The organism is Burkholderia humptydooensis, assembly GCF_001513745.1.
Classification (GTDB): domain Bacteria; phylum Pseudomonadota; class Gammaproteobacteria; order Burkholderiales; family Burkholderiaceae; genus Burkholderia; species Burkholderia humptydooensis.
In genome coordinates, this window is record NZ_CP013382.1 from 1 (window position 1) to 56401 (window position 56401).

Consider the following 56401-nt stretch of genomic DNA (forward strand, 5'->3'; position numbering starts at 1 on the left):
TCAAGCCGCGCGAGACTGGCTGAGCGTGAAGGCGAGCAGATCGCCGTCGGTCGGTTCGCCCCAGGTCTTTTGCGCGAGCCAGTCGAAGAAAGCCGTTTCGACGAGCTTCGAGTCGAGCCCGCGCCGTCGCCAGTCGTCCCGCAGATGCGGACCCAGCGCCGGCAGCACGTCGGACTCGAACGACGCGCGCGCGATCTCCCGCTCCGCGTCGCCTTGTTCCTCATACAACTGTTTCGCTTCCTTGCGCCGGTAAGCATCGTACTCGCTGCGCAGACGCGCCTTCGGGTCGTCCGCCTGCCCGGCGTTGGCCGCGGCGGCCAACTTGGCGCTGCTGCCGAGCGGCGGCGTGTCGACCGCGTCGACGGGCGGCGCATATCCCTTCTTCAGCGCATCCTTGAACAACGCCGGCGCGCTGCGCACGGGCGGCAGCGTCGTGCTGCGCACCCGCTGCTCGGTCAGTTGGAGCGCGGCGCGAATCCGGTTTTCCTCGTTGTCCGCGTAGAGCGTCTGCGCTTCCTTCAGCGGAATGCCGATCTTCACCATCCGGTCGACGAGCGTGCTGTCGAACACATTCGGATGCTCGTCGAGCGCGAGCATCGGCTGCTTGCGCTCCGATACGCGGAACTGGATCTCGGCAACCCGGCGTCCTTCGCGATGCTCGACCAGTTCGACGAAGATGTTCGTCACCGCGTTCACCTCGGCGATCGCCGGACGCAGGTAGTCGCGCTTGAAATACTTGTATTCGCGCTTCGCCTCGTCGCCGGCCTCGGTATCGGGCGTGCCGGACAGAATCGGGCGCCACCATTCCCACGGCTCGCGCATCGTCAGATGGCTCGGATTCGTCAGGTAGCGCACGCAGATTTCGTACAGCGCGAGCCCCGCGCTGCTGCGCAGTTGGCTCTGGAACTGCAGGCTCAGGCGCGCGTACTGCACCGGGTCGAGCAGTTTCTTCTTGATTTTCGGCGCAAACGAGAATTCGACCCATACGCGCCGCGTCGCCGGATCTTCGAGAATTTCGGCGTCGGCGATCAGCGTGGAGATCCCCCACTTCCGGCCGGGCTTCTGGCTCGACGTGCCCGTGCTCCATTCCACCTGCACCGACACCATCCGCCGCAAGTGCTCCTTGACGAGCGCGGTATCGTTGGAATCGAAAGCCGAGTTCGCGACGATGTCCGACAACAGCGCGCGATAGGTGTCGCCGGAATCGTCCGCTTGTTGGGCGACCGCAAGCAGCACGTTGAACAGCTTGCGAGTCAGGAGGGTGATCTTGCCGTTTTTCGGCTGAATTGCGATTGCCTCGACGGCCTTACGCAATTCGGCGGAACTAGCACTCACCACATCCACATCGGTTTTCTTGGCGCGCTTTGTGGCCATGCGTCGGGTCGGAGGAGAAGTTTCCGGAAGGATAGCGTCTGTGGTGATGTGCGTCCAGAACGGCATGCTCACCATATGCGGTGAAGCTCGGCGATTTGCTGCCGCTCACCCGATCGGACTCCCGAAAACGCTCACCGGTCCAAAATCCGGCCATCGTCGACTCACCTTTGCGGGCAGCGGCAAGCGCGGCGAACGCCGGCTTTCCCGCATTCGCGTTCCGCGGCGCAGCGGCTCCCGTATCGTCTCACCTCCAATCCTGTCGCAAAATTGCTACGACAAATTCACGCGCACGGGCATCTCCGTGATCGACTTGCAACGCCGGCCTGAGGAACAGCGCGCAGCAAGCCGATGCCGACGCCGATCGAAGCCCAGCCGGCCTGGCGCCGGGAGTCTGTCGGTATGCACGGATCGGATCAGGCCGGGCGGAATGAGCGGCGATGCACATGACTCGGCGTACGCCTGCCCCGGATCTTCAGGCGTTGACGTTCGACCGGCGTGTCTCGTCCGTCCGGGCGCCCCCGATGGAAAGGTGTCAAATGAAGGCGAGACGGGCAACGACTGCCGGCCGCCGGCGCGAATCGGCCACGCGTGAGCCGTCGAAATCGATCGGCCTCACCAATACGCGCGCCAAACGGGGGCGTGGAGCGGCCGCATTACGTGTCGCGCGACCTCGAGCGCGGCGCGCCATGCGTTATCGCCGACCGACAATGACGCAGGTCCGGCATCGGACCGCATTCGGATGCCGTTCGGCGATGCGAGCGAGTGCGCCCAAGTTCGCCTCACCGGACAAGAGATCATCCTCGACATGAAAGGACGCGTACGCGCGCCCGCACGGCCTCCCGGCAGCGAGCCGCTTATGGACGGCAAATCAGCCCGGCGACCAGCCTCGGGCCGCAAGCGTGAGCCCTCCCAAGCCGAGTCGACTCACCCGAGCGTGCGACAGTCCGTCAAACGTGAGCGGATCCAATGCATCCGACTAACCGGATGGATATCCGTCAAAGACAAAATGAGTTGCGATGCAACGTTTCGACTAGCCCCAAGAGCCCCACCTGGGCCCCTGCCGGAGAAATGGCCGGTATATGACCGGGCCGGCCCCTCCCGCGAGACACGTGAGGCGAGTAACCGCCGAGTCACGCGAGTCGCGACTCGCCTTAGCCCATCCACTGTCCCGCCTCGCCAGCCCGTTGCAAGCCTAAGCGCGTCAATAGGCAGGGCAGCCGTCGGCGATCAAAAGTGAACGCCCGCGCCCAGCTCACCGCACCGCCATCCCGAGCGCAAGACGCCCCTTCGCCCCACTGGCAGGGCTGTCCCGCGAGTCCTCCCGGCGAATCCGTCGAAGCGTTTTTTCCAAGCCTTGACGCTCGGCAATGCAGGCTTGCTCCCGAAAAAGCTCACCATTCAGGTCCCGTCAGCCAACGAGCAACCTCGTCCGCAGGTCCGGCATACGGGCGACTACCGGCAATCGGCCCCCGTAAAGCCTCACCTCAGATCGATTTTTGCCCTGCGCGACAGCGCACCCGCAGCCCCCGAAAAAGCTCACCATTCCTTCCGATACGAAAAAAATCCATATATATCAATTACTTACAAATCATAGCTAACGCGCTGGTCGAAATTTTCTTCTCCCGTATGCCCTCACCTTTCGCACGCGGCTCGACGTCACTTGTCATGAGATCGCATCCTGAAAAATCTCACCTTTGACGAAGAGCGGGCTCCGCAACGGCACTTGCTACCCAGCATCCACGGGCCTTTGCGGCCGAATGAGCGCCACCATGTCCCGAAAAGTCTCACCTTTGGCAAATTTCTGCTGTACGCCAGATCCTGAAAAACCTCACCTCAAGCGAGATCGGTGCGGGCCGGCCATGCGCCCGAATTCCCTCACCTTTAGCGAGAACCTCGTCTCAGCGCTGAAGAAGGTCCCCCGAAAAACCTCACCTTTAGGCCGTTTCGGGCGGCAATGCCCCGTCGGACGAGCCTTTACCAGCCTTCCTTCCCGGAAACGCTCACATCAAAACGGGCTGGAATCCCGAGAAATCTCACCTATGCCCCAAATTTGCTTAAAAGAAGGGCAGAATCACTGCTCCACCGACCTCCCGAAAAGCCTCACCTATACCTGTGCGGATGTGGATAGATCGATTCAGGCTGCGCACGGCTCCACCTTTACTGTGCCCCCGAAAAACCTCACCTTTGGCAACTTCATCTGTGGGAAAGCATCCTGAATCCGCTCACGATCTTTCCTGCATCGGCTCACGCCGATCCCCGAACCCCATCACGTCGAATCCTGGAAAATCTCACCTCATATCCTGTAAAATTTCACCTCATCGGTCGCAATCCCTTGCTGGGCAAGGCCTCCCGATGGCGTTAACGTTTTTAACGAAGGTTCAAGGGTGTTTACTTCTAATACTCTCAAGACGCCCCCGACGAGTTTTCCACAGAACCCCCATTTCGCCTCCAGACATGTCCCGAGAACCACAGCGCTCGGCATGTGAAACAATTACCGTTATTCGGGTCCCATCCAATAATCTTTTAAAAACAGAGGCTTGAGTCACATTCTTCGCTTTGTTTCACGGATTTCCAACAGTTGTGTGAGCAAAATCGATCGACATCCCCCTGAATGCCTCTGTGAGTAGCAAAAGTACAACAAGCACATCAAAGTCGTATCAAACAGAACGTATTTCGTTATGATTGGTACGCTTCAGCTTTTCGCAACGACCATGACCCTCGACGAAATCCGGCAATCCATTCGCGAAGAGCTCGATGCGCTGCGCGCGTCCGGCGCCCGCCGGCAAGACTTGTCGCTGCATGCGTGCAAACGGCTGTTCTTCGACCTTGGCATCCGGCCGTCTGCGGCGAACGTCCGCGATTTGACCCAGACCGGTAGCGCAAGCGATATCCCGAAAGACATCGATCATTTTTGGGAGCGAATCCGGGCTGCATCGAAAGTCCGGCTCGAAGGAGCCGCTTTACCGAAACCGCTCGAGGAAAAGGCCGGCGCGCTACTGGGCGCGCTATATGAAGAGGCGCTGAAACAGGCGCGTGAGAGCCTCGATGCCGAACGGCAGCAAGCGAGCGGCGAAGTGGCCGCTGCCGAACAGAAATATCGCGATGCGCTGATTCGCCAGGAAGCGCTCGAGGCCACGCTCGCCCGAAGCGACGCGCGCGCCGAGCAACTGCAGAATCGTCTGACTGATGCCGAGGTGCAATTGGCGTCCGCGTCGACGCAAGGTCTCGCGCATCAGGATTCGCTGCAGGGCCTGATTCGCCGGATGGAAAACGAAAATGCACTGCTGAATCAAAGACTTGAAACCGAGCAGAGCCAAAACGCGGCGCTGCGTGAGCGGATCGACGCGCTGCACGCGGAACTGCGCGAGAACACCGAGCACTATGCGCAGCAGATCAAGGACGCGATCGCGGAAGCCGAGCGGCGCGTGAAGCCGATGCTCGTCGAGCTCGATTCGCTGCGCAGCATGGCTTCGACGTATCAGCAGGGGTTGCGCGACGTCAATCGCAAGGAGTTCGATTTCCTGCAGCAACTGAGTGCGGCGAAGGCGCGTGCGGATCGGCTCGACGCGCAGTTGCGCGAACAAGGCGACGAATTGACCGCCGCGGTCAACGAAGTTCAGATATTGCGGGCCAGCCAGGGCATGACACCCGAGATCGCCACGCTGATCCGGCGTCTGGCGGACGCGGGCAATCTCGATGCGGCTGCGTTCGACGTGATCGGCACGTCGCTCGATCAGCATGTGGCGCTGCCGGCGCGGTGCCCGAAGTGCGGCGACGGCGAACCCGAGCTGTCTCACGACGCGCACGGTTACGAATTGCTTTGTCCCGAATGCGAGCACACGTCGGGAGTGCGGCCATCGCGCTTCGCGGCGGCCGCCTGTTTCACCCGGACAGCGTGACGGACGGCGCCCGAAATCCTCAAAGGTGAGGAAATTCGGGAATCAAGATGTGAGAAAAGGTGAGCATTTTCGGGAGGCCGAAACCGCCAATCTCAAGCCTGGCTTGACGCGGCGGTCGGCGCTTCATTGGTGAGCGACTCGGCGCCCGGCAACGCACTGACGAGGCTTTCCCGCCAATTCTTCCATGCCCGATGCAGTCGATTCGACGAAATCGGCTGCGCGAATCCTAGCCACTGACCGACTTTTTCCGGCTCGACGCCGTTTTCGAACAGTTCGGCCGCGAACGTGTTGCGCAACGTCTGCGGGCTGGCGCGCGCGGTGCGCGATGGCGCGATGTCGGCTGCGTCGACGATCGCATCGACCGCACGCAGCATCGTCGCCTTGTGCATCGGCCGGCCGGATTGCGACGCGGGGAAAACGAGCTCGCCCGGAATGCCGCAACGCTGACGTTCGGCTAGCCATGCGTCGAACAGCGCGATCGCGAACGATGCGAGATGCGTTTCGCGCGTGAATTCTGGCCGGGCCGCCGGGATCATCAGCACGGTCGATCCAAGGTTGACGCAACTAATCGTGAGCGCGCGCGCTTCACCGGTCTTCAATCCGCCGCCGAGGAATGCGGCGATCAGCGCACGATCGCGGCGTTCCTTCCAGAGCGCCGCGCCTGTCGCGGGCAGTGGGGAAAATAGATAAGCAAGCAGCGCGGCGCGTTCGGCCGGCGCGAGAAAACTCGTCGGCTCGTTGTCGCGCGCGCTGCGCCAGGTCGCTTCGCCATCCTGAGCAATGAAGCGGGCAGGGTTCGTCGAGCCGAATTCACTCTTGCGCACATGATCGAGCACGCGCTCGATCAGCCTCAAATAGCGGACTCTCTGCGTTTTCTTGATCGGGAGCTCGCCGACGAAAAGGGCGATCGTCTCGGTGTCGACCGTCGCGAGGTTCTTTTGCCGTTTCGCGAGCCAACCGAGAAACGCGCCCCATTGTGCGCGGTAGACGTCGGCCGACGAGCGGCGAAATTCCTGGGCGGCCAGCCACGCATCGAAAGCGGTGTCCGGATGGTTGAGCCAGTCCGACGTGTCGCGATTGAACAGATCGCTCGGGATGTCGGGCTGCGCAGGGGGACTCGTCAGAATGGGCAGCGACATGTCATTTATCCCGTTAGTTGCAATTCATCATAGCGTGTCGCGTTCGCTCGACAAAGCGTTTTCGAGTCAGCGGCGGGCATCCTGCGGCTAACGAGCCGCCGGAAACCGGGTTGTCTGCATGCGACATGCGGGCCGGATGGGCCGCCGGGCAAGACGCGGCGACCGGCTAGTCGCCCCATGCGCGCGACGCGCGCGCGGCGCGCACCGGCGCACCGGACGCGTCGGTGCGCGCGTTCGCGGCCCGCTCGTACGCGGCGACCGCGAACGAGAACACCGCGGGCAGCGCATTCGACCGCCCGAAGTCGACGAGATCGTCGGTTTCCGGGAAGCGCAGCTCGGCCGGGCGGTCGAACAGGCAGCGAACCATCGGATCGTGCCGGCTCGCGAAGCCGAGATCGGCGAGCGCTTCGGCTTCGACCGCGTGCAGAAGCCGCCACGTCAACGGAACGCCTTGCCGGATATAACGCTCGGCAATGTGGCGGACAATCGTTTCCATATCGTGCGCCGCAGCCTTGAAGCTGAGCGCGGCCAGATCCTGTTCGGTCATCGCGGGCTCCTGTTTTGCGTATACTGTACGAATATACAGTATTTTGCGCAACTGGCCGTTGAGCAGACTAGACGCCGTGCTGCCGATGAATCACGATCAGGAGCGCTTTTGCCTCGCTCTTGCCCGCGTTGCGGATCGCGTGCGGCCCGTCGGCCGCGTAGCGCGCGGTGTCGCCCGCCTTCAGCCGCCGCGCGGTGCCCGCCGCTTCGATCTCGATCGCGCCGTTCAGCACGGTCAGATGCTCGCGGGTGCCGGGCTCGTGCGGATTCGACACGAGCGCGCCGTTCGCCGGCAGCGTCAGCTCGTACCATTCGAACTTGCCCGCGAGTTCGATCGGTCCCCACACGCGTAACTGGTATTGCGCGTCGTGGCCGGCGAGCGTCGGAATGTCGTGCGGGCCGTCGACGCGGATCGTCTCGGGCGCCTTCGGCTGCGCGAACAGCTCGTCGAGGCTGATGCCGAGCGCGTTCGTGAGCCGCCACGCGACGGCGATCGTCGGATTTGCCTTGTCGCGCTCGATCTCCGACAGCATCGATTTCGACACGCCGGCCGCGCGCGACAGATCGTCGAGTGTGAGCTTGCGCTCGTTGCGCAGGCGCTGGATCTGCTCGCCGACCCGCGGCGGCGTCGCGCCGCGGGCGGCGGGAGCGGGCGCGGCCGTGCGCCGCGCGCCGGAAGAGCTTGCCATTTGAATTCCGTTCGCTTAGAGTTGTTCGGTATTTCGAATTTTAGTTCGGAATACAGGAAAAATACGCTGGATCAGACGGCCGACTATAACAGTAGCAAGCCGCTTTGCCGCCGCCACGAGCGCGGACGAGCGCCGAGCCTTGCAGCCCATGTCAGGAGCTTATTGCGATGCGTGATGCCTATCTTGCCCATCTACGCGGCACCCTCGACCAGATTCGCGCGGACGGTTTCTACAAGACCGAGCGCGAGATCGCCAGCCCGCAGGCGACCGACATCCGGCTGGCCGGCGGCGCGCACGTGCTGAATTTCTGCGCGAACAACTATCTGGGGCTCGCGGACGATCCGCGCCTCATCAAAGCCGCGCAGGCGGCGCTCGAGCAGGACGGGTTCGGGATGGCGTCGGTGCGCTTCATCTGCGGCACGCAGACCGTGCACAAGAGGCTCGAGGCCGCGCTGTCCGCGTTCCTGCAAACCGACGACTGCATCCTGTATTCGAGCTGCTTCGACGCGAACGGCGGCCTGTTCGAGACGCTGCTCGACGAAAACGACGCGATCATCAGCGACGAGCTGAATCACGCAAGCATCATCGACGGCGTTCGCCTGTCGAAGGCGAAGCGCTTGCGCTACAAGAACAACGACCTCGCCGATCTCGAAGCGAAGCTGCGCGAGGCCGACGCGGCGGGCGCGCGCTTCAAGCTGATCGCGACCGACGGCGTGTTCTCGATGGACGGCATCATCGCGAACCTGAAGGGCGTATGCGATCTGGCCGACCGTTACGGCGCGCTCGTGATGGTCGACGATTCGCACGCGGTCGGCTTCATCGGCGAGCACGGGCGCGGCACGCCCGAATATTGCGGCGTCGAGGGCCGCGTCGACATTGTCACGGGCACGCTCGGCAAGGCGCTGGGCGGCGCGTCGGGCGGCTACGTCGCCGCGCGGCGCGAGATCGTCGAGCTGCTGCGGCAGCGCTCGCGCCCGTATCTGTTTTCGAACACGCTGACGCCGAGCATCGCGGCCGCGTCGCTGAACGTGCTCGAGCTGCTCGCGAGCGACGAAGGCGCACGGCTGCGCGAGCGCGTGCGCGCGAACGGCGTGCACTTCCGCGAGAAGATGAGCGCGGCGGGCTTCACGCTCGTGCCGGGCGAGCATCCGATCATTCCGGTGATGCTCGGCGATGCGCAGGTCGCGTCGAAGATGGCCGATGCACTTCTTGCCGAAGGCGTGTACGTGATCGGCTTCTCGTATCCGGTCGTGCCGCGCGGCCGCGCGCGCATTCGCACGCAGATGAGCGCCGCGCATACGCCCGAGCAGATCGATCGCGCGGTCGACGCGTTCGTGCGCGTCGGCAAGACGCTCGGCGTCATTTGACGGAGGCTCGCGATGAAAGCGCTTGCGAAGCTCGAACGCGGGCCGGGCCTCACGCTCACGCGCGTGAAGAAGCCCGAGGTCGGCCACAACGACGTCCTCATCAAGATCCGCCGCACCGCGATCTGCGGCACCGACATCCATATCTGGAAGTGGGACGACTGGGCGCAGAAGACGATTCCGGTGCCGATGCACGTCGGCCACGAATACGTCGGCGAGATCGTCGAGATGGGCCAGGAAGTGCGCGGCTTCTCGATCGGCGATCGCGTGTCCGGCGAAGGCCACATTACATGCGGCTTCTGTCGCAACTGTCGCGCGGGGCGGCGCCACCTGTGCCGCAACACGGTGGGCGTCGGCGTGAATCGCGAAGGTGCGTTCGCCGAGTATCTGGCGATACCCGCGTTCAACGCGTTCAAGATTCCGCCCGAGATCTCCGACGATCTCGCCGCGATCTTCGATCCGTTCGGCAACGCGACGCATACCGCGCTGTCGTTCAACCTCGTCGGCGAGGACGTGCTGATCACGGGCGCGGGGCCGATCGGCGTGATGGCGGTGGCGATCGCGAAGCACGTCGGCGCGCGCAACGTCGTCATCACCGACATCAACGACTATCGCCTCGACCTCGCGCGCAAGATGGGCGCGACGCGCGCGGTGAACGTGTCGCGCGAATCGCTGCGCGACGTGATGGCCGATCTGCACATGACGGAGGGCTTCGACGTCGGGCTCGAGATGTCCGGCGTGCCGAGCGCGTTCACGTCGCTGCTCGAATCGATGAATCACGGCGGCAAGGTCGCGCTGCTCGGCATTCCGCCCGCGCAGACCGCGATCGACTGGAACCAGGTGATCTTCAAGGGCCTCGAGATCAAGGGCATCTATGGGCGCGAGATGTTCGAGACCTGGTACAAGATGGTCGCGATGCTGCAAAGCGGGCTCGATCTGTCGCCGATCATCACGCACCGCTTCCCGGTCGACGACTACGAGAAGGGCTTCGCGGCGATGCTGTCGGGCGAAAGCGGCAAGGTGATTCTCGACTGGGCCGGCGCGTGACTCAACGCGCAGCGCCCGCCATCGTCACCTGCTCGACGATCGGCCCGAGCGCCAATGCCGGTAGATACGTCAGCAACGTCATCAGCACGACCGTTCCGATCAGCAGGACGACGAAGAGCGGGCCGTGCGTCGGCAGCGCGCCGGGGCCGGCCGCGCGTCGCACCTTCAGCGCGAGCGAGCCGGCGAGCGCGAGCACCGGCACGATCGTCGCGAAGCGGCCGAACCACATCGCCGCGCCGAGCATCGCGTTGTAATAACGGGTATTCGCCGCGAGGCCCGCGAATGCGCTGCCGTTGTTGTTCGCCGCCGACGTGAACGCATACAGGATCTCGCTGAAGCCGTGCGCGCCGGGGTTCGCGATGCCGGCGACGCCGGCCGGCAGCAGCACCGACGCGGCCGTGCCGACGAGCGCGATGCAAGGCGTCGCGAGGAGCGCGATCGCGACGAGCTTCATGTCGTGCGGATCGATTTTCTTGCCGAGATACTCGGGCGCGCGGCCGATCATCAGTCCCGCGACGAACGCCGCGAGCATCGCGTGCATCAGCATGCCGAAGAGCCCCGAGCCGGGGCCGCCGAACACGACTTCGCCCGTCTGCATCAGCGCCATCGGCACGAGCCCGCCGATCGGCGTCAGCGAATCGTGCATCGCGTCGACCGCGCCGTCGCCGCTCGCCGTCGCGATCGTCGCGTAGAGCGCCGACGAGACGATCCCGAAGCGCGTCTCCTTCCCTTCCATGTTGCCGCCGGGCATCGACGCAGACGCGCGCGCGTCGATGCCCGGCGACGCGAGCGTCGCGCTGCCCGCTTGCTCGGCGCGCATCGTCACGAGCGCGAGCGCGACGAACATCGCGAGCATTGCCGCATAGATCGCCCAGCCTTGCCGCGTGTCGCCGGCCATCGCGCCGAACGTGTGGCACAGCGCGGCCGGCAGCAGCAGAAGCGCGAGCATTTGCAGGAAATTGCTGAACGGCGTCGGATTCTCGAACGGATGCGCGGAGTTCGCGTTGAAGAAGCCGCCGCCGTCGCCGCTCAGCAGCTTGATCGATTCCTGCGATGCGACGGGCCCCATCGGCAGAAGCTGCTCGCGGCCCGCAATCGCGCGCACGGCGGGACGGCCCGCGGCATCGAGCAGCGGCGCGCCGCTTGCGTCGGGCGCGGCTTGCCGCCGGCCGGTGCCTTGGATCGTCTGGACGGTGCGATACCCGGAGAAGTTCTGGATCGTGCCTTGCGCGATGAACGCGGCGGCGAACAGCGCGGACAGCGGAATCAGCACATAGAGCGTCGCGCGCGTGAGGTCGGCCCACAGATTGCCGACGGAGCCCGCGCCGCGCGCGGCGAGCGCGCGGATCAGCGCGAGCAGCACGGCGATGCCGGCGGCGGCCGACAAGAAGCTCTGCACGGCGATGCCGCCCATCTGGGTCAGATAGCTGAGCGTCGTTTCGCCTGCGTAGCCTTGCCAGCTCGTATTGGTGGCGAAGCTGACGGCCGTGTTGAACGCCGAATCGGCGCTGACGGCAGGAAGGGCTTGCGGATTGAGCGGCAGCACGTGCTGAACGCGCTGCAACGCGTAGAGTGCGATCGTGCCGACGACGCTGAACGACAACAGCGCGATCGCATAGGCTTTCCAGCTCATTGCCTGCTCGGGATCGACGCCCGCCGCGCGATACGTCCATCGCTCGACGGGCCGCAGCATTCGCATCGGCCACGGCGGATCGCCGTTTGCGATGCGCGCGATGTATTGTCCGAGCGGCTTGACGAGCAGCGTCAGCACGACGACGAAAAGAGCGAGCTGCAGATAGGCGTGCCTGTCCATCGATTCTCCCGCTTCGGCCGCTGGTTCTTCATGTCTTCATTACAGCGCAGCGGATGTCAAACCGATCGAAAGAGTCGCGCGACGAGCGTAAACAACGCGTCAATATTTCGACTTCAAGCGATTCCGCGTGAGGCAGGCTTGCGTCATTGCACGCTGTCGAGCAGATGCGGATTCAATTCGATGTTCAGGATCACTAGCCAACGTCTCGGGCAATCGGCCGGAACGTCGAGCGGCGCGCCGTCATTCGGCGCGCTGCGCAGACGGCCGCTCGACCGCGCGTCGAGATATGCGCGCTGCGCGTCGGATTGCAGCCAGTAGCTGACGAGCGTGCACGTGACGAAGTTGAAGAGCAGCAGCGGCCCCGCCTCCACGTCGTGGCCGGCGATATGGGCGAGGCCCGCGAATGCCGCGGTCAGTGCCTGGCTCACCGCGATCGTGATGCACACGACCTTGACGAGACCGCGCATGCGCATCGCCGCCTTCACGTGGGCCGGCTTGTACGCGCGCCGATCGCCCGAGTCGCACGAGCGGTCGCGCCGGCGTGCGTCGTCGTCGTATTTCATGCGGCGCGATCGTATGGCGCTGGCATCGGCATCGGCATCGGCGTCAGCGGCAGTTCGCGCGCCTTCCATGCGGACGACCGCGATACCGCCGCCGGCTTGCTGAGGATCGCGCTGTCATAGCCTTTGCCGGAAAAGTGCATGACGTCGACGAGCCGAAATCCTTGGCGCGTGTAGAACGCGACGAGATGCGCGGCCGGCTGCGGCGTGTCGAGCGCAAGACGCCGGTAGCCGCGCGCGGCAGCCCAATGCGCGGCGAAATCGAGCATCGACCGGCCGATGCCGCGCCCTTGCCAGACGGGATCGACGCCGAACTGGCGCAACGTCGCGACGTTGCCGCGGCGATAGAGTTCGCATGGCGACGCGAGATCGCGCGCGTGAAGCGTCATCGTCGCGACGAGGTGGCCATTGCAGACGGCGACGAAGCATTCGCCCGCGAGCGCGCGTTGATGCGTGACGGCGGCCGGTTGATCGACGCAGGGACAATTGAGTCCCATCCGGCCGAGCCGGGCGAACGCGCGATGCAGCAGCGCGGTCAGCTCGTTGTACGAGTCGTGCGCAGGATCGAAACGTCGAAGCACGACGCGGCCGTCCGCATGCGTCGCGCATGCGAAGTGCATCGCTCGTTCGGTTTTCGCTCGTTGTTGCGGCATGTGACGCCTCCGAAACCTCGATGGTTGCCCGAAGTGTAGGGAGTCGCGAGCGCGCCTTTCAAGAAAAAATGTCGTAAAAAATGCGGCGCGGCGATAGAGGCTGGAGGCGGCGATGCGCGAAGCCATGACGAACGTCGCGCGTTCCTTCGAGCGGCAACGTGCGTCATCGATGCGTCATGGCGCGGGCGCTTCGCCTTCCTTGACGAACTCCGCCTCGATGCGCACGCGCACTTCGTCGCCAACGGCCGGATACCAGCTCGTCACGCTGAATTGCGCGCGGCTGAACGTGCCGCGCGCGGAGAAGCCGAGCGTGTCCTGCCTCGTCAACGGATTGCGGCCGTAGCCATTGAACGTGACGGCGAGCGTGACGGGGTGCGTCGCGCCGCGGATCGTCAGGTTGCCGGTCAGCGTGCCCTGCGTCGCGCCCGTGCGCGCGAAGCGCGTGCCGTCGAAACGAATTTGAGGGTTGCGGGCGGCGTGGAGCGCATCGGCGCCCGCGACGAGCTTGTCCAGCAGCGGCACATTGGTGTCGACGCTCGCTGCGTCGATCGACGCCGTCACGCCGCTGCCGGCGAGCCCGCCGGCGCGCCAATCGAGTTGCGCGCTCGCGCGATCGAAGCGCATCGTGAAGCGCGAATACTTGAAGTGGTCGACATCGAACACGATGCTCCAGTGGTGCGGATCGAGCGTGTAGCGGCCGGCCGGAACGGCGGCTTCCGTCGTCGACACGCTGTGCGTGACGACCCGAAGCGGCGTGCAGCTTGCCGTCACGCCTGCGAGCGCGATCGCGCACGCGAATTGTCCCGCCCATCTCGCCGGTTTCATCCGAGCCCCTTTTTGCCGAATGCGTGCGAAAACGATATCGCATCGTTTCGAGGTTGACAAAGGAGAATGATCGTTCTACCTTAAACGCATGGATACGAAACCTGAACCAATCCCTGCCGCCGGCGCGCGCGAACGCTTGCTCGACGCGGCCGAAACGCTGATCTACGCGGGCGGCATCCATGCGACGGGCGTCGACGCGATCGTCAAGCTGTCGGGCGCCGCGCGCAAGAGCTTCTATACGCACTTCGAATCGAAGGAGGCGCTCGTCGCCGCCGCGCTCGAGCGCCGCGATGCGCGCTGGATGGCGTGGTTCGTCGAAGCGACGGCAAAGCGCGGCAAGACGCCGCGCGCGCGGCTCGTCGGGATGTTCGACGTGCTGCGCGAATGGTTCGAGCAGCCGGATTTCCACGGCTGCGCGTTCCTGAACGCGGCGGGCGAGATCGAGCATCCGGACGATCCGATTCGCGTCGTCGCGCGCGAACACAAGGAACGCTTGCTCGTGTTCGTGCGCGAGCAGCTCGATGCGCATGCGGCGGAAACGGGCGCGGATCGCCGCCATATCGCACGGCTCGCGCGCCAGTGGCTCGTGCTGATCGACGGTGCGATCGGCGTCGCGCTCGTGAGCGGCGACGCGTCGGCCGCGCGCGACGCGCGTGCGGTGGCCGAACTGCTGCTCGACGCGACGCTGCCGAGCCGGTCCGGCTAAAGCTCCGCCTTTTCATTCGATCGAATCGCAGCACCCCCGCCTGCCCGCCGCGCTCGGCGAGCCGGGCGGGTCTTTTCACGCCTTCAATCTGGAGAACACAATGTCCGATTCAACCGAAATCCGCCCGCCTGTTCCGCCGTTCACGCGCGAAACCGCGATTCAAAAAGTTCGGGCTGCTGAAGATGGCTGGAACACGCGCGACCCCGAGCGCGTTTCGCTCGCCTACACGCCGCAGAGCAAATGGCGCAATCGCGCGGAATTCGCGACGGGCCGCGCGGAGATCGTCGCGCTGCTGCGCCGCAAGTGGACGCGCGAGCTCGATTATCGGCTGATCAAGGAATTGTGGGCGTTCACCGGCAACCGGATCGCGGTGCGCTTCGCGTACGAGTGGCACGACGACGCGGGCAACTGGTTCCGCTCATACGGCAACGAAAACTGGGCATTCGACGAAAACGGCCTGATGGCGCATCGCCATGCATGCATCAACGACATGCCGATCCGCGAAGCGGATCGCCTGTTCCACTGGCCGCTCGGCCGCCGGCCCGATGACCATCCGGGCCTGTCGGATCTCGGGCTCTGATCGGCGGCGGGTTGCATAAAGCATCGCGCCGCCTGCAACGGCGAAGCGCTGTTTCGCCGCGCATCACGGTTGCCGGCGCACCGATCTGCAGCGCGAGCGCCGTGCCCTTGTCGAGCGGGCCCGCGACGATCAGCGGCGCGCTGCGCTCGTGCATCGAATGCAGATCGAGCAGCCAGTCAGCCTCGTCGACGAACGGCCGGATCGCGCGCGCACGATCGAGTTCGACCGAGTGCTTCGACAGATCGTCGAGCACGGCGGGCGTTCACACGCGACAGCAACGCATCGACGACGATCGCGCCGCACACTTCGTTGCCGTGCGTGAGCGCGTTGATCATCACGTGCGGGCCGGACACGCCCGAATCGAAGCGATGCACGTAATCGACGCCGGCGTTGCCGATGCGATGCGCATCGAGGTCCGGAAAGTCGACCTCGATCGAATAGTGAGGAAATACGGGAGCCGATTCGGTCATGGTGAGCTTTTTCGGGAGTCGGGGAAAATGCCGCGCGCCTTTACGTCGGAAGCGCGTCGTCGTCGCTGTTGTCGGCGGCTTCGGCGATCACGTCGAACGCGGCCGATCAGCGATCAGCCGAGCAGCCGATCAGCCGAGCAGGTGCGCGACGATCGCGTCGCCCACTTCGCTCGTCGATGCCTGGCCGCCCATGTCGCGCGTGCGCGGGCCGTGCTTCAGCACGTGCTCGATCGCGGCGACGATCGCATCATGCGCCTCACGGGCGGGGCCCGCGCCCTCGCCGAGGAAATCGACCATCATCGCGGCCGACCAGATCATCGCGATCGGGTTCGCCACGTGCTTGCCCGCGATGTCCGGCGCGGAGCCGTGCACCGGCTCGAACAGCGACGGAAACCGGCGCTCCGGGTTCAGGTTCGCCGACGGCGCGATGCCGATCGTACCGGTGCATGCGGGGCCGAGATCGGACAGGATGTCGCCGAACAGGTTCGACGCGACGACGACGTCGAAGCGCTCCGGCTGCATCACGAAGCGCGCGCACAGGATGTCGATGTGCTGCTTGTCCCACGCGACGTCCGGATAGCGCGCGGCCATCTCGGCGGCGCGCGCGTCCCACCACGGCATGCTGATCGCGATGCCGTTGCTCTTCGTCGCGACGGTGAGCTGCTTCGCGCGGCGCTGCGCGAGCTCGAATGCGAACTTCATCACGCGTTCGGTACCGTGCCGCGTGAACACCGCCTGCTGGACGACGAACTCGCGATCGGTGCCCTCGAACATCGCGCCGCCGACGGCCGAGTATTCGCCCTCGGTGTTCTCGCGCACGATCATGAAATCGATGTCGCCCGCCTGGCGGCCGGCGAGCGGGCACGGCACGCCGTCGAACAGGCGCGCGGGACGCAGGTTCACGTATTGATCGAACTCGCGCCGGAATTTGATCAGCGATCCCCACAGCGAAACGTGATCGGGCACCGTATCGGGCCAGCCCACCGCGCCGAACAGCAGCGCGTCCATGCCGGAAAGTTGCGTCTTCCAGTCGTCCGGCATCATCTGACCGTGCTTCGCGTAGTAGTCGCAGCTTGCCCATTCGATCGGTTCGTATTCGAAGCGCAGGCCGAAGCGGCGGCTCACCGCGTCGAGCGCGCGCAGCCCTTCGGGCATCACTTCCACGCCGATCCCGTCGCCGGGGATGACGGCGATCTTGTACACCTTGTCGCTCATGCTGGCTTCCTCATCTCGTGTCCTGCCGCGCGCATCGGCCGAGCCGGGCGCGCGCGGCATCAAAGAGGCGATCGCGCGGGGCTTGCGCGATCGCCGATCCATGCATTCTATTTATTTCTGGAAGGATTAAAATCGGCCATTCGGTTAATCGACTTTCCACGCACCGTGAACAATTCCCCGAACCTCGATGACCTGCGCGTGTTCAGCGTCGTCGTGCGGCTCGCGAGCTTCAGCGCGGCCGCCGAGCAGCTCGCGGTGTCGCCCGCGTACGTCAGCAAGCGCGTCGCGCTGCTCGAAAAGCAGCTCGGCACGCGGCTCCTGCATCGCTCGACGCGCCGCGTCGCGGTGACGGAAGCGGGCGAGCGCGTCTATGCATGGACCGAGAAGATCCTCGACGACGTCGACCATCTCGTCGAAGACGTGTCGACCACTCGCAGCGTGCCGCGCGGCACGCTGCGGATTTCAAGCAGCTTCGGCTTCGGCCGGCACGTGCTCGCGCCCGCGCTGCTCGACTTCAACGAACGCTATCCGCAACTGAACGTGCGGCTCGATCTGTTCGACCGGCTCGTCGACGTGGCGGGCGAAGGCTTCGATCTCGACATCCGGATCGGCGACGAAATTGCCGATCACCTGATCGCGAAGCGGCTCGCGACGAACTACCGGGTGCTGTGCGCGTCGCCCGGCTATCTCGCGCGACACGGCACGCCGCGCCAGCTCGCGGATCTCGCCGCGCATCAGTGCCTCGCGATCAAGGAGCGCGATCATCCGTTCGGCGTATGGCGGCTCACGGTGCGCGGCGAGACGTCGACAGTGAAGGTTGGCGGCGCGCTGTCGACGAATCACGGCGAGGTCGCCGTGCAGTGGGCGCTCGCCGGGCGCGGGATCGTGCTGCGCTCGATCTGGGAGGCGGGGCCGCTGCTTGCGAGCGGCAAGCTCAAGCGCGTGCTGCCGGACGCGCTCCAGCCGGCGAACGTGTGGGCCGTGTATCCGGCGCGGCTCGCGGCGTCGGCGAAGGTGCGCGTGTGCGTCGATTTTCTCGCGGACGCGTTCGCGCACCTGAACGAGCGCGCGAACGGCGGATAATCGTTTGGTGAGTGCATCTGCAACTAACTGCCCATCCCGGAGGAACCCGCAATGGACTCGTTGTCGAAGCGCGTGCTCGGCGCGCAAGCGCGTTTCGTCGCGGCGCTCGCCGTGCTGATCTTCGCGTCGGCGGGCTCGCTGCGTTACTGGCAGGGCTGGATCTACTGGCTCGTGTTCTCCGGCGCGACGACCTGGCTCGCGCTCCATTTCCTCAAGCACGATCCGGTGCTCGTCGAGAGCCGGATGCGCGTCGGCGTGCGAGCGGAGCGCGAGCTCAGCCAGAAGATCATCGTCGGCGTCGTGAGCGTGGCGAGCGTCGGGCTCGTCGTCGCGATGGGCGCCGAATGGCGCGTCGCGCACACGCCGGTCGACTGGCGCTCGGTCGCGCTCGGCAATGCACTCGTGATCGCGGGCTTCGCGATCTGCTTTGCGGTGCTGCGCGCGAATCGCTTCGCGTCGAGCCTCGTCGAGGTGACGCGCGATCAGACAGTGATCTCGTCCGGCCCGTATCGTCTCGTCCGCCACCCGATGTATTCCGGCGCAATGGTGATATTTTTCGGGAGCCCGATCGCCGCCCAATCGACATGGGCCTGGCCGTTCGCCGCGGTGCTCGCTGCAGGCGTCGTCGCGCGGCTCGTCGACGAGGAACGCTACCTGAGCGCGCATCTCGACGGCTATCGCGCGTACTGCGAGCGCGTGCGCTGGCGGCTCGTGCCGCGCGTCTGGTGACGCCGCCAAGCCCGCCACGACGGCGCTTGCTCTACCTCGAAGGGCGTGTGACGATCTGACGAACGACGGCGGCGCGGTCGCGCATGCTGCCGCCGTCCGGTCCGGCGGCTTGAAGAAACAACCGTCGACGCTCGCTCCGCGAACGCGCCGGCCGCCCGCGTCGACACGCTTTCCACCCAAAGGTGAGATTTTTCGGGAGCTGCCGCGAAGGGGTCCGGAACCCGTCCGGACCCCGCCGACGGCTCGCCGATCGCCCGCGAAACCGGGCGCGCGGCCGGATCGAGCCTGCGGCGATACAGGCGGCATTCGCCGCACTCACAGGCGCTGTCGCTTCGCGAGCGTCAGCACGCGCTCCCAGCGCAGCGCGTCGCGCTTGCCGTCCATCGGCAGCGTCCACTCGGCGCGGCGCTCGTCGCGCACGGCGACGACGAGATACCAGCGGCCATCGAGCGCCTGCGCGCGGCAGCCGCTCAGATCCGTGAGCGTGTAGCGGCCGTCGGCGCCGTCCTGCGACAGCCACAGCAGCCCCTTCGTCGCCGAGACGCGCAGGTCGCCCCATGCGCGTTGCAGCACGTGCGTCCAGCCGTCTTCGCGCGCGTTCGGCGCGATGTCGCGCCGCCGCCGGACCCAGCGCGCGATCACCGCCGCGGTCGCGCCGGCCGCGACGGCGGCGGCGCCGATCGCAACGGCGTCGCCGAAGCGCGCGGCGATCGCGTGAAACGTATGGACTGCGCCCCAGATCAATGCGACGAACGCGAACAGAACGACGAATATCGGCATGGCGAAGCGGGAAATGGCAAAACGGAAAATGTCGAAACGAAACGCACGGCCGGCGCGCGCCGGCCGCGAGCGGCGAGCTTTACCGAATCCGGTGAATGTCGTGCGTGACGAAGCCTGCGTCGTTGTCCGGCAGCGCGAGGCCGTTCTTCACCGCGAGCGTCTTGCGGATGTCCGCGAGGCCCGCGGTCCAGTGATCGCGCATCGTCGACGCGCCGAACTGATAGTCCTTGTAGTGCTGCTCGTAAGCCTTCTGCTGATAGATCAGATGCTGGACGTTGTAGCGCTTGCTGCACGACAGCGTCTCGGCCTGCTGGCACCACGGATCGCTCTTGCGGATCGCTTCGGGCACCTGATCGAGCACGCGGCGCAGCACGTTGCGAAAGCGCTGCTCGCGCTGCAGCGTATCGGTAACGAAGCGCGTGCGGCTCGAATACTGAACGTCCTTCGTGCGCTCCGTCACTTCGTTCATCGATTCGGGCAACGGCCCGCGCGCGCTCCACAGGTCGACCTGGAACGCGAGCGTGTCGCGGCGCGGCGACGCGCGCAGCACCTCCATCAGCGGCGTGTTCGACACGATGCCGCCGTCCCAGTAGAACTCGCCGTCGATCTCGACGGGCGGAAACGCCGGCGGCAGCGCGCCCGACGCCATGAAGTGCTCGGGACGCAGCGTCGTCTTCGTGTTGTCGAAGTAGATGAAGTTGCCCGTGCCGACGTTCACCGCGCCGACCGACACGCGCGTCTCGCCCGAATTGATCCGCTCGAAGTCGCACAGCTTGAGCAGCGTCGCGCGCAGCGCGGACGTGTCGTAATAGCTGACCTTCTCCGGCGGATGCGCCGAGCCCGGCAGCGGCGGCGGGAAGCGCGGCACGAAGAAGCCGCGCTGTCCCTGCACGACCGCGCTCGCCGCCTGGCTCGCGGTGAAGAACGTGCGCACGTATTCGTGGCTGTTGAAGAGCGCGGCCTCGAACATCGCCGGCAGCGCGGGAAAGAACGCGGGCTGGCAGATCGTGTTCCAGAACTCGCGCAGCCGCTCGACGCGCCGCTCGGGCGGATTGCCGGCGATCAGCGCGGTGTTCAGCGCGCCGATCGAGATGCCGGCGATCCAGTCGAGCGGAATGCCCGCTTCGTGCAGCCCCTCGAACACGCCCGCCTGATATGCGCCGAGCGCGCCGCCGCCTTGCAGCACGAGCGCGATCGTTTCGTACGGCAGATCGTGGAACGGCGTGGGCGCATGCTCGAGCGCGTGCGGCGCGCCTGCTTCGTTGTGCAGGTCCGCCGGATCGACCGCCTGCTTCTCGGTGCGGGCGCGCGGCTTCATTGCATGAACCAGCCGTGGCTGACGACGAACGACTGGCCGGTCAGCGCCGCGCTCGGGAACGCCGACAGGAACAGCACCGTCTTCGCGACGTCCTCGACCGTCGTGAACACGCCGTCCACCGTCTGGCCGAGCATCACCTTCTTCACCACGTCCTCTTCGCTGATCCCCAGCTCCTTCGCCTGCTCCGGAATCTGCTTGTCGACGAGCGGCGTGCGCACAAAGCCCGGACACACGACATGCGAGCGCACGTTGTGCTTCGCGCCTTCCTTCGCCAGCACGCGCGCGAGGCCCAGCAGCCCGTGCTTGGCCGTCACGTACGCCGACTTCAGCGGCGATGCCTCGTGCGAGTGCACCGAGCCCATGTAGATCACCACGCCGCCGCGATCGTCCTTGTACATGTGCTTGAGCGCGGCCTTCGTCGTCAGGAACGCGCCGTCGACGTGGATCGCCTGCATCTTCTTCCAGTCGGCGAACGCGTAGTTCTCGATCGGATTGACGATCTGGATGCCCGCGTTCGACACGAGGATGTCGACCGAGCCGAACGTCTCGGCCACCTTGTCGATGCCTGCGTTGACCGCGTCCTCGTTGGTCACGTCCATCGCGACGCCGATCGCCTGGCCGCCCGCCTGCCTGATCTGCCCGGCCACCGCGTTCGCGCCGTCCTGATTCAGGTCGGCGATCGCCACCGCCGCGCCCGCGCGCGCGAGCTCCAGCGCGATTTCCTTGCCGATGCCGCTTGCTGCGCCCGTCACGACGGCGGTCTTGCCATTCAGATTGCTCATGATCGAATTCCTGTCGAGAAAGTGATAGGGAACGAAGAGGCTCGCGTTACTGCGCGAGGTAATCGTAGACGACTTCGCCGAGGCCGAGTGTCAAATCGGCGAGCAGGTGCCGCGCTTCGACGATCTCGAGCACCGGCAGATCGGCGACGGGCGCGAGCGCATGCGGCGCGAGTTGCAGCGACGCGGGGCCCGTCCACGCGCCTTTCATGCTGATGTCCTGCAGGTAGTAACGCACGAGCTCGCACACGCGCGCCGAGCCGTCGACGTGCGGAATGATCTTCAGCAGGAAGTTCGCGCCGCCGAGGCGCTTCGCCTGCTCTTCGAGATCGAGCTCCCGGTGCTTGTAGCCCATCGTGCCCGTCGCGACGCGCACGGGGCCGTAGTCGAGCGTGCCGAGCAACGTGTCGATGTGCGTTTCCAGCGTCGGCTGCGCGAGTTTCTTCGGGAATCCCCACAATTCGCGGCCGCCCGCGATCGGCGGGTGATCGTTCAGATACATTGCGAGCGTATAGCCGCCCGGCTGGCCCTTGTATTCGACGGGGATCACCTGCCCGCTCTCGGCGTAATCGCCGAAGCCCGTCGAATCGGGCATGCGGATGAATTCGTAATGGACGAGCGGCTCCTTGACCTCGAGCGGTTCCGGCACGATTTCGCGCAGGCGGTCCATGTCGGTGCGATACGTGATGATCAGGAATTCCCGATTGACGAAACGGTAAGGGCCCATCGGGAATGCCGGGCTCGTGAGCGGCATCGCGAATGCTTTCGATCGGACTTGGCTTGGCTTCATGCGGACTCCTTGTTGATCGCTTCGTGGTCGGGGTGCCGATATCGTATGCTTCCAGGAATCGATTGTGCGATGCCGCAACTGGAAAAGATTATTGCGGAATTCGCGGCAACGAAATGACAAATATTGACAATGTTGCCGAGGCGGTAACGAACGCGCATCGGCGGGTAATGGGAGACAAATCGCTGCCGCGCCGAGTCGCAAAGGTGAGGCTTTTCGGGAGCTTCGGTGAGTATTTGCGGGACCCGTGAAACGAGGGTGAACGCAGGCCGAAAACCGGATGCGGTGACATGCGGCGCGCGCAATTGAACTTTTGGGGCGTGACTGTTCTCGAAGCGTCGCGTTGTTGAAATTGTCGATTTCCCTTTCGATCTCGCGGCGCTTCGGGTTAAGCCTGTCTTAAGCGTGCGCGTTCTAGCATCGTGCGGACCGGTGACCCGGCATCGTTCGATTCGCTACCGTTTCAGCCCCATGCAAAACTTCAATCTCGCCGTCTTTTCCGCGCTCAATGCGGGTCCCTCCCCACATCTCGCCGCCGCACGCTTCGGCGTGTTCGCCGCCGATTGGCTTGTCTACGCGGTGCCCGCGCTGCTGTTGCTGACCTGGGTGATGGGCGCGCGCCCGACGCGCCGCCAGGCGATCGAAGCGGGCGTCGGCGCGTGCATCGCGCTCGCGCTCGCGCAGGTGATCGGCCATTTCTGGTATTCGCCGCGGCCGTTCGTGCTCGGCGTCGGCGCGCAACTGATTCCGCACGCGCCGGACGGCTCGTTTCCGAGCGATCATACGACGTTCGTCTGCAGCGTCGCGGTGGGCCTGCTGATCGCGCGCGCGACGCGCCCGGCGGGCGTCGCGCTCGCCGTCATCGCGGCGGCGATCGGGTGGGGGCGCGTGTACGTGGGCGTGCACTGGCCGCTCGACATCGTGGGCGGCGCGCTCGTCGGCACCGCCGGCGCGCTCGCCGCGCATCTGTACGGCCGCCCGGTGACGGCGCTGCTCGACCGGATCGGCGAATCGGTGCATGCGATCGCGTTCACGCGATTGCACGAGCGGCCGATCCGCATCGACTGACGGCGATCGACGGGAATCGGAGGGAATCCGAATTAACCGGGCGTTCTCGTCTGCGCGGCGTCGTTCGTCGAGCCCGGCTCGGCGTCCGCGCCGCCGTGCAATTCGACGTTCCCGTTCTGCAACTGGCGCGCGGCTTCGCGATCGAGCGCGCTGTCCTTCAGGATCGCGCACATCGCGACGAACAGCGCGAGCGCGATTGCGCCGAGCCCGCAATAGCCGACGATTCTGAGCGTTCTCGGGATGCCTGCGTGAGTGTGACGGCGAGTCATGGTCGCGTTCCGGGTGGCGACGCGCGAAGTCGCGCGGTCTCGTTCTCGTTCGACGCGGAAAAAGTACGACGCGCGTCGCTGCGTTTTCGATATCCGGTCACGGCGGCGCGGGCTCCGTTGTCCCGTGAATGACGCCGATGCGTGCCGCGACGGCTTCGCCGAACCGGCCGCGTGCCGTCGACACAGGTATAGGACACGGGCGTTGCGGATGCAACTCCGTTCGTGTGGAGACGCGCGCGAGGCGGCTCGTGCGATGCAGGCGGATCGACGGAATGTGAACGTGTGCGCGTCGACGGATGCTGCTGCGGCGTTTATCTACGGGAAAACGGCGGAAAAACGAATGAAACGGCTTCGTCGATGCGCAGCGTGGCATCGAAGACGCGCAACGTGATTTGCCGTTCGCCACCCGCCGTTCGCCGGCGCAACGCTCATGCGCCCAGCCTGCCGCCCGCCGATGCGAGCCGAACGCACGCCGCGCGCTCGGCTCGCTTGCCGCATCAGTCTTCGAGCGATTCGTGCACCGCGACCGCGCCGTGCTTCCAGTAAGCGGACGCGCGAATCCGCGATTTCGCGACGCCGCGCTCGCGACACAGATGCTCGCGCACGCCGCGCATCGCGGCTGCTTCGCCTGCGGCCCACACGTAGCCGTCGCCCGCCGGCAGCGGCAGTTCGCGCAGCGCGTCGACGAGCTGGCTCGCGCCGCGCTCGCCGTTCGCCGCATCGCCGCGATGACGCCAGACGACATACAGATTCGCGTCGGTTTCGAACTCGATCTGCGCCGACGGATCGGCCACCTCGAGCACGGCCGCGACGCGCGTGCCGGCCGGCAATTCCTCGAGCCGTCGCGCGACGGCGGGCAGCGCGGTGTCGTCGCCGATCAACAGATGCCAGTCGAAATCCTTCGGGATCACGAACGAACCGCGCGGCCCGCCGATGCCGAGCGTCTGTCCGACGCGCGCCCGCGCGGCCCACTGCGACGCCGGCCCCGGATGGCGCAGCACGAAATCGAGATCGAGCTCGCGCGCGGCGCGATCGTAGCGGCGCGGCGTGAAATCGCGGGCGATTGGCCGCGGCTTGTCTTCGGGAAACACGATCCCGTCCGGGCCGAATTCGGGGCGTGCGGGCGCGTCTTCGCCGGGCGGCGGGAAGAAGACTTTCACGTGATCGTCGAACGACGCCGATTCGAAATCGTCGAGCTCGTTTCCTGTCAGCGTCACGCGCTTCAGGTGGGGTGTCACGTCGACGACGCGCTTGACCTGCAGCAGGCGGAATTTCAGCGTATGGCGCACGCGTACGACCGCGCGCTCGGTAGTCGGTTGGGTCATCATATCGATCGGTTCTCCTTGATAAACCGGACGCGGCGGGATTCAGCCCTCCGTGCGGCCTTCGATGTCGGCGACGGCGCGCCGCAGAATGGCCGCGATGCGGCGTTGCTCGTCGGCGCTGGCGCCGCTCTTGCGAAAAAGCGCCTGCTTGAGAGCCATCCGCGCTTCGACGAATTCCGGCAGCCAGCCGCGCGTGTCGTCGTCGGGCGCGGCAGGCGCTTCGCCGGCGAACGCGCGACGCATGAAATCCATCTTGCGACCGAGATGCGCAAGCTTCGCGAACAGCATCTCGACGCGCTCGCGCTGCGCGTCGAGATGCGCGCGGCCCGCGTCGGCGAGCGCGTAGCGCTTGCGGTTGCCTTCGGCCTGCACCGTTACGTAGCCGAGCTCCTCCAGATAGGTGAGCGCCGGGTACACCATGCCGGGGCTCGGCGCGTAGAAGCCGCTCGAGCGCGTGTCGAGCGCCTTGATCAGCTCGTAGCCGTGGCTCGGCTGCTCGGCGAGCAGCGCGAGCAGCAGCAACTGCAGATCGTCAGCGCTGAATTGGCGGCCGCGCGGCATCGCGTCGTCTCCGCCGAAACCGCCGAAACCGCCGAAACCCCCGGGGCCGCCGCCGAAGCCGCCGAATGGGCCGAAACCGTGTCGGCCGCCGCCGCGGCGATGGCCGCCGAACATATGGCGGAACATCTCGAGCGGGCTGGGGTGAACCGAGTCGTGCATGCCGCATTCGCGGCGGGAAAACCGTTGAGCGTGGTGCATTGTCGCCTCCTGGGTGACTTTGGATGTATCGAAAGATATATATCGAAAGATATAAAGTCAACGTGATTTAAAAGGGGCGGATGAGAGGGGCGCAGTTGATTGTCGACGTATCCGAGGACTCGCCGATACTTGTCATGATCGTAGCCGCGATCCGCAAAGACGCATTTGGGCCGGCTCAGCGGTCGGCCACGGACGCTTGATCGGCATGATCGCTTCGATCAAGGGAATCAGTTGCGTGACGTGATTGTGTGGCTAGGGGGCCGTCAGGAGGATTGCCGCGACTGGTGCACCGCTGGCGTCGGTGGGGTTCGGGCCGGTTCTTCGCCCGCTCCAACCGCACGAATTGACGAGGAGCCGGAGACCACGCGCGAGAAGTCGATCTGCCTTGCTGCGTGTAGTTTGATCAGTCGCAATGCGCGCAAGGCGTCCCGCACGCCAGCCGCTGCAAGCTGCTCACACCCGAGCCAGATCCATTTCCGCAGGAAGATCGCGCCGGCGAATACCCGTCTTCGGCACGAGCAGGATGCTCGTGAGCGCGGCTTGCGATCTCGATACCTGAAGCGACGGGGCTTGGTCGGCGGTAGAAGCGGCTCGATTAGTTTCCACAATCCGTTGTCGACGATTGACTTGCCCGTCTTCCTGATCCCGTTGTCAGCGCTTGGTTGACAGTGGAAGTCATATCTGAAAATTGAGCTTGCCCTGTTCGCCCGCTGATAATGACAATTTTGCGTAACTTGAAATTATTAATTGAACTGAGCCCGTTCATGAAGCGGAACAGATTCAATCGCGATCAATAATAATTCTCAAGCTGTAAATCTCTTCAGGTAAATATGCAATAACAGATTTATTGAGGTTGGGGTAGCATTTTGTGATTGGAGTGACGAAGAACAAAGGCTAAATAATTCATTTTCCTTGCTGTGTCCATACGAAATCTCATAGAGCAAAAAATTTTGAAAATAATGCTGATCGTGCTAATTTGAATGGGCTGCCATCATTCGATGGTGGCTCATTGGTTTCTTGATTTATCAAAGGAGCGGAAATGACTCTCAATGCTGAAGACATCAATTTGAATAAACAATACGTCAAGCTCCGGGAGGTGAACAAATCTTATCTGTAATGGAGAGTGAGGGATTTGGATGATTACTTGAATTCTCACGAGGGAAATTTGCATGAATTCGTGCAGGGTGCGAAAGACGGATCACTGATAGATATTCCTGCGTTCAATGAAAATAATGGTGGAGGGAAAAAGCAGTTCATCGCAAATAAATTCCACAAGGGCGCAACGTTCAAGCTCAGCGAGCTTGAATGGAGAATTCCGCTGTTTGGTTCCCTGTGCAGACGTATAGAGGGAACATTCGGTGGTGAAGCCGTCGCGAAAATATTCCTTACCCCGCCAAACACCAGTGGATTCTCGTCGCATTTTGATTCGGAGTCTGTCTTTGCTGCTCAGCTTTCCGGCACTAAGATATGGTCGACCTATCCAAGAATCGCGACCAACCCGCGTGCCTCAGTGGCACGGAAGCTCACTGCGAAGGAGATTTCACAGCCTGCCGAGCAGTTCGTTCTGGAGCCCGGTGATGTGCTGTATTTGCCAGCCGGGACGCCTCATCGAACGCAATGTGACGGCGCCATGTCGCTATACGTAAGTATTGGATTGACGCCGTGGACCGCAACGGATGTGATCAAATACATCGTCGACAGTTTGTCGCTCAAGGAACCGGCCCTGCCTGCGCCGCTGTTCCAGTCCGAACCCTACTGCGAGATCCTGCTCAACGAGGCCATCGACCGTGCCGCGACGGAACTGAAAAAAGTATCTGCCGGCAAAGCTTGGGCTCATTACATTCGCTCGGAAAATTCAGTTCGCCCACGTGTCAATGATCAGGCGTTTACCAATTACAGTTTCGCGCAGGACATTTCCGCGACATCGCTCGTTCGACGTAATCCGTGCAAGCTGGTTGAAATCGTCGAGAGTGAGAATGGAATAAGACTATATTTATCTGATTCGACGAGTGCCGCCCTTAATTTGCAGAAGCAACCATCTTACTTGGAACTTCCTGGATTCGTTAAGCAGGATCTGGAGGAACTGTGACATCGCGCAGGTTCCTGGCGCCCTCGACACGAAGTCGAAAATTATTCTCGTCAAAGAGCTCTTGAAACACGGAGTGCTAAGTGCAGAATAAATCTTTTCTTCCAGTTTTACTGGGTGACGTATTTGCCAATTTCGGATCATGGGTTGATTTTCTAGCGATTCTCACGCTGACGGCTTATCAGTTTCAGGCGTCGACGTACGATATGGCTGCACTCAGTACGGCGATGTTGGTTCCCGGAATAGTGCTTGCAAAGAGAATCGGCGGGATGTGCGATGCTTACAGTCCAAGGACGGTTCTCATCGTCAGCCTTATTGCGAGGATCGTGGCTACATTCATTATTATTTTCACGCGAAACTATTGGGCCTTCCTGGTGATTGTTCTGTTGCGGTCCTTCGCAAGCTCATTCGTTGTGCCTGCCGTCAATTCTCTCGTAAAACGCGTATCGACAGAGGACATTCTACAGAGGCGATTTTCACTGTTGAACGTGACGAACAATTTTGCAAAAATTTTTGCACCCATTGTCGGCACGGTAGCCAGTCAGATTTTAGGGGAAAGATTTGTTCTATTCGGTTCCATTGCACTAAGTTTAATTGGGGCGGCTTTCTTTGCATTGGCAGTCAATCCTTCCATCACAAACCAATCGATTGACTCAGGAAAATCATTGGAAAAGTTGACGTCCGTGTCGCCCATCGAATTACCGATTAATGCGATGTTGCCTTTGCTAATCTGCGTCGCGTTATATTCTGCGCTAGGCCAGATCGTCAACAATCAGATGCCCCTCATTCTGAAATCGTTGGGATACGGCAAGGACATGCTGGGTCTGTTGGTTTCATCAGCAGGAGCGGGGGGGATCGTGGGTGGAATGTTGCTGGCCAGCAAGAAAGCTGCCTTGGGATCGGGCGCGAGCGTTCAGCGCGTCGTTGTCCCCGGCATCGCGTCGGCAATGACCTTCATGATTATCGGTGTCGCGATACAGCACCCAGCACCGTTGAGTACCTATATTCTGTCTTTCGCATTCTTCACGACTGGCTTCTGCGGGTCCAATTTTGCGATTGCATCCAATATCTATCTCAGCCATCACTTTGGATTTGCAATCGGGCAGGCGAGCTCGATCCGGCAAGCCGTACAGTCGTTCATCAACCTGGTGGTGCCATTTGCTGGTGCATATCTTCTGAATCATCTAAAAATACACCAGGTATTTATATATGATGGCGCGATTATATCTGTGGCGTTTTTGGTAATTGCGGCTTATGTCAAAATGGCTCGCCAAAAATCTTCATATATTGCGTCGGAGGCAGGCCAATGAAAGATTCGAGCGATCGCCGTTCTAGCCCGCCAGTAATTTCCCGTTATTTTGGCGTTGATGCGCTGAAGATTCTGACTCTGCCGCAGGACGACTCGCGGAGGGCAACTCCATTCCATAACACACAAGTCCGGTGCTCAACCTCGCGCATATATCTGATGCCGGCAATGAAGTCCACGATTCGCTGCATGCCTAGCCAGATGGTTTTGACGCCAGGCTCGCCATCGCCTTTGTGCGCGAGGAAGCCGCCGAGCCTAGCGACGAGCCGTACCACTTCATTCAGTTGCGGTGGTTTATCGGGCGGGGTCTTCTTGTTGAGGATGAAGGCGGCCTTCCATTCATCGGGCTCAAACAGCAGTCCGGCATCAAGGTCCGGGCAAGTGCGGCCTAAGCGCATGAGACGAGCAATGCGCCACGCCACCACCATGAACACCGCCAGTGCCCGCTCGATGCGCTCGATCGCGCTCAGTTGCAGCGCCTCGACTCGGCAACCCTTCTTCAACTCATGAAAGAAGGTTTTCACCTCCCAGCGGGCGCGATACCAATCGATCAGCCGCGCAGCCTCGGCCAGATCCGGGCACGTCGCAATTGCTCAGCAAGCGCCATTCGATCGGCGTCACGCCGCTCGGCGTGTCTATCTCGCGCGCGACCAGGCAACTGATCGACACCACACCGCCCTGGGCATCGGGCAGATCGACCCGTCGACTCCATATTTGCTGATGAACTTCCCGCGCCTTCTGTCGCTGGCGACCAGGCAACGTGAATCGAATTTCACCGAGCGGCTAAGCTTGCGTGGCGTGATCCCAGAGTTTTTGATCCTCGGGCAACGCGCGATTGTGCTGGGCGAATCAGCCAGTCCGCCGGACAGCCGAGATCGTGCGCTCGGCGCATCAGCGCGATGATGTCCGACTCCCGGTCCGCAACGTACACCAACCGCGTGCCGGGCAGATCCGCCGCCTGCTCCGCTACGCGTTCGTATCCTTCAATCCAGCGTGTGCTTTCCCTCTCGCCGCCACGCACACCATCGGCGCCCTTGCGCTCACGCGCCCACATCCAGGCATTCAACACGCCCAACGGTTCACGCTGCGGCGTGACCGCGTCGGTCGCGTGAACGTACATGCCGCGCTGGGCTTCATACGACAATGGCCCCAGTCCGGCGATGTCCTGCCCGTTGAAGTTCAACTCCGTCGTATCATCCAGGCACAGCACCACGTCGCATGCCCGCATCCGCTCAGCCGAGCACTGCCAATGTGGTTCCATCACGCCGACCCAGTCCAGCTTGTCCTGCGCGAAAAACCGATAAGCCGCAGCCGTCTCGGCCCAGCCGCCACACGCCTGCGGAAGGCTCGCCATCGGATTCCCCGACAGCTTTCGGCCAGCAGGATCGCCCGCCGGTTCAGCCGCTTGTCGCCCAGATCGATACCCTTGAATTCCATTGCCGCCCAGCTCCCCGTTGCTTCTGCCATTCGTGCATCGCGCAAAAAGCAAGAGTAAACGGCAAGCCGCGCAAGTTTACAAGCCGCTCACGCCGACTTGTGTGTAATGGAATGCATTCAACCCGCACCCCTCGCCATCACTCATACCGCAGCGCCTCCGCCGGCGCGAACCCTCGCGCTGCGCCAATAAGCGGAAGGCGTCACGAACCGAATGTCGAGCGCGCAGCCGAGTACCACGCCCGTCACCTTGCCGCCGTGCATGAGCAGCCCTGGGCCTCGGCGTACGGCGCCGCGCGCTTGACCGACGGATTGCGCAGCGATTCATCGGCGGTTCGCATCCAGTCCGGCATCGTTCCCGTCGGCGAGAAGATCTCGACGTGCGCGAGCACCGACAGCATGCGGTCGCGCCCTTCGCTCCTGAACCCGTTCATGACGGACAGCACGATGATCAGCGCGGCCACGCCGGGCGCGATGCCCGCCATCGACACCGCGGCGATGAACGAAACGAAGCCGTTGCCTGTCGCGCGCTTGCCGGCGCATGTATCGCGCAGCCCGATCTGCCATTCGTACTCGCGTTTCAAGGGGTGTTCTCTGATGGAAGGACGGGCGAGCGGCATGCGTCGACAGTCGGCGGGGCCGAAGCGTACTCCGCGTGCATCAACAGCGGCGCCACGGAATTTTCAGCTCGACGCGGGAGCCGCCGCTGCGCGATGCGGCAACGTAGACGCCATCAGGCGTGATACTGTGATGACGCCATGCGCTATAGCGATCAGCCGGCGTAGCCAGGATCGGCACGAGTCGCTCACGGATACTGCTCGCAAATGAATGGTCTACCTTCGTCGCTTCCACGAGTCGGCAGCACCGAGTCGCTCTTTGCGGAGCCGCTCGCGTTTCTCGCACGAGCTCGCTCGCAGCACGGCGATGTCGTCGTCATGCGAGAGCGCGGCCCGATTTTCTCCCGCGCGAGCGATTGCAGCGGCGTGATAGCGGTATTCGGCGAGCATCGGCTTCGACAGATATTGACCGAGATAGACGATTTCGCGCTGCCGATGTCCGCGGCGGCGAAGTTGGCGTTGCCGAAAAATCTCGTCAACCTCAATCGCGGCTTGCACAGCATGCGCGAGCCGGAGCATGGCCGGCACAAGCGCCTCCTGACGGGAACGATCAATCGCGAGCTGTTCGACGCGCATCGAAACGGGATACGAGCGGCGTTGGATCGGCTGGGCGAAAGGCTGAAGGAAGACGGCCGGATTGCCGTGGTCAGCCGGATGCGCGAGCTGACCTCGGAGATGGCGTCGCATGTCTTTCTTGGGCCGCGGTGCCATGAAGAGGATGCCGAACTGGCTTTTCTATTAAGCGCTTATTTTACTTTGAGGCGCGAGGCGTCTTCGCTGAACGCGCGCGATCCTCATGTATACCGGGCCGAGCTGATCGGCGTCGGGCAGCAACTCGATCGCACGTTGCGGGAGCGCATCAGACGGTATCGGAATGGTCCCGCCGACGATCGGGCGGGGCTGCTGCGACGTCTGGCAACGGCTGGCCTGCCGGGTTCGCCCGCGCTTTCCGAGGACGAGATAGTCGGCCATGCCAACGTCATGTTCGTGTCGAGCACCGAGCCCGTCGCGATATCGCTGACATGGCTGCTGCTCGTTCTGTCGCAGTTGCCCGGCCTGAGACGCGCCCTGCGCGCGGAGATCGCCGGCCGCGCATCGTCGCCGACATCGCCGGGCGGCGCGCCATTGCTCGAGAACGTCGTCAACGAGACGCTCCGGCTCCTGACACCCAACGCGTTGATGGTCCGCGCGACGACGCGCGCGGTATCGCTGCAGGGCGTCGCGCTTCCGGCGCATTGCGAGATCGTCGTGTGTCCGTTCCTCGCGCATCGCGAAGCCGGGCCGTTTCCGGACCCGCTCGCATTCTCGCCGTCCCGGTGGGAGACGGCCAGGCCGTCTCCGTACGAGTATTTTCCGTTCGGCGCCGGCGGTCACTTCTGCGCGGGGCGAAATCTCGCGCTATTGCTGATTCGCGAAGTGCTCTCGACACTGCTGTTGCGCTTCGATTTCGTTTTGGATGGCGAACAGTCCATCGACTGGCGCATTCATATCATGCTGATGCCGACCGGTGACCCGACGCTCATCGCGCATCCCGCCGATGAACGCCGTGACACGCCATCGCCGAAATGGCGCGGGCCGGCAACCGACCTGTTCCATTTCGCGCCGGGGCTTTCTTGACATTTACTAGGGCGCGTCCTTTAATCAGAAGCAAATCGGCATGCATGCCCATCGGGATTTTTCCAGTCATTGATCCGCATCGCGCTTTCCAAGGGTTATTCCACGCTCACACGCTAAGCGGCGCGTTCCGCCTACAACACAGGAACAATCATGGCTACGAAACCCAAAAAAACAAAGGGCGTTTCTGTTTCCATCGAAGGGAAGCTGCCCAAGATGACCCTGGAAATGCCGGTGGATGCGAGAAAGATCAAGGCCATCCAGAAATGCCTTGAAAACGGCAAGCTGACCATCACGGTGAGCAAGGTGGATCTCGCCGGCGGCCGCATGGGCGAGGGCTACCTGTACGACTGATTTCGGAGGGAAGCCGCGTTGCCGAACGTCATGCGTCTGGCGCGCGGTCACGCAATAGCGGGCGACAAACTCCGAGCTTCGGCAGTTCGACCTCAAAGGCGCGGGAAGCCTATGAAAGCTTTCGATCGCGACGCTTCGATGCCTTGGATCGGTCTGGCGTATGGGCCCGGAATGGCGGAATTCGCCGCACGGAATGCGCATCTCGTCGATTACATCGAAGTGCCGTTCGAGCAATTGCGATTCTCGCCGGCGGTCGCCGAGCTTCAGCAAACCATTCCGTTCGTTCTGCACTGCGCCAGCTTGTCCATTGCGGGATTCGTGCCGCCGGACGCTTCGACTGTCGACGCAATCGAACGCACGGCCTTGCAAACCGGCACGCCTTGGATAGGCGAACATCTCGCGTACATCTCGGCCGATCCCATTGGCGAAGAGCTGGGTGGGGCCGGCGAGCCCACGTCGTTGTCGTATACGTTGTGCCCTCAGTTGAGCGACGAGACGGTGCGGCGCGTCGTCGACAATCTCGCTGCGCTTCGTCCGCATTTTCCGGTTCCGCTGATCGTGGAAAATTCGCCTCAATACTTTCCCATACCGGGCAGCACGATGGGAATGGCGGACTTCATTCGTGCGATCGCGCAACGGTGCGACGCCGGTTTGCTCCTCGACCTGAGCCACTTTCTGATCACGGCTTACAACACGGGCGCCGATGTGCATCGGGAATTCGCCCGGCTTCCGCTGGAGCGCGTGGTCGAAGTCCACCTGTCCGGCATGAGCGTGCAGTCCGGCACGGCCTGGGACGACCACTCGCTGCCGGCGTCGCCGATCCTGTTCGAACTTCTCGAGCGCCTGCTCACCGTGACGCGGCCGCGAGCGCTGACCTTCGAATACAACTGGTCGCCATACTTCCCGCTGTCCGTCCTGACGGCCCATATCGAGCGCGCACGCGAGTTGATGGGGCTCGCATGAACGCAAGGCAAATACACGCCCTGATCGCCGCCAGCGCCAGCAACCCGCAGCTCATCGCGCGTTGGCGGCAGCGTCCGGATCTGTTGCGCACCGCGGGAATCGAGCCGGACCAGCTCGATTTGCGCGTATTGGAAAATTTCGTCGGGTTGAGCCTGAAGGTGCGTCACAACGGCCTGCGCGGGGATTTTCCGCTGAGTTTCAGACTGCTGAGCGTAACCGGCCTCGAGATCGAGGTATTCGCCGCGTATGCGTCGAACTGCGCGCAAAGCGGCCATGCATTCGCCGCCACGCCGCGGGAGCGCGCGCGCGATCTGATTGCGTTTCTTGACAGATGGCTGGATCCCGCGCAACGAAATCACGCTCTGCTGTGGGACATCCTTCGCCACGAATATGCGCTTTCGTGCCTGCGGCAAGAAAGCGCCGCACCGCTTCCCGCCGCTGGCCTCGTCATTCGTTATCGGGCACGCGCGACGGGCGGCAGCATCCCGATGCTCAACGGCGCCGTCGCCCAGCACGTGATGCATTGCGATCCGGAGCGCCTGGCGGCGGTGTTGCGCCGGAAGGTGCCGGCGCTCGACACGGTGCCCGCCGCCGACACGTACTGCTGCTATTGGCGCTCCGCCGAAACGGGCGAAATCCGGTTTCTGCGGGTCGATGCGCTGGGCTACTTCGCAATCGAAGCGATCGACGGCAGACGATCCGCCGCCGACATCTGCGATCGGCTGCTCGGCGATCGTCGTCTGCTGCCGCAGTTCTTGAGGTCGCTCGACCAACTGGCCGGAATCGGGCTCGTGCGATTCGAGAGGCCGCCCGGAAGCGTCGCGGCATGAAATTGCTGCTCGTCGACAATCTCGTCATGCCGGAAGAGGGCTCGCTCGCCTATCTCGACGTGCATCCGCATCTCGGGCTGCTCGCGCTGGCCGCGGTCGCCGAGGCCGATGGCCATCGCGTGCAGATCTACGATCCGAAGCGACTGATCAGGGACGGCACGCTGGCTTACGATGCAACGCTTTACGAGCGGGCGAGCGACGCCGTGCTCGCCGAGCGTCCGGACGTGGTCGGCTTCACGGCGCTCGGCTGCAGTTTCCTGTTTGCCCTCAATGTCGCGGCGCTGCTGAAGCGGCGCGAGCCCGACTTGCCCGTTTTGCTCGGCGGGCCGCACGCGACGATGCTGCACCGGCAGATCCTCGAGCGATTCCCGCAGTTCGACGTCGTCGTCCGCTACGAAGCGGATGAAATCCTCCCCGCCGTGCTCGATTGCCTCGAGCGACGGACATTCGACGTGATCCCCGGATTGAGCTGGCGCGCCACGGGCCGCGGTTCGCTGTTGCGATTCACCGACGGCAAGCCCAAGGTCGAGAATCTGGACTTGCTGCCGATCGCGTCCTACGACCATTATCCGATCGCCGAATTGGGCCTCTCGATGCTGCGCATCGAGGCCGGCCGCGGGTGTCCGTTCGCGTGCACATTTTGTTCGACAGCCGGCTTCTTTCAACGCAGCTTCCGCATCAAATCGGCCGAGCGCCTGGTTCGCGAACTGGACATCCTTCACCGGCGTTATCGCGTGTCGGACTTCAAGCTCGACCACGACATGTTCACCGTGAACCGCCACAAGGTGATGGAGTTTTGCGAGGCGGTCGCCGGGCGCGGCTATCGGTGGCGCGCGTCGGCGCGGATCGACTGCGTCGACGAAGCATTGTTGAAGAAGATGGCCGACGCGGGCTGCGTGAATCTTTATTTCGGCGTGGAGACTGGCTCCGCGCGCATGCAGAAAATCTGCCAGAAGCGACTGGACTTGCAACGGGTCGAGCCCATTCTGGCGGCGGCGGATTCGTTAGGAATCGAGACGACTGCTTCGTTCATTACCGGATATCCCCAGGAAACCGGGCAAGACCGGGACGACACGCTGGACATGATCGGGCGCTGCGCTCGACGGCCGTCCTGCCTCACGCAATTGCACATGCTCGCGCCGGAGCCCGGCACGCCGCTGTTCGACGAGCGCGGGGCGGAAATCGCCTACGATGGCTATGGCGGGCCTTACAACACGCGCCTGCTGAGTTCGTCGGACGAGCGCGAGGTGCTCGACCATCCCGAGATATTCCAAACCTACTATTACTACCCCGCCGCGCTGCCGCGTGCGGAATGCATCTTTGTGGTCGAGGCGGCGGATTTGCTGCGCCGGGTCGGGCCGGTCATCTTCGCATACGCATTGCGGGAATTCGGCGGGCGGCTGAGCCGGCTGATATCGGAGTGGCGGCACTTCGCCAACGAAACGTCGCCCGGCGCGGCTCCGGATGCGGCGGGGCTGGAAGCCTTCGTCGCCGCGCGATTCGGCGGCGGCCATCACCTGCATTCGCTTTTCCGTTATGCGTTGCGGCTGTATGCGGCGCGCGCTCCGGCGGACGTCGTCGCCGAAGGGCCTTATGAGGCGGACCAGCCTTGCATACTGGCCGAAAACGTCGGCCTGCTGGAGGACATTCACAATTGCGAAGTATTGGTCGACCGCATCCGGCGATCGAACGAAGCTTCGCCGATGCTCGGCGACGCGGATGTCGGCGGGCTCGGAACCTATATCGTTCAAGGTCACGGCGAAGCCGCCACCGGCTATTGGGTGGAGTCCGGCATCGCGACGATTCTCGATCTGTTCAGATCGCCCCGTTCGTGCCGCGCCGTTGCGCAATGGCTGGCCGATGTCACCAGCAATGACGGCATAGACGCTTCGATCTTCGAGCCGCTGCTGCGCAGGGGCATCCTGGTCTCGGCCCGTTGACTCCATTTCGTCCATGGTGCGCCGGAAACTCGAACGCTGGTCCGCGCTGGATCTCGCAGAGGGCCTTCAACTGGCGCATGCCGTGGCCGCGCTGCAAGTGCTCGGCGTTCTGGACGCGATGAAGGAACCGGTGACGGCGCAAACGCTGAGCGACGGCCACGATCTCGATCCCGAGTTGTTGCGAGGCGTCCTCGAATACGCGGCATCGAGAACGAATCTGGTCTGCAAGACGGACCGCGGATTCACGATTTCCGAGCACTACACGGCGCAGGCGCGTTTCCTGCTGAACCTGTATGCCGGCGCTTACGCCGATAACGCTTCACGGCTGGCGACGCTGCTCCGGAGGCCGGCGCTGGCCGGCTCCATGATCGACCTCGTCGCGCACGCGCGCGCCTTCGACGCGAGCGAGGCCGGCGGAGGGGCACTGGCCGCGATCGTCAGCCAATTGCGTCTCAATCACGTGCTGGATCTGGGATGTGGCGCCGGCGCGCTGCTGCGCGAGTTGGCAGCGGGCGATTGCGAATTCGTCGGCTGGGGATTGGATCGCAATCCCTCGATGTGCAGGGCGGCTCGGGTTCGAGCGCGGCAAGCGGGGCTCGCCACGCGCGTGAAGGTGTTCCATGGCGACGGCAGGAATCCGGGGGCGTCGATCCCGCCGCGCGTGGTGGCGCGCGTGCAGAACGTCGTCGCGAGCCAGTTCGTCAACGAGATGTTTCGCGGCGGCACATCGCGGGTGGAAACGTGGCTTAGGCGCATGCGGCGCCTGTTGCCCGGGCGCATGCTCGTGATATCGGACTACTACGGTCGCCTCGGCCACGGCTTTCGAACGATGCACCGCGAGACGCTGCTGCACGACTATGTGCAGCTCATATCGGGGCAGGGCGTGCCGCCGCCCGATTCCGACGCGTGGTTGGCCGTTTATCGAGCTGCCGGCTGCCGGCCTCTGCACGTGATCGAAGACCGGACGGCGACGACACGCTTCGTTCACCTGGTGGGGCTGTAGGAGCGGGGCCGTTGCCGCCCGCCGAATGCGCCCGCGCCGGATGCGGCGCGAAGCACTTGCGCGGTCGGCCCGTCGTCGCGTCGCGGCCGTGAACGCCGGGCCGGGCGCAGAGCGTGTTGTCAACGGCGTGCTTCGGGATTCGCGATGCGCTCGCGATCGCGCGTCTCGTCGCACGCGCGCTGCGCCCCGTGCTTTCTCAGCGCGCGAGCGCGGCAAACCGGATCTTTCACGTCACCGCAACTGCACCGCCGCAAGGAACAGCACCATGCTGCCGATCGCGCCGTCGAGCACGCGCCACGCGAGCGCGCGCTTGAACCACGGCGCGAGCAATCGCGCGCCGTATCCGAGCGCGACGAACCACACCGCGCTGACGGCCATCGCGCCGATCGCGAACGCGCTGCGTGCGCCTTCCGGCTCGCGCGCGCCGGCCGTGCCGATCAGCAGGAACGTGTCCAGATAAACGTGCGGGTTGAGCCACGTGAATGCGAGCGTCATCAGCACGATCGTCCAGGCGCGCTGCGCGGGCGGCGCGACAGCCCCGCCCGTCGCGTCGAGCGTCTCGTGTCCGGGCTTGAATGCGCGGCGCAGTGCGCTCAGGCCGAACCACGCGAGATACGCTAGGCCGACATACAGCACCGCGTGGACGAAGGTCGGATAGCGCTCGACGAGCACCGACGCGCCGCCGACGCCCGCGCCGATCAGCAGCATGTCCGACAGCGTGCAGAGCAGCACGATCTTGCCGACGTGCGAGCGCATGATCCCCTGCCGGAGGATGAACGCGTTCTGCGCGCCGATGGTGACGATGAGCGATGCGCACAGCATCGCGCCGTGAGAGAAAGCGATCCAGTTCATGTTCGTTGCGGCTTCGGGCGGTGGACTAACGGAGCGGGAGGCGCTAGTCTGCGATGATCGCTTGAATCAGAAAAGCTAAATCATCTAATGCTGATTAAGGAAAACTGATGCTCGACTACGCGTTGCTCGATGCGCTTGCCGAAGTGATCCGTCACGGCTCGTTCGAACGGGCGGCAAAAGCGCTCAACGTGTCGCCTTCGGCGGTGTCGCAGCGCGTGAAGCTGCTGGAGGAGCGGGTGGGCAGCGTGCTCGTGAAGCGCGGGCAGCCGTGCGTCGCGACGACGTCGGGCGCGCTGCTGTGCCGCCACACCGAGCGGGTGCGCATGCTGGAGGCCGAGCTGTCCGGGCATATGCCCGCGTTTGCGGGCGCGGAAGCGGGGGCGTGGCCGACGCTGCGCGTCGCCGTCAACGATGACAGCGTCGCGACCTGGTTCGTCGACGCGGTCGGCCCGTTCTGCGCGGAAAGCGGCACGTTGCTCGATCTCGTGATCGACGATCAGGACTACACCGCGGAGCGGATTCGCGACGGCAGCGTGCAGGGCGCGGTGACGGCGCTCGCGGAGCCGATCCAGGGCTGCCGCTCGACGCGTCTCGGCCGGATGCGCTATCACGCGGTATGCTCGCCCGCGTTCCACGCGCGCTATTTCGGCAACGGCGTCAACCGCGACGCGCTGCGGCGCGCGCCATGCGTGATGTTCAATCCGAAGGACAGCCTGCAGGCGCGCTTCATCCGGCGCGTGACGCGCGTCGATCTCGATCCGCCGCAGCACTGGATTCCGCACGTCGCGGGCTATCTGCGCGCGTGCGAGGCGGGGCTCGGCTGGGGCATGTGTCCGGAGCGGATGGTCGAGCGCCAGATCGCCGCGGGCGAGCTCGTCGATTTGTCGGACGGAAGGAGCATCGACGTCGAGCTCTATTGGCAGAGCTGGCGATTGTCGATCGGCTGGCTGGACGAGTTCAGCGCGGCGCTCAAGGCGAGCGCCGCGCAGTATCTCGATTGATCAGTGGATTCGGCGAAGGGAAAGGGCGGACGCTTCGTGCCCGGTTACAGCCGGTGCAGGCCGTCGAAATCGACGATGCGGACCATCCGGCCGTGCATCTCGATCAGGCCGCGCTTGTGGAATTTCGACAGCGTGCGGCTGACCGTCTCGAGCGTCATGCCGAGATAGCTGCCGATGTCCTCGCGCGTCATCCGCAGGTTGAATTCGTTCGGCGAATAGCCGCGCTTCATGTAACGCGACGACACGTCGAGCAGGAACGCCGCGACGCGCTCCTCGGCGTTCAGCGAGCCGAGCACCATCGTCTGCGACGTCTCGCGGACGATCTGCTCGCTCATCAGCTTGTGCATCCGCAACTGCATCGTGCCCGCTTCCGAGCACAGCGTTTTCAGCGCGCTGTATGGAATCACGCAGACCGAGCTGTCTTCGAGCGCGACTGCGGTGCGCGGATGCGCGTCGTCGCAGATGCCGTCGAGGCCGAGCGCCTCGCCCGCGAGATGCAGGCCGGTGACCTGCTCGCGGCCGTCGTGGCGCGTCGCGATGGTCTTCAGCGATCCTGAGCGCACCGCGTACAGGCTGTCGAACGTGTCGCCCTCGCGGAACAGCGTTTCGCCGCGGCGGACCGGGCGGGCGGTGCAGATCACGGATTCGAGGCGCGCGAGCGCCTCCGGCGCGAGCCCCTGAGGCATGCAGAGATGACGCATCGCGCACGTCGAGCAGTGCGCGGCCTGACGCGGCGCCCACGTGCTGGAGGCATGGACGGGAGCCGCGGCGGCGGCAGGTCGGGCGACGGGCGTAAGCATGATGGATGGCTCTGAGGTTGAATCGGTAAAGCCATTGTCCCATCGTGGACTAAGCCTGTTTAGCGACAAAACGCCGCGACTCCCCGTGCGATTTCCTTGTTCGGCCGCAACGCGCGGTTGCGGCGAAACATCGCAGCCATTGCGTTTGGTCAGCTTTCCCGATCTTCCGGGTGCGCGGCGGCCGGGATCAACAGCACGGGCAGCGCCGAATGGCGCACGCACTGTTCGGCGACGCTGCCGAGCACGAGCCGTTTGAAACCGCGCCGGCCGTGCGTGCCGAGCACGAGCAGATCCGCGCCGAACGCTTTCGCGCCTTCGACGATGAGCGACGGCACGTCGGCGAGCGACGTCGCCTCGCCGACTTTCAGCGCGCCTCGCACGCCGGCCGCCTGCATTTTCTCCGCGAATTCCTTCGCGAGCTCGTTGCCCTGCTGGAGGAGCTGCGTGCGCAGGATCGACGGATCGTAGCCGGGCACGTTGTAATAGATCGCGGCGTTTTCCACGACGTAGAAGGGCTGCAGTTCCGCGCCGCTCGTCCTGGCGATGTCGAGCGCCGCGTCGAATGCGTGGCGTGCCGTTTCGCTGCCGTCGACTGCGACAAGAATGCGCTGATACATGATGTCTCCGTGGTGCAGTTGAGAAAAGATCGGCCGTTCGGCCGGTCGAGTTTGACGACGTCTTTTTACAAAGTAAACGATTACTGACCGAGGTGCGGCGAACTGACGCGGCGGAGTAAACGCGGCGCCGCATTTTTCCGGATTCGATCCGGCGCCGTCGATTTTTCGCGCGCGACCGGCATGCCGGCTGGGTCGATCGACACCGCGCGCCGCGATGCCGTAATAGACTTGACCAGCTTGCCTACCGGCCGGCGCGGGCCGACGCTGGTTCGAAGCACATCGGGCGGGGGCGCCCGCTGCGCTCCGCGGGTCCGTTTCGCTCGACCGGAGAAGGAGGAGACATATGCCGTATGTTGCGCTCGAGGTGCTGACCGAGGACGCCAACCGGTACTCGCTGCCGGACCTGATCGGCGTTGGCGGCGCTTCGCCCGATGTGCCGCACGTGTGCGAAATGCTGTTCGCAGACGTGCAATGGCCGACGATCCAGGCCTATCTCGATCGGCAGGAGCTGCCTTACAAGTTTGCGATGCCGAGTACGGGGCGCAGGGTGGGACGGAACAACCCGTGTTGGTGAGCGTGACCGCTTTTTCGAAAGCGATGATCGCCAAACGCGCGCGGGGCCGCGATCCGCTGCCGGCGCTCGTGTCGCGCGGCGGTTCGAACGCATCGAGACGTCGATCCTCAAGGGCCTGCCGCATCCTCTTCTCATCGCGACAAAGAAGCGAGCCGACGCATCGCACTGTTGCTTGCCACGGGCGTTCGCGTGCACGTCCGTTCGCCGGTCGTTCGCCAGTCGGCCGAGCAGCGCGCCGCCTCGTCTGGCACGATAATGCGATTCACGTGTGCCGGATCGGCGCGGCGCATCGAGCCGCCCGATCGTCCCGAACGTCCTGAATCGTCGGCCGGCGGCTCCCGCAGCGGCCCGCGCGCGCCGCCCGCGGCAAACTTTCCAATCCGGAGGAAGCATGCAGATCACTGGGGAGATGTTGATTGGCTCGGCCGCGGTGCGCGGCACCGAAGGCACGATGCGCGCTTGCGATCCGGCGCGAGGTATCGAGCTCGAGCCGGCGTTCGGCGCGGGCGGCGCGGGCGATGTCGACCGCGCGTGCCGCCTCGCGAACGCCGCGTTCGATTCGTTTCGCCAGACGCCGCTCGAGACGCGCGCGCGTTTTCTCGAGGCGGTGGCCGAGCGCATCGTAGGGCTTGGCGATCGATTGATCGAGCGCGCGCACGCGGAATCGGCGTTGCCCGTCACCCGCCTCGAAGGCGAGCTTGCGCGCACGGTCGGCCAGCTCAGGCTGTTCGCGTCGGTCGTGCGCGACGGCCGCTGGCTGAATGCGACGCTCGATTCCGCACTGCCCGAGCGCAAGCCGGTCCCGCGCGCCGATCTGCGCTTGCAGAAAATTCCGGTCGGCCCCGTCGCGGTGTTCGGCGCGAGCAACTTTCCACTCGCGTTCTCGGTGGCGGGCGGCGATACCGCGTCGGCGTTCGCGGCCGGCTGCCCGGTCGTCGCGAAGGCGCATCCCGCGCATCTCGGCACGTCGGAACTCGTCGGACGCGCGATCCGGCAGGCGGTTGCCGATTGCGGACTGCACGAAGGCGTGTTCTCGCTCGTCGTCGGCGCAGGCAACGCGATCGGCGAGGCGCTTGTCGCGCATCCGGCGATCCAGGCGGCCGGCTTCACCGGCTCGCGCGCGGGCGGCATCGCGCTGATGGGCATCGCCGCGCGGCGGCGCGAGCCGATTCCGGTCTTCGCGGAAATGAGCAGCATCAATCCGTTCTTCGTGTTGCCCGGCGCGTTGCGCGCGCGCGGCGCGAAGATCGCGCAAGGCTTCGTCGAATCGTTGACGCTCGGCGTCGGGCAGTTCTGCACGAACCCGGGGCTCGTCGTCGCGCTCGAAGGGCCCGACCTGAAGGCGTTCGTCGATGCGGCCGCGCAGGCGCTCGCGCAAAAGGGCGCGCAGACGATGCTGACGTCGGACATCGCGTCGTCGTACGAGAGCGCGGTCGCGGCGCGTCGTGCGGCGGCCGGCGTCAGCGAGGTCGCGCAAGGCGCGCGCAGCGACGCGCGGAACGCCGCGTTGCCCACGCTTTTCACGACGACGCAGACGCAATTCGTCCAGGACCCGCAGCTCGAAGCCGAGATCTTCGGGCCGACGTCGCTCGTCGTCGCGTGCCGCGACATCGGCGAGATGATCGCGCTTGCCGAGCACGTCGAAGGGCAACTGAGCGCGACGCTGCATCTCGAAGACGACGATGTCGATCTGGCGCGCAAACTGCTGCCGACGCTCGAGCGCCGCGCGGGCCGCATCGTCGCGAACGGCTATCCGACGGGCGTCGAGGTCGCGCACGCGATGGTGCACGGCGGGCCGTTTCCGGCGACGTCGGATTCGCGCAGCACGTCGGTCGGCGCGCTGGCGATCGAGCGCTTCCTGCGGCCCGTCTGCTATCAGGACCTGCCCGCGGCGCTGCTGCCCGACGCGCTCGCCGACGCGAATCCGCTCGGCCTCTGGCGCCTGCGCGACGGCCGGCTCGGCCAGGCGTGAGCGCGATGAACGAGATCGGCTCGCGACGTTATCCCGACCCCGCGGTGCGCGTGCTCGATCCGCGCTTCGGCGCGCTGCGGCTGGCGTCGGCATCCGTCGAATGTCTGTTTCAAGGTGCGCGCTGGTCCGAAGGGCCGGTGTGGTTCGGCGACGGCCGCTATTTGCTGTGGAGCGACATTCCGAACAATCGGATGCTGCGTTGGGACGAGCAGAGCGGCACGGTCGGCGTGTTTCGCCAGCCGTCGAACAACGCGAACGGCAACACGCGCGATCGCACAGGGCGGCTCGTCACATGCGAGCACCTGACGCGCCGCGTCACGCGCACCGAATACGACGGATCGATCACCGTGCTCGCCGAGCGTTGCGCGGGCAAGCGCTTCAATTCGCCGAACGACGTGATCGTGAAGTCCGACGGCTCGATCTGGTTCAGCGATCCGGATTTCGGCATCCAGAGCTTTTACGAAGGCGAGAAGCAGGAGTCCGAAGTGCCGGAGCGCGTCTATCGGATCGACCCGCACACGGGCGCGGCCGAAGTCGCCGTCGACGGCGTGCTCGGGCCGAACGGTCTCGCGTTTTCGCCGGACGAATCGGTGCTCTATGTCGTCGAATCGAAGGGGCGGCCGCGCACGATCCGGGCGTACGACGTCGCGGCCGACGGCAAGACGCTACGCAACGAACGCGTGCTGATCGACGCGGGGCAGGGCACGCCGGACGGCTTTCGAATCGACGTGAACGGCAACCTCTGGTGCGGCTGGGGAATGGGCACCGACGAGCTCGACGGCGTGCGCGTATTCACGCCCGAAGGCGTTGCGATCGGGCACATCGCGCTGCCCGAGCGTTGCGCGAACGTCTGCTTCGGCGGGCGGCACAGGAACCGGCTGTTCATGGCGGCGAGTCATGGCTTGTATTCGCTGTACGTGAACGTGCAAGGGGTGTCGGGCGGGTGAGCGCGAGTGCGTATCGACGTCGACGGATATCGACGTTGGTACCGGTACCGATTTCGCATGCGGCGTGAGGACCGATGGCGTTGCATCGATGCCGCGGCGAGCCGCGCGACGATCGCGCGGCTTGCGTATTCAAACGCCCGAATCAAACGCTTGGCCGGGTCAGACACGTAGGCGCACGAACGTCTTGATGGGCGACTGCAAACGCGGCCGAGCTGCCGTGCGGAAACTGTGCGGCGATAACGATCGCTCGCGGCACGAACCGCCGCCGCGTCGGTACGCGCGTGCCGACGACGTCAAGCCGCCATCACATCGGCATCGACATCGGCTTCAACGCGAAACCGGCGCGAGCTCGACGATGCGCCCCGGCCGGCGCGGCGGATGATAAGACGACGGGAACTCGTCGTCCGCGCGCGCATCGCGTGACGCGGCGGCGTCGAACCCTTTGTCGACGACCGTGTAGCCCGCCCGCAGCGCGAACTGCGGACGATTGCCGCCGGGCCGGCTGTCGAAACCGGCGAAGCCGTCGGGCGTCTCGGGCATCGCATTGTCGAGCGACGCGTTGCTCGTCGTGATCTGGTCAGGAGAAATCGGCCCGCCGCTCGCGATGCGGGCGGCTTCGCGGTTCTTGCCATCGGTGTCGACGGTGCTGTCGTGCGTCGCGTCGTTGTACAGCTCGGCGCTGCGCGGATGCGCGCGGCCGCCATCGGCGGGCGTCTTGCGTTCGAACGGATTCATCGCTGTCATCCCGGCGGCGCGACGCCCGGACCTTCGAAGAGCCGTTCCGGGCAACACGGAAAAGGATGCGCGTGCGAGCGCCGCTGCCGCACCGCGCGTCGCGCTTTCCAAATAATTATTTCAGCTAGAAGACGCGTTTCCTACAGAGTATGATTCTTTTCCGACAAGCGGTGCGCGACATTCGGCGCACCCGCTTCCACCCGCATCGGGCGCCGCGGCATCCTTAACGGACGGGTAGCGAAGAAGAAGGTAAAGGGACTTAAGGTGGGCGGACTTATGCACTCTACGACTACTGCATTCACGCATCGTGGGTATCTGTTGAACTGCGCGCCGGCGCGCGCGAGCGACGGCTCCTTCCAGCCCTACGTCGTCATCTCGCGATCGAGCGACGGCGAACTGGTTGCGAATCGCTTCTTTCCCTCCGATCTGCATTTCAACGACGAAGACGCGGCGATCGCGCATGCGCGCGATTGGGCCGTCCGATGGATCGACGCGAGCAGTCTCACCATTTAGGACGGCGCGGCGACGCGCACTCCGCTGACACGGCAAAAACGCGGTAATCTTGCGGAACCCGTCACTTTTATCAGGCGGCCGTATGCGCAAGCGCGGCCGTGCGTTTTTGCCTATGTCGAAATCCGCCCGAAACTGGGGCCTCGAACAGATCGTCGCCGACCTGCGTGAATCGCGCGAGAAGCTGCACCGCACGCGCCATCCGCGAGGCATTCGCGAGTTGCCGTCGCGCGATGCGATCTGCACGATCGTGTCGGGCTTGCGCGCGTCGATGTTCCCGACGCATTACGGCGCGCCCGATCTGACCGACGAGACCGTCGACTACTACGTCGGCCATACGCTCGAAAGCACGCTGCGCCTGCTCGCCGAGCAGATTCGCCGCGCGCTGCGGTTCCTGCCCGAGCACGCGGAGACGCCGCTTGCCGTGCTCGACGAACGCGCGTTCGAGATCGCGCGCGAGTTCGGCACGCAGTTGCCCCGCATCCGCGCGCTCCTCGTCAGCGACATCCAGGCCGCATACACCGGCGATCCGGCCGCGCAGCACATCACCGAAATCCTGCTCTGCTATCCGGGCGTGCTCGCGATGATGCACCACCGGCTTGCCCATGCGCTGTATCGGCTCGGCGTGCCGCTGCTCGCGCGCTTCATCAACGAGATCGCGCATTCGGCGACGGGCATCGACATCCATCCGGGCGCGCAAATCGGCTCGAGCTTCTTCATCGACCACGGCACGGGCGTCGTGATTGGCGAGACCGCGATCATCGGCGAGCGCGTGCGCGTCTATCAGGCGGTCACGCTCGGCGCGAAGAGCTTTCCCGCCGACGGCGACGGGATGCTCGTCAAGGGCAACGCGCGGCATCCGGTCGTCGAGGACGATGTGGTCATCTATGCGGGCGCGACGATCCTCGGCCGCGTGACGATCGGCAAGGGCTCGGTGATCGGCGGCAACGTGTGGCTCACGCACAGCGTGCCGCCCGGCAGCAGCGTCGCGCAGGGGAAGATTCGCGAGAGCGACAAGGATCAGGCCGAGAAGGACTGAGCGGGCGGCGCGGTTGCCGCTTGCCGCCGTCGCACCGAATCAATGCTTGCCGGCCGGCGACCGGTGCTTGTACAGCACGTCCTGATCGACGCGGATCAGATTCTGTCCCGCGTCGACGACGAAATCGGCGCCGTTGTACGCAGGCCCCGTCAACAGCAGGATCGCGTCCGCGACGTCGTTCGGTCCGGCGATCCGCGCAAGCGGCGTCGATGCGCGGCTCGCGTGCTCGAAATCGGCGGGCGTCTGATCGTCGCTCGGCAGCATCAATCCAGGAAACACCGCGTTCACGCGCAGCACCGGGCTCGCCGACAGCGCGAGCATCTGCGTGAGATTGCCGAGCGCCGCTTTCGCGACCGTGTAGCTGAAGTGGTCGCGATGGAAGTTTTCCTTGATCTTCTGATCGACGACGTTGATCACGACGCCCTGCGCGAGCGCCGCCTTCGCACGCTCGTAGTACGCGCGCGTCAGCAGGACCGGTGCGCGGCAGTTGATCGCCCACGCGTTGTCGAATGCGGCGAGATCGAAGCTCGGCAGATGGTCCTGCCAGAACACGGACGCGTTGTTCACGAGCACGTCGAGACGGCCGAAGCGCGCGTAGACCGCATCGACGAGCTGCGTGATCGCCTCCGCGTGCGCGAGGTCCGCCTGCAGCGCGACGGCTTCGCCGCCCGACGATTCGATCTCGCGCACGACCGCCTGCGCGGCGTCGGCCGAGCGGTCGTAGTGCACCGCTACGCGATAGCCGCGCGCGGCGAAGCGCAACGCGAACGCCCGGCCCGCGCGCCGCGCGGCGCCCGTCACGAGCACGACGGGCGGGGTGGCTGATTTCATGCTCGGCTGCATTTACGTATTCGTCAGGTTGACCGAGGAAGGGTTCGCGACGATCGACAGGAATTCGCGGCGCGTCGTCGGATCGGAGCGGAACGTGCCGAGCATCCGCGACGTCACCATCTCGACGCCGGGCTTGTGGATGCCGCGCGTCGAGATGCACTGGTGCGCGGCCTCGAGAATCACGCCGACGCCTTTCGGCTGCAGCACGTCGAACAGCGTGTCGGCGATCTGCACCGTCATCTTTTCCTGGATCTGCAGGCGCTTCGCGAACGCATCGACGAGACGCGCGAGCTTCGAGATGCCGACGACGCGATGATTCGGCAGATACGCGACGTGCGCGCGGCCGATGATCGGCACCATATGATGCTCGCAATAGCTTTCGAAGCGGATATCCTTCAGCACGATCATCTCGTCGTAGCCGTCGACTTCGCTGAACGTGCGCGCAAGAATGTCGCGCGGCTCGAGCGCGTAGCCGACGAAGAATTCTTCGTATGCGCGGACGACGCGCGCCGGCGTGTCGACGAGACCTTCGCGTTCCGGATCGTCGCCCGCCCAGCGCAGCAGCACGCGAACGGCCGCTTCGGCTTCGTCGCGGCTCGGCCGGTTCGCCGGCGCGCTCGTGCGGGCCGCCTCACGGGCGGCCCGCTTGCCTGCCGCCTTGCTCGCGGTCTTTCCTTTAGCCATATGCTCTGAACTCCATGAAGACCGCTGATGCTGCGGCCGGTCGATCATTGTTTCATGCTTTCGCTGCGAGCGTGCGCTGCGGTTCGCGTTTGCAAACGACGGGCGAGCGTGGCCGCACGCGCCGCTTGCGGTTGCCGCTCGCCGTCACTTCGGCCATTCGTCGAGCGCATCGTTGAACAGCCCGGCGACGACGCCGCGCAGCCACGCGATGCTCGGATCGTTGTGGAACTTGCGATGCCAATGCTGCTTCAGGTCGAAGCGCGGCAACGGCAGCGGCGGCTCGACGAGCGTGATCGATGCGTGCTCGGTTGCATACGCATAGCCGATCGCGTGCGGGACGGTCGCGATCAGATCGGTGCGGCTCAGGATGAACGGCAGGCTCATGAAATGCGGCGTCTCGAGCACCGCCCGGCGCGCGAGCCGCCGCTTCGCCAGATACTGCTCGAGCACTTCCTGGCTGCGGCCTTCCGCGCGCACGACCGCGTGGCCGCACGCGAGGAACCGCTCGAGTGTGAGCGGCCGCTCGGCGAGCGGGTGGCCGCGCCGCAGCAGGCAGATGAAGCGGTGCGTGAAGAGCCGCTGCTGAAAGAAGTTCGTGCCGCCGAGATCCGGAAAGTAGCCGACCGCGAGATCGATGCCGCCGTCCTCGAGCGCGTGCGCGACTTGCGCGTGCGACAGCGACGCCGAGCGCAGGTTCGCATGCGGCGCGCGTTCCGCGAACGCCTGCAGCAGCCTCGGCAGGAACACGATCTCGCCGACGTCGGACAATGCGATCGAGAACGTGCGCGCGCTCTTCGCCGGATCGAAGTCGTGCGGCGCGCCGAGGCCGCGCTCGATGCTCGCGAGCGCGTCGCGCGCGGCCGGAATCAGTGCGAGCGCGCGAGGCGTCGGCTCCATGCCGCGCGAGGTTCGCACGAACAGCGGATCGCCGAAGTGCTCGCGCAGCCGCCCGAGCGCGGCGCTCACGCGCGGCTGGCTCACGCCTAGCAACTCGCCCGCGCGGCTCACGTTGCGCGTCTCGTTGAGCGCGACCAGATAAGGAATCAGGTTCAGATCGAGATCAGGCATCGCATCACTACTATTGAATATCCATATAGAACTTATCTCCTAAATTGCATTGCTGAATAGTCGGGATAGCGCTGACAATCTGTTCGCTATTCGAATCAATGTTCATATTGCATGCGACCGGAGTGCGAAGCGCGGGGCCGGAGTCAGTGCGGACAGAAGCACCGACTCCGGCCGACATAAGCGCCAAAGCGCCAACGCCGATCGACACAGGAGACGAACAATGCGCACGCAAGTCACGATCATCGGCGCCGGCCCGTCCGGCCTGCTGCTTTCCCATCTGCTCCGTCTGCAAGGCATCGACGCCGTCGTGCTCGAAGCGCGCTCGCGCGAATACTGCGAGAACCGGATTCGCGCCGGCGTGCTCGAGCAGGGCACCGTCGACACGCTGAACGAAGCGGGCCTGGGCGCGCGGATGCGGCGCGAGGGGCTCGTTCATCGCGGCATCGAACTGCTGTTCGACGGCCGCCGCCACCGGATCGACTTCGGTGTGTTGACGCCCGGCAGAGCGATCACCGTGTACAGCCAGCACGAAGTCGTGCGCGACCTGATCGCGGCCGCGCTCGAAAACGGCCAGCCGATCCATTTCGACGTGCGCGACGTCGCGCTGCACGGCGTCGCAACCGATCGGCCTTCGGTGACGTTCACGCACGCGGACGGCCGCACCGACCGGATCGATTGCGACTACATCGCCGGTTGCGACGGCTTTCACGGCGTCGCGCGCCAGACGATCCCGGCCGAACGGCTGCGCACGTTCGAGCGCGTGTATCCGTACGCGTGGCTCGGCATCCTTGCCGATGCGGCGCCGTCGCTCGACGAACTCGTCTATGCGCACCACGCGCGCGGCTTCGCGCTGTTCTCGATGCGCTCGCCGACCGTCACCCGACTGTACCTGCAATGCCGGCCCGACGAGAACCTGGCCGAATGGCCGGATGCGCGGATCTGGGAAGAGCTGCGCACGCGTTTCGAAAACGAAGGCGGCTGGACGCCGAACGAAGGCCGCATCACGCAGAAGAGCGTGACGCCGATGCGCAGCTTCGTGTCGGAGACGATGCAGTACGGCCGGCTGTTTCTCGCGGGCGATGCCGCGCACATCGTGCCGCCGACGGGCGCGAAGGGGATGAATCTCGCGGTCGCCGACGTTCGGGCGCTCGCGCGCGCGCTGGGCGCGCGCTACCGCGACGGGCGCGACGATCTTCTCGATGCCTACTCGTCAACCTGTCTGGAACGGATATGGCGCGCCGAGCATTTTTCGTATTGGATGACGAATATGCTGCATCCGTCGGTCGACGATTCGCCGTTCATCAATCGGCTGAAGCGCGCCGAGCTCAAGTACGTGACGCGTTCGCGCGCGGCCGCGCAGTCTCTCGCGGAGAACTACGTCGGCTTGCCGTTCGACGATGCGGCGGGCATCGCGTCATCGTTCGACGAGGTCGCCGCAGCGTGAGCGCGTCGCGCCGCAACCGCGGACACGGGGCCGGCTGGCGTTGCCTTGACAATCGTGCGCACGCGCCTCTATGATCGGCAAATCGTTCGCTAATCGAATCAGAGTTCGTAATTAGAACAAATCGGGTCGTCTGGCGAAGCGCGCAGCTTCTCGCGCGAACGCGTGCCGCGACGGGCGCGTGCGCGCGGATTCGCATAGGAAGAGACATGGTCAACAAGATTTTCGATTCCCTCCAGTCGGCGGTGGCCGATGTCCACGACGGCGCGACGATCATGATCGGCGGCTTCGGCACGGCCGGGATGCCCGCCGAACTGATCGACGCGCTGATCGCGCAGGGCGCGCGCGACCTGACGATCGTCAACAACAACGCCGGCAACGGCGAGACGGGCCTCGCCGCGCTGCTGAAGGCGAAGCGCGTGCGCAGGATCATCTGCTCGTTCCCCCGCCAGGCCGATTCGCAGGTGTTCGACGCGCTGTATCGCGCGGGCGAGCTCGAGCTCGAGCTGGTGCCGCAAGGCAATCTCGCCGAGCGGATTCGCGCGGCGGGCGCCGGCATCGGCGGCTTCTTCTCGCCGACGGGCTACGGCACGAAGCTCGCTGAAGGCAAGGAAACGCGCGTGATCGACGGCAAGCACTACGTGTTCGAGACGCCGATCCACGCGGATTTCGCGCTCGTGAAGGCGCACCAGGGCGACCGCTGGGGCAACCTCGTCTATCGAAAGACCGCGCGCAACTTCGGGCCGGTGATGGCGATGGCCGCGAAGACGTCGATCGTGCAGGTGTCGGAAGTCGTGCCGCTCGGCGCGCTGAATCCCGAGCACATCGTGACGCCCGGCATCTTCGTGCAGCGCATCGTCGAAGTGCCGCAGGCCGCGCATGCGGCCGAGCTGGCCGCCGAGCGCGCCGCCTGAATCCCCGAGGAGAACACGATGAAACGACTGACCCGCGACGACATGGCGAAGCGCGTCGCGCAAGACATTCCCGAAGGCGCATACGTGAACCTCGGCATCGGCGTGCCGACGCTCGTCGCGAACCATCTCGATCCGAGCAAGGAAATCTTCCTGCACAGCGAGAACGGCCTGCTCGGCATGGGCCCCGCCCCCGCGCCGGGTGAAGAGGACGACGAGCTGATCAACGCCGGCAAGCAGCACGTGACGCTGCTCACGGGCGGCGCGTACTTCCATCACGCGGATTCGTTCGCGATGATGCGCGGCGGCCATCTCGACTATTGCGTGCTCGGCGCATTCCAGGTGTCCGCGCAAGGCGACCTCGCGAACTGGCACACGGGCGCGCCCGACGCGATTCCCGCGGTGGGCGGCGCGATGGATCTCGCGATCGGCGCGAAGCAGGTGTTCGTGATGATGGAGCACCTGACGAAGCAGGGCGAGAGCAAGATCGTCGCCGAATGCTCGTACCCGGTGACGGGCGTGCGCTGCGTCGACCGCATCTACACCGATCTCGCGGTGCTCGACGTGACGCGCGACGGCCTCGCCGTGCGCGAGATTTTCGCCGACCTCTCGTTCGACTCGCTGCAGAAGCTCACGGGCGTGCCGCTCGTCGACGCGACGCAGAAGGCTGCGGCGTGATGCGGCGCGGCGCCGCTCGCTTCGCTCGGCGGCCCGGCGCGATTGGCGCGGATTGGCCGCGATTGGCTGAACGGCCGATCGCGCAACGTCCGGCGCTTCGGTGGACAATAAGCGCAATTCGTTTTTTTCGATCGACTCCATGCTCGAAGACAGTGCCCGCCTGACCGCTCTCGTTTGCGGAAGCGAACCGCTCAACCGGATCTGGTCGCCGCATGCGACGTTGCAACGGATGCTCGACGTCGAAGCGGCGCTCGCGCGCGCGCTCGCCGCGAACGGCGTGATTCCGGCGAGCGCGGTGCAGCCGATCGAGGCCGCATGCACGGCCGGCGCACTCGATGCGCAAGCGCTGATGCGCGAAGCGGCGCTCGGCGGCAACCTCGCGATTCCGCTCGTCAGGCAACTGACCGCGCACGTGAAGGCGCGCGACGTCGAAGCGGCGAAGTACGTGCACTGGGGCGCGACGAGCCAGGACATCATCGATACGGCGACCGTGCTGCAACTTCGCGACACGTTCGACTGGCTCGATCCGCTGCTGCGCGACTCGTGCGCGACGCTTGCGGCGCTCGCGGCCGCGCACCGCGCGACGCCGATGATCGGCCGCACGTGGTTGCAGCAGGCGCTGCCGATCACGCTCGGATTGAAGTTCGCGCAATGGCTCGACGCGCTGCTCCGTCATCGCGAGCGTGTCGCAGCATTGCGCGAGCGCGCGCTCGCGTTGCAGTTCGGCGGCGCGGCGGGCACGCTCGCGAGCCTGCGCGACGCGGCGTCCGCGGTGGCGCGCGCGCTCGCGGACGATCTGCAGCTCGCGCTGCCGGCCGTGCCGTGGCACACGCAGCGCGACCGGATCGCCGAGACCGCCGCTTGCTTCGGGATGCTGATCGGCACGCTCGGCAAGATCGCGCGAGACATTTCGCTGTCGATGCAGACGGAGATCGGCGAACTCGCGGAGCCTGCCGCGGCGGGCAAGGGCGGCTCGTCGACGATGCCGCACAAGCGCAATCCGGTCGGCTGCGCGGCCGTGCTGAGCGCGGCCGTGCGCGCGCCGGGGCTCGTGTCGACCGTGCTCGCCGGCATGGTTCAGGAGCACGAGCGCGCGCTCGGCGGCTGGCAAGCCGAGTGGGATGCGCTGCCCGAACTCGCGCGACTCGCGGGCGGCGCGCTCGCGCAGATCGCGCAGATCGTCGATGGCCTCACTGTCGACGTCGCGCGTTTGGCCGAAAATCTCGACGCGACGCATGGCCTCGTGCTCGGCGAGGCGGTGATGCTCGCGCTCGGCGAGAAGATCGGCCGGCTCGACGCGCATCATCTCGTCGAGCGCGCATCGAAGGAAGCCGTGCGCAGCGGCCGCTCACTGCACGACGTGCTGGCCGCGGACCCTGACGTCGCCGCGCACCTCGCGCCGGATGCGCTGCGGCAGTTGCTCGACCCCGCTCATTACGTCGGCGAGGCGCACGCCTATGTCGACGCCGTGCTCGCGCTCCACGCGAGCCGCCATTAAGGAGGGATTCCCATGCCTTTCGCTTCAGTCGATGGAGTGCGACTGCATTACCGGATCGATCGCGCGGCGCGCGCCGACGCGCCGTGGCTCGTGTTCTCGAACTCGCTCGGCGCGGACCTGTCGATGTGGGCACCGCAGATCGGCCCGCTGACCGCGCACTTCAATCTGCTGCGCTACGACACGCGCGGTCACGGCCATTCGGACGCGCCGGCGGGCTCGTACACGATCGCGCAACTGGCGGGCGACGTGATCGGCCTCCTCGATCACGTCGGAATCGCACGCGCGCATTTCTGCGGTATCTCGATGGGCGGCCTGACGGGCGCGGCGCTCGCCGCGCGCCATGCGGGGCGCATCGATCGCGTGGTGCTGTCGAACACGTCGGCCAGAATCGGCTCGCCGGAAATATGGGGGCCGCGCGCGCAGAAGGCGCGCACCGAAGGGATGGCGGCGCTCGCCGACGCGGTGCTGCCGCGCTGGTTCACGGCCGCATTCTTCGAGCATGAGCCGCGCCTCATCGACGTGATCCGCGATACGTTCAATCACACGGACAAGGACGGCTACGCGGCGAACTGCGACGCGCTGAATGCCGCCGATCTGCGCGATGAAGTAAAGGGCATCGCGGTGCCGACGCTCGTCGTGACGGGCGCGCACGACCTTTCGACGCCGCCGGACCAGGGGCGCGCGCTCGCCGCGTCGGTCGCGGGCGCGAAGCATGTCGAATTCGACTGCGCGCACATCTCGAACATCGAATGTGCGGGCGGCTTCAATCGCACGCTGATCGATTTCCTGACGGCCTGACGCGAGCGCATCGAGATGAACGACGATCAACGTTACGAAGCGGGCATGAACGTGCGCCGCGCGGTGCTCGGCGATGCGCACGTCGACCGCTCGCTCGCGAACCGCACCGAGCTGACCGACGAATTCCAGAATCTGATCACGCGCTATGCGTGGGGCGAGATCTGGACGCGCGACGGCCTGCCGCGCCACACGCGCAGCCTGCTGACGATCGCGATGATGGTCGCGCTCAACCGCGGCGAGGAACTTGCGCTGCATCTGCGGGCAGCGAAGAACAACGGCGTGACGCGCGACGAGATCAAGGAAGTGCTGCTGCAGACCGCGATCTACTGCGGCGTGCCCGCGGCGAATTCGGCATTCCACCTCGCGCAGCGCATCTTCGGCGAAGAAGACAGCGCAGCCTGACCTCGCTCGATACGAACGACCCGAGAAGCACGAGAAGCACGCAACACGAAGCGACACACCGCACGGACGGCGCGCCGAACAACGGCCGCCGCCCGTGCGTGACGACACGCGCCGGCATCGTATCGGCGCAGGACGCGAACGCGTCGACGATAACCCCAACGGAGACAGCAATGACCGACCTCGCGCGCCAGCTCGATGTGCAGCAGTTCATCGACGAACGGCGCTTTTCGCCTTATCAGTGGCTGATTTTGATCCTGTGTTTTCTGATCGTCGCGGCGGACGGCTTCGATACCGCTGCGATCGGCTTCGTTGCGCCTGCGCTCGGCCAGGAATGGCACGCGACGAAAGCCGCGCTCGGGCCGGTGATGAGCGCGGCGCTCGTCGGCCTCGCGCTCGGCGCGCTGACGGCAGGCCCGCTCGCCGACAGGATCGGCCGCAAGCGCGTGCTGGTGGGCTCGGTCGTGCTGTTCGGACTCTTCAGCATCGGCTGCGCTTTCACGCAGTCGGTGACGGAACTCGCGGTGCTGCGGTTGTTGACGGGGCTCGGCCTTGGCGCCGCGATGCCGAACGCGACGACGCTGATGGCCGAGTACGCGCCGCACGCGAAACGCTCGTTCCTCGTCAACACGATGTTCTGCGGCTTCACGCTCGGCTCGTCGGCGGGCGGCCTTGTCGCCGCTGCGCTGATTCCCGATCACGGATGGCGCAGCGTCTTTATCGTCGGCGGCGTCGCGCCGCTCGTGCTCGGCGCATTGCTGGTCGCGCTACCCGAGTCGATCCGCTTCATGGTGCTGCGCGGCGCGCCGCACGAGCGGATCGCGGCGGTGCTGCGGAGGATCGCGCCCGATGCGACGTTTGACGGCGTGCGCTTCGTGCTGTCCGACGACCACGGCGAGCAGCGGCGCTCGGGTGCGGCCGTCGTGTTGTCGCCGCGCTATCGCGCCGGCACCGCGATGCTGTGGCTCACTTACTTCATGGGGCTGCTCGTCTACTACCTGATGACGAGCTGGCTGCCGACGCTGATTCGCGACACGGGCTTCACGGTGCGCGATGCGGCGCTCGTCACCGCGCTGTTCCCGCTCGGCGGCGGCATCGGCGCGATCGCGTGCGGCTGGCTGA

Annotated in this window: 52 protein-coding genes and 4 pseudogenes (1 of these 56 cut by a window edge); 29 read left to right on the forward strand and 27 right to left on the reverse strand. The window is 64.9% G+C overall.

Translation table 11 applies throughout. The annotated features are described in order from the left end of the window. Entirely contained in the window at nucleotides 1-1374 is a 1374-nt protein-coding gene (locus AQ610_RS19495; protein ID WP_015602939.1) for a replication initiation protein, read from the reverse strand. A 2711-nt stretch (nucleotides 1375-4085) separates the two neighbouring features. Here AQ610_RS19495 and AQ610_RS19500 point away from each other — a divergent pair. Then, nucleotides 4086-5273 carry a DNA-binding protein gene (locus tag AQ610_RS19500; RefSeq protein ID WP_006028357.1) on the forward strand — a complete coding sequence of 396 codons (1188 nt, stop codon included), beginning with the start codon at nucleotides 4086-4088 and terminating at the stop codon, nucleotides 5271-5273. 92 nt (nucleotides 5274-5365) lie between these two features. Here the strand turns inward: AQ610_RS19500 and AQ610_RS19505 are convergent, their stop codons facing one another. The 3 genes from AQ610_RS19505 to AQ610_RS19515 form a co-directional block, all read right to left on the reverse strand. Beyond that, the gene (locus AQ610_RS19505) at nucleotides 5366-6412 is read right to left on the reverse strand and encodes a tyrosine-type recombinase/integrase (RefSeq protein ID WP_006028358.1); all 1047 of its coding nucleotides are present in this window, start codon (nucleotides 6410-6412) and stop codon (nucleotides 5366-5368) included. A 166-nt stretch (nucleotides 6413-6578) separates the two neighbouring features. Further along, entirely contained in the window at nucleotides 6579-6959 is a 381-nt protein-coding gene (locus AQ610_RS19510; RefSeq protein WP_009916156.1) for a DUF2471 family protein, read from the reverse strand. A gap of 67 nt (nucleotides 6960-7026) precedes the next feature. Next, entirely contained in the window at nucleotides 7027-7647 is a 621-nt protein-coding gene (locus AQ610_RS19515) for a helix-turn-helix domain-containing protein (RefSeq protein WP_006028360.1), read from the reverse strand. 167 nt (nucleotides 7648-7814) lie between these two features. Here AQ610_RS19515 and AQ610_RS19520 point away from each other — a divergent pair, with 167 nt between their 5' ends. Next, the gene (locus AQ610_RS19520) at nucleotides 7815-9014 is read left to right on the forward strand and encodes a glycine C-acetyltransferase (RefSeq protein WP_006028361.1); all 1200 of its coding nucleotides are present in this window, start codon (nucleotides 7815-7817) and stop codon (nucleotides 9012-9014) included. A 12-nt stretch (nucleotides 9015-9026) separates the two neighbouring features. Then, nucleotides 9027-10058, forward strand: coding sequence for an L-threonine 3-dehydrogenase (gene tdh / locus AQ610_RS19525; protein ID WP_006028362.1), 1032 nt, complete (start codon nucleotides 9027-9029; stop codon nucleotides 10056-10058). A gap of 1 nt (nucleotide 10059) precedes the next feature. Here the strand turns inward: tdh and kdpA are convergent, their stop codons facing one another. From kdpA to AQ610_RS19545, 4 genes are all read right to left on the reverse strand, one after another. Beyond that, nucleotides 10060-11871: a potassium-transporting ATPase subunit KdpA gene (gene kdpA, locus AQ610_RS19530; protein ID WP_006028363.1), complete on the reverse strand. Its 1812-nt coding sequence runs from the start codon at nucleotides 11869-11871 to the stop codon at nucleotides 10060-10062. 143 nt (nucleotides 11872-12014) lie between these two features. Beyond that, entirely contained in the window at nucleotides 12015-12434 is a 420-nt protein-coding gene (locus AQ610_RS19535; protein WP_006028364.1) for a hypothetical protein, read from the reverse strand. Continuing rightward, on the reverse strand, nucleotides 12431-13084 hold the full coding sequence (locus AQ610_RS19540; RefSeq protein WP_006028365.1) for a GNAT family N-acetyltransferase: 654 nt from the start codon (nucleotides 13082-13084) through the stop codon (nucleotides 12431-12433). Before AQ610_RS19540 ends, AQ610_RS19535 begins: the two co-directional genes overlap by 4 nt. A 174-nt stretch (nucleotides 13085-13258) precedes the next feature. After that, a complete protein-coding gene (locus AQ610_RS19545) occupies nucleotides 13259-13909 on the reverse strand; it encodes a YceI family protein (RefSeq protein WP_006028366.1) in 651 nt (216 codons plus the stop codon). 88 nt (nucleotides 13910-13997) lie between these two features. Here AQ610_RS19545 and AQ610_RS19550 point away from each other — a divergent pair, with 88 nt between their 5' ends. Together AQ610_RS19550 and AQ610_RS19555 are read left to right on the forward strand one after the other, a co-directional pair. Next, on the forward strand, nucleotides 13998-14615 hold the full coding sequence (locus AQ610_RS19550) for a TetR/AcrR family transcriptional regulator (protein ID WP_009914052.1): 618 nt from the start codon (nucleotides 13998-14000) through the stop codon (nucleotides 14613-14615). Nucleotides 14616-14715: 100 nt separating this feature from the next. Next, a complete protein-coding gene (locus AQ610_RS19555; protein ID WP_006028368.1) occupies nucleotides 14716-15195 on the forward strand; it encodes a nuclear transport factor 2 family protein in 480 nt (159 codons plus the stop codon). Between the two features lie 22 nt (nucleotides 15196-15217). Here AQ610_RS19555 and AQ610_RS19560 read toward each other — a convergent pair. Next, a pseudogene (locus AQ610_RS19560) lies at nucleotides 15218-15665 on the reverse strand (M14 family metallopeptidase); the annotation flags it as partial. A 129-nt stretch (nucleotides 15666-15794) separates the two neighbouring features. Beyond that, nucleotides 15795-16982: a tartrate dehydrogenase gene (locus AQ610_RS19565; RefSeq protein ID WP_269465453.1), complete on the reverse strand. Its 1188-nt coding sequence runs from the start codon at nucleotides 16980-16982 to the stop codon at nucleotides 15795-15797. A 63-nt stretch (nucleotides 16983-17045) separates the two neighbouring features. Between AQ610_RS19565 and AQ610_RS19570 the strand changes: the two genes are divergently transcribed. Continuing rightward, complete coding sequence (locus tag AQ610_RS19570) at nucleotides 17046-17963, forward strand: LysR substrate-binding domain-containing protein (protein WP_006028371.1); 918 nt, start codon at nucleotides 17046-17048, stop codon at nucleotides 17961-17963. A gap of 51 nt (nucleotides 17964-18014) precedes the next feature. Further along, nucleotides 18015-18692, forward strand: coding sequence for a methyltransferase family protein (locus AQ610_RS19575; RefSeq protein ID WP_009914054.1), 678 nt, complete (start codon nucleotides 18015-18017; stop codon nucleotides 18690-18692). 315 nt (nucleotides 18693-19007) lie between these two features. On the opposite strand, the gene AQ610_RS19580 is transcribed toward AQ610_RS19575, so the two are convergent. From AQ610_RS19580 to AQ610_RS19595, 4 genes are all read right to left on the reverse strand, one after another. Further along, a complete protein-coding gene (locus tag AQ610_RS19580) occupies nucleotides 19008-19472 on the reverse strand; it encodes a hypothetical protein (protein WP_006028373.1) in 465 nt (154 codons plus the stop codon). 79 nt (nucleotides 19473-19551) lie between these two features. Continuing rightward, the gene (locus AQ610_RS19585; RefSeq protein ID WP_006028374.1) at nucleotides 19552-20790 is read right to left on the reverse strand and encodes a DUF3734 domain-containing protein; all 1239 of its coding nucleotides are present in this window, start codon (nucleotides 20788-20790) and stop codon (nucleotides 19552-19554) included. Beyond that, entirely contained in the window at nucleotides 20787-21572 is a 786-nt protein-coding gene (locus tag AQ610_RS19590) for a 3-hydroxybutyrate dehydrogenase (RefSeq protein ID WP_006028375.1), read from the reverse strand. The genes AQ610_RS19585 and AQ610_RS19590 overlap by 4 nt, the downstream gene beginning before the upstream one ends. Nucleotides 21573-21618: 46 nt before the next feature. Beyond that, on the reverse strand, nucleotides 21619-22359 hold the full coding sequence (locus AQ610_RS19595) for an acetoacetate decarboxylase (RefSeq protein ID WP_009914057.1): 741 nt from the start codon (nucleotides 22357-22359) through the stop codon (nucleotides 21619-21621). Between the two features lie 468 nt (nucleotides 22360-22827). Here AQ610_RS19595 and AQ610_RS19600 point away from each other — a divergent pair, with 468 nt between their 5' ends. Continuing rightward, a complete protein-coding gene (locus tag AQ610_RS19600) occupies nucleotides 22828-23424 on the forward strand; it encodes a phosphatase PAP2 family protein (RefSeq protein ID WP_009914058.1) in 597 nt (198 codons plus the stop codon). Nucleotides 23425-23456: 32 nt separating this feature from the next. Here the strand turns inward: AQ610_RS19600 and AQ610_RS19605 are convergent, their stop codons facing one another. The 4 genes and pseudogenes from AQ610_RS19605 to AQ610_RS37485 form a co-directional block, all read right to left on the reverse strand. Next, nucleotides 23457-23693 carry a hypothetical protein gene (locus AQ610_RS19605; protein WP_006028379.1) on the reverse strand — a complete coding sequence of 79 codons (237 nt, stop codon included), beginning with the start codon at nucleotides 23691-23693 and terminating at the stop codon, nucleotides 23457-23459. Nucleotides 23694-24190: 497 nt separating this feature from the next. Continuing rightward, nucleotides 24191-25018 carry a siderophore-interacting protein gene (locus AQ610_RS19610; protein ID WP_015603441.1) on the reverse strand — a complete coding sequence of 276 codons (828 nt, stop codon included), beginning with the start codon at nucleotides 25016-25018 and terminating at the stop codon, nucleotides 24191-24193. Nucleotides 25019-25060: 42 nt separating this feature from the next. Then, a complete protein-coding gene (locus AQ610_RS19615; RefSeq protein ID WP_043282959.1) occupies nucleotides 25061-25777 on the reverse strand; it encodes a PadR family transcriptional regulator in 717 nt (238 codons plus the stop codon). Between the two features lie 113 nt (nucleotides 25778-25890). Beyond that, nucleotides 25891-26421: pseudogene (locus AQ610_RS37485) on the reverse strand (transposase); the annotation flags it as partial. Nucleotides 26422-26909: 488 nt separating this feature from the next. Here AQ610_RS37485 and AQ610_RS34195 point away from each other — a divergent pair. Both AQ610_RS34195 and AQ610_RS34200 read left to right on the forward strand, forming a co-directional pair. Continuing rightward, nucleotides 26910-27866 carry a JmjC domain-containing protein gene (locus tag AQ610_RS34195; protein ID WP_157225898.1) on the forward strand — a complete coding sequence of 319 codons (957 nt, stop codon included), beginning with the start codon at nucleotides 26910-26912 and terminating at the stop codon, nucleotides 27864-27866. An 80-nt stretch (nucleotides 27867-27946) separates the two neighbouring features. Next, a complete protein-coding gene (locus AQ610_RS34200; RefSeq protein WP_080595165.1) occupies nucleotides 27947-29173 on the forward strand; it encodes an MFS transporter in 1227 nt (408 codons plus the stop codon). 139 nt (nucleotides 29174-29312) lie between these two features. Here the strand turns inward: AQ610_RS34200 and AQ610_RS19625 are convergent. Both AQ610_RS19625 and AQ610_RS19630 read right to left on the reverse strand, forming a co-directional pair. Beyond that, a pseudogene (locus AQ610_RS19625) lies at nucleotides 29313-30636 on the reverse strand (IS4 family transposase); the annotation flags it as partial. 239 nt (nucleotides 30637-30875) lie between these two features. Continuing rightward, nucleotides 30876-31187 (reverse strand): annotated as a pseudogene (locus AQ610_RS19630) (ABC transporter permease); the annotation flags it as partial. Between the two features lie 240 nt (nucleotides 31188-31427). Between AQ610_RS19630 and apyO the strand changes: the two are divergent. The 6 genes from apyO to apyS all read left to right on the forward strand — a co-directional run bounded on the left by apyO (nucleotide 31428) and on the right by apyS (nucleotide 37924). Beyond that, nucleotides 31428-32837, forward strand: a complete 1410-nt coding sequence (gene apyO / locus AQ610_RS19635; protein ID WP_006028384.1) for a RiPP biosynthesis cytochrome P450 ApyO — start codon at nucleotides 31428-31430, stop codon at nucleotides 32835-32837. A gap of 150 nt (nucleotides 32838-32987) precedes the next feature. Further along, the gene (gene apyA, locus AQ610_RS19640) at nucleotides 32988-33188 is read left to right on the forward strand and encodes an aminopyruvatide family RiPP (protein ID WP_006028385.1); all 201 of its coding nucleotides are present in this window, start codon (nucleotides 32988-32990) and stop codon (nucleotides 33186-33188) included. 111 nt (nucleotides 33189-33299) lie between these two features. After that, entirely contained in the window at nucleotides 33300-34151 is an 852-nt protein-coding gene (apyH, locus tag AQ610_RS19645; RefSeq protein ID WP_009914071.1) for a multinuclear non-heme iron-dependent oxidative enzyme ApyH, read from the forward strand. After that, nucleotides 34148-34981: a RiPP maturation protein ApyI gene (apyI, locus tag AQ610_RS19650; protein WP_009914072.1), complete on the forward strand. Its 834-nt coding sequence runs from the start codon at nucleotides 34148-34150 to the stop codon at nucleotides 34979-34981. The genes apyH and apyI overlap by 4 nt, the downstream gene beginning before the upstream one ends. Continuing rightward, on the forward strand, nucleotides 34978-36921 hold the full coding sequence (apyD, locus tag AQ610_RS19655; protein ID WP_006028388.1) for a RiPP biosynthesis radical SAM protein ApyD: 1944 nt from the start codon (nucleotides 34978-34980) through the stop codon (nucleotides 36919-36921). The genes apyI and apyD overlap by 4 nt, the downstream gene beginning before the upstream one ends. A gap of 13 nt (nucleotides 36922-36934) precedes the next feature. Beyond that, nucleotides 36935-37924, forward strand: coding sequence for a RiPP biosynthesis methyltransferase ApyS (gene apyS / locus AQ610_RS19660; RefSeq protein ID WP_009914073.1), 990 nt, complete (start codon nucleotides 36935-36937; stop codon nucleotides 37922-37924). Nucleotides 37925-38155: 231 nt separating this feature from the next. On the opposite strand, the gene AQ610_RS19665 is transcribed toward apyS, so the two are convergent. Continuing rightward, on the reverse strand, nucleotides 38156-38776 hold the full coding sequence (locus AQ610_RS19665) for a LysE/ArgO family amino acid transporter (protein WP_006028390.1): 621 nt from the start codon (nucleotides 38774-38776) through the stop codon (nucleotides 38156-38158). Between the two features lie 107 nt (nucleotides 38777-38883). On the opposite strand from AQ610_RS19665, the gene AQ610_RS19670 reads away from it, so the two are divergent. Then, nucleotides 38884-39777 carry a LysR family transcriptional regulator ArgP gene (locus tag AQ610_RS19670; RefSeq protein ID WP_006028391.1) on the forward strand — a complete coding sequence of 298 codons (894 nt, stop codon included), beginning with the start codon at nucleotides 38884-38886 and terminating at the stop codon, nucleotides 39775-39777. Between the two features lie 44 nt (nucleotides 39778-39821). On the opposite strand, the gene fnr is transcribed toward AQ610_RS19670, so the two are convergent. Next, complete coding sequence (fnr, locus tag AQ610_RS19675) at nucleotides 39822-40577, reverse strand: fumarate/nitrate reduction transcriptional regulator Fnr (protein ID WP_009914074.1); 756 nt, start codon at nucleotides 40575-40577, stop codon at nucleotides 39822-39824. 149 nt (nucleotides 40578-40726) lie between these two features. Then, nucleotides 40727-41194, reverse strand: a complete 468-nt coding sequence (locus AQ610_RS19680) for a universal stress protein (protein ID WP_006028393.1) — start codon at nucleotides 41192-41194, stop codon at nucleotides 40727-40729. Nucleotides 41195-41537: 343 nt separating this feature from the next. On the opposite strand from AQ610_RS19680, the gene AQ610_RS19685 reads away from it, so the two are divergent. The 3 genes from AQ610_RS19685 (at nucleotide 41538) to AQ610_RS19695 (ending at nucleotide 44687) form a co-directional block, all read left to right on the forward strand. After that, nucleotides 41538-41768, forward strand: a complete 231-nt coding sequence (locus AQ610_RS19685) for a hypothetical protein (protein ID WP_009914076.1) — start codon at nucleotides 41538-41540, stop codon at nucleotides 41766-41768. A gap of 391 nt (nucleotides 41769-42159) precedes the next feature. Further along, on the forward strand, nucleotides 42160-43740 hold the full coding sequence (locus AQ610_RS19690) for an aldehyde dehydrogenase (NADP(+)) (RefSeq protein ID WP_043302302.1): 1581 nt from the start codon (nucleotides 42160-42162) through the stop codon (nucleotides 43738-43740). Between the two features lie 5 nt (nucleotides 43741-43745). Then, entirely contained in the window at nucleotides 43746-44687 is a 942-nt protein-coding gene (locus AQ610_RS19695) for an SMP-30/gluconolactonase/LRE family protein (protein ID WP_009914079.1), read from the forward strand. A gap of 327 nt (nucleotides 44688-45014) precedes the next feature. Here AQ610_RS19695 and AQ610_RS19700 read toward each other — a convergent pair whose 3' ends face one another. Then, a complete protein-coding gene (locus AQ610_RS19700) occupies nucleotides 45015-45431 on the reverse strand; it encodes a DUF3005 domain-containing protein (RefSeq protein WP_006028397.1) in 417 nt (138 codons plus the stop codon). 267 nt (nucleotides 45432-45698) lie between these two features. On the opposite strand from AQ610_RS19700, the gene AQ610_RS19705 reads away from it, so the two are divergent. Both AQ610_RS19705 and epsC read left to right on the forward strand, forming a co-directional pair. Then, nucleotides 45699-45935: an HlyU family transcriptional regulator gene (locus tag AQ610_RS19705; RefSeq protein WP_009914080.1), complete on the forward strand. Its 237-nt coding sequence runs from the start codon at nucleotides 45699-45701 to the stop codon at nucleotides 45933-45935. Nucleotides 45936-46047: 112 nt separating this feature from the next. Next, nucleotides 46048-46971 (forward strand): serine O-acetyltransferase EpsC, encoded by a 924-nt coding sequence (gene epsC / locus AQ610_RS19710; protein WP_006028399.1) that lies wholly within the window; start codon nucleotides 46048-46050, stop codon nucleotides 46969-46971. Nucleotides 46972-47010: 39 nt separating this feature from the next. On the opposite strand, the gene AQ610_RS19715 is transcribed toward epsC, so the two are convergent. The 3 genes from AQ610_RS19715 to AQ610_RS19725 all read right to left on the reverse strand — a co-directional run bounded on the left by AQ610_RS19715 (nucleotide 47011) and on the right by AQ610_RS19725 (nucleotide 49554). Beyond that, nucleotides 47011-47814 carry an SDR family oxidoreductase gene (locus tag AQ610_RS19715; RefSeq protein WP_006028400.1) on the reverse strand — a complete coding sequence of 268 codons (804 nt, stop codon included), beginning with the start codon at nucleotides 47812-47814 and terminating at the stop codon, nucleotides 47011-47013. Then, nucleotides 47815-48486 carry a GTP cyclohydrolase I FolE gene (gene folE, locus AQ610_RS19720; RefSeq protein ID WP_006028401.1) on the reverse strand — a complete coding sequence of 224 codons (672 nt, stop codon included), beginning with the start codon at nucleotides 48484-48486 and terminating at the stop codon, nucleotides 47815-47817. A gap of 144 nt (nucleotides 48487-48630) precedes the next feature. Beyond that, nucleotides 48631-49554, reverse strand: coding sequence for a LysR family transcriptional regulator (locus tag AQ610_RS19725; protein ID WP_006028402.1), 924 nt, complete (start codon nucleotides 49552-49554; stop codon nucleotides 48631-48633). 220 nt (nucleotides 49555-49774) lie between these two features. Here AQ610_RS19725 and pobA point away from each other — a divergent pair, with 220 nt between their 5' ends. From pobA to AQ610_RS19760, 7 genes are all read left to right on the forward strand, one after another. Then, entirely contained in the window at nucleotides 49775-50998 is a 1224-nt protein-coding gene (gene pobA / locus AQ610_RS19730; RefSeq protein WP_006028403.1) for a 4-hydroxybenzoate 3-monooxygenase, read from the forward strand. 206 nt (nucleotides 50999-51204) lie between these two features. Next, nucleotides 51205-51909, forward strand: coding sequence for a 3-oxoacid CoA-transferase subunit A (locus AQ610_RS19735; protein ID WP_006028404.1), 705 nt, complete (start codon nucleotides 51205-51207; stop codon nucleotides 51907-51909). An 18-nt stretch (nucleotides 51910-51927) separates the two neighbouring features. Continuing rightward, nucleotides 51928-52584 carry a CoA transferase subunit B gene (locus AQ610_RS19740; protein ID WP_009914082.1) on the forward strand — a complete coding sequence of 219 codons (657 nt, stop codon included), beginning with the start codon at nucleotides 51928-51930 and terminating at the stop codon, nucleotides 52582-52584. A gap of 139 nt (nucleotides 52585-52723) precedes the next feature. Next, the gene (locus tag AQ610_RS19745) at nucleotides 52724-54082 is read left to right on the forward strand and encodes a 3-carboxy-cis,cis-muconate cycloisomerase (protein ID WP_006028406.1); all 1359 of its coding nucleotides are present in this window, start codon (nucleotides 52724-52726) and stop codon (nucleotides 54080-54082) included. 12 nt (nucleotides 54083-54094) lie between these two features. Then, nucleotides 54095-54880, forward strand: a complete 786-nt coding sequence (pcaD, locus tag AQ610_RS19750; protein ID WP_009914085.1) for a 3-oxoadipate enol-lactonase — start codon at nucleotides 54095-54097, stop codon at nucleotides 54878-54880. Nucleotides 54881-54895: 15 nt separating this feature from the next. After that, the gene (gene pcaC, locus AQ610_RS19755; protein WP_006028408.1) at nucleotides 54896-55282 is read left to right on the forward strand and encodes a 4-carboxymuconolactone decarboxylase; all 387 of its coding nucleotides are present in this window, start codon (nucleotides 54896-54898) and stop codon (nucleotides 55280-55282) included. 170 nt (nucleotides 55283-55452) lie between these two features. Next, nucleotides 55453-56401 carry the 5' portion of an MFS transporter gene (locus AQ610_RS19760; protein ID WP_009914086.1) on the forward strand. The gene runs 407 nt beyond the window's last position, so the window shows 949 of its 1356 coding nt (coding positions 1-949); it begins with the start codon at nucleotides 55453-55455; its stop codon lies off the right edge, out of view.

Coding starts and splice junctions, on each gene's coding strand:
- AQ610_RS19495 (WP_015602939.1), bottom strand. CDS start 1,374: ATGGCCACAAAGCGCGCCAAGAAAACCGATGTGGATGTGGTGAGTGCT.
- AQ610_RS19500 (WP_006028357.1), top strand. CDS start 4,086: ATGACCCTCGACGAAATCCGGCAATCCATTCGCGAAGAGCTCGATGCG.
- AQ610_RS19505 (WP_006028358.1), bottom strand. CDS start 6,412: ATGTCGCTGCCCATTCTGACGAGTCCCCCTGCGCAGCCCGACATCCCG.
- AQ610_RS19510 (WP_009916156.1), bottom strand. CDS start 6,959: ATGACCGAACAGGATCTGGCCGCGCTCAGCTTCAAGGCTGCGGCGCAC.
- AQ610_RS19515 (WP_006028360.1), bottom strand. CDS start 7,647: ATGGCAAGCTCTTCCGGCGCGCGGCGCACGGCCGCGCCCGCTCCCGCC.
- AQ610_RS19520 (WP_006028361.1), top strand. CDS start 7,815: ATGCGTGATGCCTATCTTGCCCATCTACGCGGCACCCTCGACCAGATT.
- tdh (WP_006028362.1), top strand. CDS start 9,027: ATGAAAGCGCTTGCGAAGCTCGAACGCGGGCCGGGCCTCACGCTCACG.
- kdpA (WP_006028363.1), bottom strand. CDS start 11,871: ATGGACAGGCACGCCTATCTGCAGCTCGCTCTTTTCGTCGTCGTGCTG.
- AQ610_RS19535 (WP_006028364.1), bottom strand. CDS start 12,434: ATGAAATACGACGACGACGCACGCCGGCGCGACCGCTCGTGCGACTCG.
- AQ610_RS19540 (WP_006028365.1), bottom strand. CDS start 13,084: ATGCCGCAACAACGAGCGAAAACCGAACGAGCGATGCACTTCGCATGC.
- AQ610_RS19545 (WP_006028366.1), bottom strand. CDS start 13,909: ATGAAACCGGCGAGATGGGCGGGACAATTCGCGTGCGCGATCGCGCTC.
- AQ610_RS19550 (WP_009914052.1), top strand. CDS start 13,998: ATGGATACGAAACCTGAACCAATCCCTGCCGCCGGCGCGCGCGAACGC.
- AQ610_RS19555 (WP_006028368.1), top strand. CDS start 14,716: ATGTCCGATTCAACCGAAATCCGCCCGCCTGTTCCGCCGTTCACGCGC.
- AQ610_RS19565 (WP_269465453.1), bottom strand. CDS start 16,982: ATGGATCGGCGATCGCGCAAGCCCCGCGCGATCGCCTCTTTGATGCCG.
- AQ610_RS19575 (WP_009914054.1), top strand. CDS start 18,015: ATGGACTCGTTGTCGAAGCGCGTGCTCGGCGCGCAAGCGCGTTTCGTC.
- AQ610_RS19580 (WP_006028373.1), bottom strand. CDS start 19,472: ATGCCGATATTCGTCGTTCTGTTCGCGTTCGTCGCATTGATCTGGGGC.
- AQ610_RS19585 (WP_006028374.1), bottom strand. CDS start 20,790: ATGAAGCCGCGCGCCCGCACCGAGAAGCAGGCGGTCGATCCGGCGGAC.
- AQ610_RS19590 (WP_006028375.1), bottom strand. CDS start 21,572: ATGAGCAATCTGAATGGCAAGACCGCCGTCGTGACGGGCGCAGCAAGC.
- AQ610_RS19595 (WP_009914057.1), bottom strand. CDS start 22,359: ATGAAGCCAAGCCAAGTCCGATCGAAAGCATTCGCGATGCCGCTCACG.
- AQ610_RS19600 (WP_009914058.1), top strand. CDS start 22,828: ATGCAAAACTTCAATCTCGCCGTCTTTTCCGCGCTCAATGCGGGTCCC.
- AQ610_RS19605 (WP_006028379.1), bottom strand. CDS start 23,693: ATGACTCGCCGTCACACTCACGCAGGCATCCCGAGAACGCTCAGAATC.
- AQ610_RS19610 (WP_015603441.1), bottom strand. CDS start 25,018: ATGACCCAACCGACTACCGAGCGCGCGGTCGTACGCGTGCGCCATACG.
- AQ610_RS19615 (WP_043282959.1), bottom strand. CDS start 25,777: ATGCACCACGCTCAACGGTTTTCCCGCCGCGAATGCGGCATGCACGAC.
- apyO (WP_006028384.1), top strand. CDS start 31,428: ATGAATGGTCTACCTTCGTCGCTTCCACGAGTCGGCAGCACCGAGTCG.
- apyA (WP_006028385.1), top strand. CDS start 32,988: ATGGCTACGAAACCCAAAAAAACAAAGGGCGTTTCTGTTTCCATCGAA.
- apyH (WP_009914071.1), top strand. CDS start 33,300: ATGAAAGCTTTCGATCGCGACGCTTCGATGCCTTGGATCGGTCTGGCG.
- apyI (WP_009914072.1), top strand. CDS start 34,148: ATGAACGCAAGGCAAATACACGCCCTGATCGCCGCCAGCGCCAGCAAC.
- apyD (WP_006028388.1), top strand. CDS start 34,978: ATGAAATTGCTGCTCGTCGACAATCTCGTCATGCCGGAAGAGGGCTCG.
- apyS (WP_009914073.1), top strand. CDS start 36,935: ATGGTGCGCCGGAAACTCGAACGCTGGTCCGCGCTGGATCTCGCAGAG.
- AQ610_RS19665 (WP_006028390.1), bottom strand. CDS start 38,776: ATGAACTGGATCGCTTTCTCTCACGGCGCGATGCTGTGCGCATCGCTC.
- AQ610_RS19670 (WP_006028391.1), top strand. CDS start 38,884: ATGCTCGACTACGCGTTGCTCGATGCGCTTGCCGAAGTGATCCGTCAC.
- fnr (WP_009914074.1), bottom strand. CDS start 40,577: ATGCTTACGCCCGTCGCCCGACCTGCCGCCGCCGCGGCTCCCGTCCAT.
- AQ610_RS19680 (WP_006028393.1), bottom strand. CDS start 41,194: ATGTATCAGCGCATTCTTGTCGCAGTCGACGGCAGCGAAACGGCACGC.
- AQ610_RS19685 (WP_009914076.1), top strand. CDS start 41,538: ATGCCGTATGTTGCGCTCGAGGTGCTGACCGAGGACGCCAACCGGTAC.
- AQ610_RS19690 (WP_043302302.1), top strand. CDS start 42,160: ATGCAGATCACTGGGGAGATGTTGATTGGCTCGGCCGCGGTGCGCGGC.
- AQ610_RS19695 (WP_009914079.1), top strand. CDS start 43,746: ATGAACGAGATCGGCTCGCGACGTTATCCCGACCCCGCGGTGCGCGTG.
- AQ610_RS19700 (WP_006028397.1), bottom strand. CDS start 45,431: ATGACAGCGATGAATCCGTTCGAACGCAAGACGCCCGCCGATGGCGGC.
- AQ610_RS19705 (WP_009914080.1), top strand. CDS start 45,699: ATGCACTCTACGACTACTGCATTCACGCATCGTGGGTATCTGTTGAAC.
- epsC (WP_006028399.1), top strand. CDS start 46,048: ATGTCGAAATCCGCCCGAAACTGGGGCCTCGAACAGATCGTCGCCGAC.
- AQ610_RS19715 (WP_006028400.1), bottom strand. CDS start 47,814: ATGCAGCCGAGCATGAAATCAGCCACCCCGCCCGTCGTGCTCGTGACG.
- folE (WP_006028401.1), bottom strand. CDS start 48,486: ATGGCTAAAGGAAAGACCGCGAGCAAGGCGGCAGGCAAGCGGGCCGCC.
- AQ610_RS19725 (WP_006028402.1), bottom strand. CDS start 49,554: ATGCCTGATCTCGATCTGAACCTGATTCCTTATCTGGTCGCGCTCAAC.
- pobA (WP_006028403.1), top strand. CDS start 49,775: ATGCGCACGCAAGTCACGATCATCGGCGCCGGCCCGTCCGGCCTGCTG.
- AQ610_RS19735 (WP_006028404.1), top strand. CDS start 51,205: ATGGTCAACAAGATTTTCGATTCCCTCCAGTCGGCGGTGGCCGATGTC.
- AQ610_RS19740 (WP_009914082.1), top strand. CDS start 51,928: ATGAAACGACTGACCCGCGACGACATGGCGAAGCGCGTCGCGCAAGAC.
- AQ610_RS19745 (WP_006028406.1), top strand. CDS start 52,724: ATGCTCGAAGACAGTGCCCGCCTGACCGCTCTCGTTTGCGGAAGCGAA.
- pcaD (WP_009914085.1), top strand. CDS start 54,095: ATGCCTTTCGCTTCAGTCGATGGAGTGCGACTGCATTACCGGATCGAT.
- pcaC (WP_006028408.1), top strand. CDS start 54,896: ATGAACGACGATCAACGTTACGAAGCGGGCATGAACGTGCGCCGCGCG.